47 protein-coding genes, 1 pseudogene and 1 riboswitch (2 of these 49 only partly in view) are annotated in these 57,671 nt (G+C 43.2%); of the genes and pseudogenes, 26 read left to right on the top strand and 22 right to left on the bottom strand.

Features of this window, described 5'->3' with window-relative positions; genetic code table 11:
* On the top strand, nucleotides 1–1,730 hold the 3' portion of the coding sequence (locus NSQ66_RS30030; protein WP_076140582.1) for a U32 family peptidase. It extends 514 nt beyond the left edge of the window; only the last 1,730 of its 2,244 coding nucleotides appear in the window; the start codon falls outside the window, past its left edge; the stop codon is at nucleotides 1,728–1,730.
* Nucleotides 1,731–1,960: 230 nt separating this feature from the next.
* Nucleotides 1,961–2,293 (top strand): annotated as a pseudogene (locus tag NSQ66_RS30025) (ATP-binding cassette domain-containing protein); the annotation flags it as partial.
* A 147-nt stretch (nucleotides 2,294–2,440) separates the two neighbouring features.
* On the opposite strand, the gene NSQ66_RS30020 reads toward NSQ66_RS30025, so the two are convergent.
* A complete protein-coding gene (locus NSQ66_RS30020) occupies nucleotides 2,441–2,911 on the bottom strand; it encodes a pyridoxamine 5'-phosphate oxidase family protein (protein WP_036682406.1) in 471 nt (156 codons plus the stop codon).
* A gap of 316 nt (nucleotides 2,912–3,227) precedes the next feature.
* Between NSQ66_RS30020 and NSQ66_RS30015 the strand changes: the two genes are divergently transcribed.
* The 4 genes from NSQ66_RS30015 (at nucleotide 3,228) to NSQ66_RS30000 (ending at nucleotide 8,469) form a co-directional block, all read left to right on the top strand.
* Nucleotides 3,228–6,119, top strand: coding sequence for an S-layer homology domain-containing protein (locus tag NSQ66_RS30015; RefSeq protein ID WP_076140584.1), 2,892 nt, complete (start codon nucleotides 3,228–3,230; stop codon nucleotides 6,117–6,119).
* A gap of 172 nt (nucleotides 6,120–6,291) precedes the next feature.
* Nucleotides 6,292–7,248, top strand: coding sequence for a zinc-binding alcohol dehydrogenase family protein (locus tag NSQ66_RS30010; protein WP_036682403.1), 957 nt, complete (start codon nucleotides 6,292–6,294; stop codon nucleotides 7,246–7,248).
* Between the two features lies 1 nt (nucleotide 7,249).
* Nucleotides 7,250–7,684 carry a MarR family winged helix-turn-helix transcriptional regulator gene (locus NSQ66_RS30005; RefSeq protein ID WP_036682401.1) on the top strand — a complete coding sequence of 145 codons (435 nt, stop codon included), beginning with the start codon at nucleotides 7,250–7,252 and terminating at the stop codon, nucleotides 7,682–7,684.
* Nucleotides 7,685–7,935: 251 nt separating this feature from the next.
* Nucleotides 7,936–8,469 carry a YceI family protein gene (locus NSQ66_RS30000; RefSeq protein ID WP_076105142.1) on the top strand — a complete coding sequence of 178 codons (534 nt, stop codon included), beginning with the start codon at nucleotides 7,936–7,938 and terminating at the stop codon, nucleotides 8,467–8,469.
* Between the two features lie 126 nt (nucleotides 8,470–8,595).
* Here NSQ66_RS30000 and NSQ66_RS29995 read toward each other — a convergent pair whose 3' ends face one another.
* From NSQ66_RS29995 to NSQ66_RS29975, 5 genes are read right to left on the bottom strand one after another with little or no spacing between them, the layout of a single operon-like run.
* Nucleotides 8,596–11,151 carry an FtsX-like permease family protein gene (locus NSQ66_RS29995; protein WP_051491238.1) on the bottom strand — a complete coding sequence of 852 codons (2,556 nt, stop codon included), beginning with the start codon at nucleotides 11,149–11,151 and terminating at the stop codon, nucleotides 8,596–8,598.
* Between the two features lie 7 nt (nucleotides 11,152–11,158).
* Nucleotides 11,159–11,872, bottom strand: a complete 714-nt coding sequence (locus NSQ66_RS29990; protein WP_036682398.1) for an ABC transporter ATP-binding protein — start codon at nucleotides 11,870–11,872, stop codon at nucleotides 11,159–11,161.
* Nucleotides 11,832–13,064, bottom strand: coding sequence for a hypothetical protein (locus tag NSQ66_RS29985; RefSeq protein ID WP_052097394.1), 1,233 nt, complete (start codon nucleotides 13,062–13,064; stop codon nucleotides 11,832–11,834). The genes NSQ66_RS29990 and NSQ66_RS29985 overlap by 41 nt, the downstream gene beginning before the upstream one ends.
* 18 nt (nucleotides 13,065–13,082) lie before the next feature.
* On the bottom strand, nucleotides 13,083–14,543 hold the full coding sequence (locus NSQ66_RS29980) for a radical SAM protein (protein WP_036682397.1): 1,461 nt from the start codon (nucleotides 14,541–14,543) through the stop codon (nucleotides 13,083–13,085).
* Nucleotides 14,540–15,937 (bottom strand): radical SAM protein, encoded by a 1,398-nt coding sequence (locus tag NSQ66_RS29975; RefSeq protein ID WP_036682396.1) that lies wholly within the window; start codon nucleotides 15,935–15,937, stop codon nucleotides 14,540–14,542. The genes NSQ66_RS29980 and NSQ66_RS29975 overlap by 4 nt, the downstream gene beginning before the upstream one ends.
* Nucleotides 15,938–16,610: 673 nt before the next feature.
* Between NSQ66_RS29975 and NSQ66_RS29970 the strand changes: the two genes are divergently transcribed.
* From NSQ66_RS29970 to NSQ66_RS29955, 4 genes are all read left to right on the top strand, one after another.
* Nucleotides 16,611–17,546: a LytTR family transcriptional regulator DNA-binding domain-containing protein gene (locus NSQ66_RS29970; RefSeq protein ID WP_038573913.1), complete on the top strand. Its 936-nt coding sequence runs from the start codon at nucleotides 16,611–16,613 to the stop codon at nucleotides 17,544–17,546.
* Nucleotides 17,547–17,650: 104 nt separating this feature from the next.
* Nucleotides 17,651–18,496 (top strand): ABC transporter ATP-binding protein, encoded by an 846-nt coding sequence (locus NSQ66_RS29965; protein WP_038573911.1) that lies wholly within the window; start codon nucleotides 17,651–17,653, stop codon nucleotides 18,494–18,496.
* Complete coding sequence (locus NSQ66_RS29960; protein WP_038573909.1) at nucleotides 18,493–19,203, top strand: ABC transporter permease; 711 nt, start codon at nucleotides 18,493–18,495, stop codon at nucleotides 19,201–19,203. The genes NSQ66_RS29965 and NSQ66_RS29960 overlap by 4 nt, the downstream gene beginning before the upstream one ends.
* Nucleotides 19,204–19,405: 202 nt before the next feature.
* Entirely contained in the window at nucleotides 19,406–19,786 is a 381-nt protein-coding gene (locus tag NSQ66_RS29955; RefSeq protein ID WP_038573907.1) for a FlxA-like family protein, read from the top strand.
* Nucleotides 19,787–19,973: 187 nt separating this feature from the next.
* On the opposite strand, the gene NSQ66_RS29950 is transcribed toward NSQ66_RS29955, so the two are convergent.
* From NSQ66_RS29950 to NSQ66_RS29925, 6 genes are all read right to left on the bottom strand, one after another.
* Nucleotides 19,974–22,595 carry a family 16 glycosylhydrolase gene (locus tag NSQ66_RS29950; RefSeq protein ID WP_076099765.1) on the bottom strand — a complete coding sequence of 874 codons (2,622 nt, stop codon included), beginning with the start codon at nucleotides 22,593–22,595 and terminating at the stop codon, nucleotides 19,974–19,976.
* 136 nt (nucleotides 22,596–22,731) lie between these two features.
* Entirely contained in the window at nucleotides 22,732–24,303 is a 1,572-nt protein-coding gene (locus tag NSQ66_RS29945) for a response regulator (RefSeq protein WP_038573904.1), read from the bottom strand.
* Nucleotides 24,304–24,306: 3 nt separating this feature from the next.
* Nucleotides 24,307–26,145, bottom strand: coding sequence for a histidine kinase (locus NSQ66_RS29940; protein ID WP_038573903.1), 1,839 nt, complete (start codon nucleotides 26,143–26,145; stop codon nucleotides 24,307–24,309).
* Between the two features lie 147 nt (nucleotides 26,146–26,292).
* Entirely contained in the window at nucleotides 26,293–27,957 is a 1,665-nt protein-coding gene (locus tag NSQ66_RS29935; protein WP_036682383.1) for an extracellular solute-binding protein, read from the bottom strand.
* A 65-nt stretch (nucleotides 27,958–28,022) separates the two neighbouring features.
* On the bottom strand, nucleotides 28,023–28,907 hold the full coding sequence (locus NSQ66_RS29930) for a carbohydrate ABC transporter permease (RefSeq protein WP_038573901.1): 885 nt from the start codon (nucleotides 28,905–28,907) through the stop codon (nucleotides 28,023–28,025).
* A gap of 18 nt (nucleotides 28,908–28,925) precedes the next feature.
* Complete coding sequence (locus NSQ66_RS29925) at nucleotides 28,926–29,846, bottom strand: ABC transporter permease subunit (RefSeq protein WP_036682380.1); 921 nt, start codon at nucleotides 29,844–29,846, stop codon at nucleotides 28,926–28,928.
* A gap of 148 nt (nucleotides 29,847–29,994) precedes the next feature.
* Here NSQ66_RS29925 and NSQ66_RS29920 point away from each other — a divergent pair, with 148 nt between their 5' ends.
* From NSQ66_RS29920 to NSQ66_RS29890, 7 genes are all read left to right on the top strand, one after another.
* Nucleotides 29,995–30,738 (top strand): glycoside hydrolase family 16 protein, encoded by a 744-nt coding sequence (locus NSQ66_RS29920; RefSeq protein ID WP_051491236.1) that lies wholly within the window; start codon nucleotides 29,995–29,997, stop codon nucleotides 30,736–30,738.
* Nucleotides 30,739–30,860: 122 nt separating this feature from the next.
* Complete coding sequence (locus NSQ66_RS29915) at nucleotides 30,861–32,243, top strand: SMI1/KNR4 family protein (RefSeq protein WP_038573899.1); 1,383 nt, start codon at nucleotides 30,861–30,863, stop codon at nucleotides 32,241–32,243.
* A gap of 242 nt (nucleotides 32,244–32,485) precedes the next feature.
* The gene (locus tag NSQ66_RS29910; protein WP_256717867.1) at nucleotides 32,486–33,556 is read left to right on the top strand and encodes an alcohol dehydrogenase catalytic domain-containing protein; all 1,071 of its coding nucleotides are present in this window, start codon (nucleotides 32,486–32,488) and stop codon (nucleotides 33,554–33,556) included.
* A 36-nt stretch (nucleotides 33,557–33,592) separates the two neighbouring features.
* Nucleotides 33,593–35,533, top strand: a complete 1,941-nt coding sequence (locus tag NSQ66_RS29905) for an alpha-amylase (protein WP_081382521.1) — start codon at nucleotides 33,593–33,595, stop codon at nucleotides 35,531–35,533.
* Nucleotides 35,534–35,548: 15 nt separating this feature from the next.
* Nucleotides 35,549–36,685: an extracellular solute-binding protein gene (locus tag NSQ66_RS29900; RefSeq protein WP_038573897.1), complete on the top strand. Its 1,137-nt coding sequence runs from the start codon at nucleotides 35,549–35,551 to the stop codon at nucleotides 36,683–36,685.
* 20 nt (nucleotides 36,686–36,705) lie between these two features.
* Nucleotides 36,706–37,365 carry a dihydrofolate reductase family protein gene (locus NSQ66_RS29895; RefSeq protein ID WP_036682374.1) on the top strand — a complete coding sequence of 220 codons (660 nt, stop codon included), beginning with the start codon at nucleotides 36,706–36,708 and terminating at the stop codon, nucleotides 37,363–37,365.
* Between the two features lie 75 nt (nucleotides 37,366–37,440).
* Nucleotides 37,441–38,805, top strand: coding sequence for an MATE family efflux transporter (locus NSQ66_RS29890; RefSeq protein WP_076140586.1), 1,365 nt, complete (start codon nucleotides 37,441–37,443; stop codon nucleotides 38,803–38,805).
* Nucleotides 38,806–39,313: 508 nt separating this feature from the next.
* Here NSQ66_RS29890 and NSQ66_RS29885 read toward each other — a convergent pair.
* A complete protein-coding gene (locus NSQ66_RS29885; RefSeq protein WP_076140587.1) occupies nucleotides 39,314–40,744 on the bottom strand; it encodes a PLP-dependent aminotransferase family protein in 1,431 nt (476 codons plus the stop codon).
* A gap of 153 nt (nucleotides 40,745–40,897) precedes the next feature.
* Between NSQ66_RS29885 and NSQ66_RS29880 the strand changes: the two genes are divergently transcribed.
* The gene (locus NSQ66_RS29880; protein WP_076140589.1) at nucleotides 40,898–41,446 is read left to right on the top strand and encodes a pyridoxamine 5'-phosphate oxidase family protein; all 549 of its coding nucleotides are present in this window, start codon (nucleotides 40,898–40,900) and stop codon (nucleotides 41,444–41,446) included.
* Nucleotides 41,447–41,599: 153 nt separating this feature from the next.
* Here the strand turns inward: NSQ66_RS29880 and NSQ66_RS29875 are convergent, their stop codons facing one another.
* Nucleotides 41,600–42,259 (bottom strand): hypothetical protein, encoded by a 660-nt coding sequence (locus NSQ66_RS29875; protein ID WP_076105128.1) that lies wholly within the window; start codon nucleotides 42,257–42,259, stop codon nucleotides 41,600–41,602.
* Nucleotides 42,260–42,394: 135 nt separating this feature from the next.
* A complete protein-coding gene (locus NSQ66_RS29870; RefSeq protein ID WP_076105127.1) occupies nucleotides 42,395–42,970 on the bottom strand; it encodes a C39 family peptidase in 576 nt (191 codons plus the stop codon).
* Between the two features lie 146 nt (nucleotides 42,971–43,116).
* On the opposite strand from NSQ66_RS29870, the gene NSQ66_RS29865 reads away from it, so the two are divergent.
* Entirely contained in the window at nucleotides 43,117–43,260 is a 144-nt protein-coding gene (locus NSQ66_RS29865; protein ID WP_179086882.1) for a hypothetical protein, read from the top strand.
* On the opposite strand, the gene NSQ66_RS29860 is transcribed toward NSQ66_RS29865, so the two are convergent.
* Nucleotides 43,238–44,710 (bottom strand): DHA2 family efflux MFS transporter permease subunit, encoded by a 1,473-nt coding sequence (locus NSQ66_RS29860; RefSeq protein ID WP_038573885.1) that lies wholly within the window; start codon nucleotides 44,708–44,710, stop codon nucleotides 43,238–43,240. The two genes, NSQ66_RS29865 and NSQ66_RS29860, sit on opposite strands and share 23 nt — an antisense overlap.
* 166 nt (nucleotides 44,711–44,876) lie before the next feature.
* Here NSQ66_RS29860 and NSQ66_RS29855 point away from each other — a divergent pair, with 166 nt between their 5' ends.
* From NSQ66_RS29855 to NSQ66_RS29840, 4 genes are all read left to right on the top strand, one after another.
* A complete protein-coding gene (locus NSQ66_RS29855; RefSeq protein ID WP_038573882.1) occupies nucleotides 44,877–45,431 on the top strand; it encodes a TetR-like C-terminal domain-containing protein in 555 nt (184 codons plus the stop codon).
* A gap of 70 nt (nucleotides 45,432–45,501) precedes the next feature.
* A complete protein-coding gene (locus NSQ66_RS29850) occupies nucleotides 45,502–46,209 on the top strand; it encodes a DNA alkylation repair protein (protein ID WP_038573880.1) in 708 nt (235 codons plus the stop codon).
* A gap of 244 nt (nucleotides 46,210–46,453) precedes the next feature.
* Nucleotides 46,454–46,536, top strand: a riboswitch (glycine riboswitch).
* Nucleotides 46,537–46,683: 147 nt separating this feature from the next.
* Nucleotides 46,684–48,066 carry an amino acid permease gene (locus NSQ66_RS29845; RefSeq protein ID WP_036682353.1) on the top strand — a complete coding sequence of 461 codons (1,383 nt, stop codon included), beginning with the start codon at nucleotides 46,684–46,686 and terminating at the stop codon, nucleotides 48,064–48,066.
* 369 nt (nucleotides 48,067–48,435) lie between these two features.
* On the top strand, nucleotides 48,436–49,605 hold the full coding sequence (locus NSQ66_RS29840) for a HAMP domain-containing sensor histidine kinase (protein WP_256718544.1): 1,170 nt from the start codon (nucleotides 48,436–48,438) through the stop codon (nucleotides 49,603–49,605).
* An 87-nt stretch (nucleotides 49,606–49,692) separates the two neighbouring features.
* On the opposite strand, the gene NSQ66_RS29835 is transcribed toward NSQ66_RS29840, so the two are convergent.
* The 6 genes from NSQ66_RS29835 to NSQ66_RS29810 form a co-directional block, all read right to left on the bottom strand.
* On the bottom strand, nucleotides 49,693–50,598 hold the full coding sequence (locus NSQ66_RS29835) for a DUF5643 domain-containing protein (protein ID WP_076140593.1): 906 nt from the start codon (nucleotides 50,596–50,598) through the stop codon (nucleotides 49,693–49,695).
* Nucleotides 50,599–50,621: 23 nt separating this feature from the next.
* The gene (locus NSQ66_RS29830) at nucleotides 50,622–51,776 is read right to left on the bottom strand and encodes a DUF4179 domain-containing protein (RefSeq protein WP_076140594.1); all 1,155 of its coding nucleotides are present in this window, start codon (nucleotides 51,774–51,776) and stop codon (nucleotides 50,622–50,624) included.
* Complete coding sequence (locus NSQ66_RS29825; protein WP_235219471.1) at nucleotides 51,769–52,311, bottom strand: sigma-70 family RNA polymerase sigma factor; 543 nt, start codon at nucleotides 52,309–52,311, stop codon at nucleotides 51,769–51,771. Before NSQ66_RS29825 ends, NSQ66_RS29830 begins: the two co-directional genes overlap by 8 nt.
* A gap of 224 nt (nucleotides 52,312–52,535) precedes the next feature.
* Entirely contained in the window at nucleotides 52,536–53,123 is a 588-nt protein-coding gene (locus NSQ66_RS29820) for a class I SAM-dependent methyltransferase (protein WP_038573872.1), read from the bottom strand.
* 37 nt (nucleotides 53,124–53,160) lie between these two features.
* Complete coding sequence (locus NSQ66_RS29815) at nucleotides 53,161–53,439, bottom strand: hypothetical protein (protein ID WP_036682344.1); 279 nt, start codon at nucleotides 53,437–53,439, stop codon at nucleotides 53,161–53,163.
* A gap of 70 nt (nucleotides 53,440–53,509) precedes the next feature.
* Nucleotides 53,510–53,974 carry a VOC family protein gene (locus tag NSQ66_RS29810; protein ID WP_076099761.1) on the bottom strand — a complete coding sequence of 155 codons (465 nt, stop codon included), beginning with the start codon at nucleotides 53,972–53,974 and terminating at the stop codon, nucleotides 53,510–53,512.
* A 158-nt stretch (nucleotides 53,975–54,132) separates the two neighbouring features.
* On the opposite strand from NSQ66_RS29810, the gene NSQ66_RS29805 reads away from it, so the two are divergent.
* The 3 genes from NSQ66_RS29805 to NSQ66_RS29795 form a co-directional block, all read left to right on the top strand.
* Nucleotides 54,133–54,567, top strand: coding sequence for an Lrp/AsnC family transcriptional regulator (locus tag NSQ66_RS29805; RefSeq protein WP_036682342.1), 435 nt, complete (start codon nucleotides 54,133–54,135; stop codon nucleotides 54,565–54,567).
* Nucleotides 54,568–54,667: 100 nt separating this feature from the next.
* Nucleotides 54,668–56,404, top strand: coding sequence for a sensor histidine kinase (locus tag NSQ66_RS29800; protein WP_038573863.1), 1,737 nt, complete (start codon nucleotides 54,668–54,670; stop codon nucleotides 56,402–56,404).
* Nucleotides 56,405–56,409: 5 nt separating this feature from the next.
* Nucleotides 56,410–57,671, top strand: partial view of a response regulator gene (locus NSQ66_RS29795; protein ID WP_306018805.1) — the 5' portion only. 319 nt of this gene lie beyond the right edge of the window; the window shows 1,262 of its 1,581 coding nt (coding positions 1–1,262); its start codon is at nucleotides 56,410–56,412; its stop codon lies beyond the right edge, outside the window.

Raw genomic sequence — 57,671 nt, 5'->3', positions numbered from 1 at the left:
GAAATTGTCTAATGTCAGGATTGCTCGGCAATCGATGCGCAAATCGCGGAAGATGTGTGGGTTCATGCCGTAAGGAGTATGAACTAATCGATAAGACAACAGATACATCTTTAGGTAAAAGCTATATTCTATCTACTAAGGACTTAAACACCATCGATTATATCCATGATTTAAAAGAAATCGATTCTTTAAAAATAGAAGGCCGAATGAAGGCGCCTACGTATGTTGCTAATGTTGTATCCAAATATCGTAAGGCCTTAGATCATAAAATAACCGAAGAAGACAAAGAAAATCTGAAAAAAACATTCAATAGAACATTTACTAAAGGGTATTTGTTTCACGAAGACAGGAGAAATATTACAAATATCTTAAAACCTAATAACTTTGGTTATGAAATTGGAACAATCAGCAAGATTGTTAAAGATAGGTATGAAATAACACTTACACGTCCTTTAAATCAGAACGATACCATTCGAATAAGTCACAACAATGAAGATGTTAATTTAACGGTTGCAAAACTGTACGATAAAGAGGGCGAATTAATCAACAAAGCAGAGGATGTCTGCTATATCAAAATCAAAGAAAAGATGTCTACGGGAGATTTAGTATATAAAACGAAGGATTATTTCTATAACAAAGAATTAGAAGCATCACTGGAAAAAGAATTTAAGCGGTTTAACCTCGATATTAGAGTGTATGCACGTCCAGATTCAAAGCTTGTCATAGATGCGGAGGGCTTAGGCTGTCATTATTCATATGAAAGCGAGGAAATACTAGGCGAAGCCATTAATAATCCAACAACAAAAGACCAGGTAATCAAGCAATTTTCAAGATTAAATGATACGATATTCGAACTTAATCATGTGGATTTTGAGGAATGCAATGCTTTTATTCCAGCTAAACTGTTAAATGCAGCAAGAAGAGATATTGTACTGGGCTTATATGACTTAAGGCTTAACAGCCAGAAGAAAAGAACCAAGGCTTTGGAAGCAAAAGAAAAAATAAGCTTTGCCCCTGAAAAACCATACTTTACGGCCTCTGTAACGACTAAGGAGCAGTATGATGCTTGCGTGAGCTGTGGAATTAAGGAAATCTATTATAAAAACGTTGTTAGAAGAAATCAGGATGATTACAAGGAAAAAGAAGGGCAGCTACTAATCGGAGGATATGGCGGAATTTATCACTACAGAGAAACTAATCCGTTTGTTACGGACTATTCTCTAAATGTTGTTAATACTATTAGTTGCTATGAATTATATAAATTAGGTGCAAAACGAGTCACTTTATCTTATGAACTGAATAAGAGCCAAATTGAAGATTTAATGAATGCCTATGTTAAAGAAAATGACGGCTATCCTGCACTGGAAATGATTGTATATGGCAGGGCTCCTTTGATGTTTACGAAATATTGTCCGATGAAAAAAATGAATCAATGCAGAATTTGCAAAACGAAGAGCTATGAGTTAAAAGATGAGCACGGAACGTTCCCTATCATTTCCCATAATGATTGTACAACGACTATTCTTAATGGGAAGACGCTTAATCTTTTAGATGAGCTACACAACATCAAAGGAATCGAGGCGCTCAGATTAAACTTCACAGTTGAATCAAAAGGGCAGGTTGTGGAAGTCATTAATATGGCGTCAGGCAAATTAAATGGCTCTATGAATAATGCTGTCTTTAATCAGGAAACAGACACAAGAGGACATTTTAATAAAGAGATTGTGTAGGTAGCCAAAGGGATGACGCTGTCTTCCTTGCTAATCGTTCAGCTTAACATAAAAGAATCGAGTAGGAGGGGGCGGCGAGCCCCCGGCCTCTCACACCACCGTACGTACCGTTCGGTATACGGCGGTTCATGAAATATTCCGTAAGGAGTTGTATCTGTCCAATACACTCTTTAATCCATTGGATTCCCAATATTGGTTATTCAATGCACGTTGTAGAATTGGACTCCCCGCAATTCGCTACTAAGTTGCTGGCAGAGTTGGGTCTGGGCTCGAAGTTAAAAAGTCTTCCAGGGGAGCTGTCAGGTGGGGAGAAGCAGCGGACAGCGATCGCTCGTGCTTTAATTAATAACCCCAATGTCATCTTGGCGGATGAGCCGACAGCAAGTTTGGATACCAAGCGCGCCCATGAAGTAGTCAGTCTAATTGCGCAAGAGGTGAAGTCACGCCAGAAAGCGGCGATTATGGTTACCCACGATGAGCGTATGCTTGAATATTGCGACAAGGTATACCGGATGGAAGATGGGAAATTGTCGTTAGCTGAATCGTTAAGATCAGGGGTGTAACCAAGTTTCGTTCATAGATGTTGCGGTAACCTTATCATAAGTAACGACGAAAAAAGGGAGTATGCGCACACTCCCTTTGGAGCTAACATTGAATATTATCAAATGTCTACTTTAGATTAATCCAATAAGGCGAACCACTCAGACCACTTAATTTGCCGTCTTATTGATAAAATCAATCTCATTTCTGATCCCTTTATGGGCGTCATTCCACAGGCCCTTTGTCAGGCGAATGCGCAGCAGGCATGTGTTAGGATCTTCGTCGTTATTGGCTTCGTTATACCAATCGGCGAATATAGTGCGCAACTTAGTCATCATCTCGGCGTTATTCTCGTCACATACCCAACCCAGGTTCTCACCGATACCATCGGCCGTAAAGTTTTCGACGATGATACAAACGGCGACTTCGGGGTTCTGGGCGATCTGCCGCATTTTGCCTGAGGTCGCATAAGTGACGGTGTAGAACGCGCCGTCCTCATAATAGGCGTCCACTATGCGGGCGGCGGGACGGCTTATACCATTGGTCCCGGGTTCCAGCGCGATGGTAGACAGAGTAATCAGGCCGTCCTTGTTACCCACTTGTTCTTCCAGCAGCTTCATGGCTTCGTCGTACTTGCTCATTATACTACCTCCTAAAATGTCATAAGGTATACATTGTTAAGCTTATCATTGTAAAATCTTAGTGCATGTGAAGAATAATACGATAAAAGATTAAATCGCCATCAATCCAAGCTTATACTCGATGGTCTTTTTTTTATGCCATTTAATCTCCAGTCTACAAATATATCTATTTTTTTTATGTAATAGACATTGTAAATTACCCTGGTCCTATTGTAGAATCAAGAAGTTGTCGAATAATGGTGTAAAATGCCATCCTTGGAACTCACTAGGACGACAGACTCATTGATATTTTTAGAGTAAGAAGGGGGAAGAAACAATGTTATTCCAAGCAGCACGCCGTAAACTCAGTCTGATGATTGTGTTTGCCCTATTAGTAAGCACTCTTACGCCACATATGGTGTTTGGTGAGGCCTCACAGTTCAAAGACATCACAGGCTCTTATGCGCAAAAGGAGATTCATTCATTAACTGAAGCAGGAATAATCTCAGGGTATGAAGATAACTCTTTTAAACCGAAAAAGGCTATGTCACGTGCCGAACTGGCGAAAATCATAGTCCTGTCGTTGGGTCTAGAAGCAAATGCTGATCAAGCCGCACCGTTTAAAGACGTTGCCGCGAACAGTTGGTATCGCGGTTATGTAGGTGCATTGGTAAAGGCAGGCATTACGGAGGGGACATCGGCGACCACCTTCAGTCCTAATGCAAATGTCACCCGTGAAGAGCTGGTCGTATTTTTCATCCGAGCTTTCGAATTGGATGAAACAGCGAAGAAGCTTCCGGTTGATAGCAAGCTGTCAGATATCTCAGAGGTGTCCGAATGGGCAAAAGCGCAAGTATCCCTTGCCTTTAAAAATGGTTTCATCAACGGGGTCCAAGGCAGTGACGGCACCCTGAAATTCAAACCCAAAGAGCATGCGGAGCGCCAAGCTCTGGCTCGTCTGGCTTATGAGTTCAAAACCAATAAGTCAGTATATGTCGAGAAATCCAAACAGCTTCTGGCTGAAGAGGTTAATAAGGGCAAGAGTCCTGAGGTAACACCGACTGCCACCCCGGCAACAACTGACCACGGGACATCTGTGACAGCACCAGCGCCGGGAGCTTCAGGTCCGGGAACGCCAGCATCGGCAACCCCAGCACCGGCAACCCCAGCACCAGTGACACCAACACCAGTGACACCAACACCGACATCGACACCGACACCGGCAACCCCGGCACCGGCAAATGCTCTCCAGGTTGTGGTGAAGGGGGAGAGTTCAGATGCCATTTATGTGGAAGAGCCAACAGAAGTTATATTCCGCTCATCGATTAATGCGGCAGGAACGGTAATCGCTAGTGTCTATCAAGTAGATGACAGCGGCAAAGTGATTTCCCAAATCATTTCGTTGTACGATGACGGTTTGGAAGCCCATGGAGACAGTCTTGAGGCAGACGGGCTGTACAGTGGCAAAGCAGTATTGACTGAAAGTACGGAGGGTTACATAAATCTGCAGGCGTTTGTGGGAGATGTGCCAAGCAGCACAGTTTTTAAATTATCTGTAATGAAGCATCTTACGGATGAACAGCTTGCACAAACGGAAATCATTGAAAATAATACACAGAGTAAGCTTGATCAACTGGCTACTTCATATGGTAATTTGCAAAAAGCAAAGGAAGAAACTGTGGCTTGGCTCCAAACCCAAGCAGAAGTAGAGCATGCTGGAATTTCGGGTGAAGGAGGAAGCATCTGGTATTTGCTGGACAACGGGATTCTAGGGGGGATATCCGCAGCTCCTGAGAATACAAAAGGGTTAAGCAGCACCGTAGAAGAGGCTGCGTCCAGTACTGCATTGGCGGCTGAGGCGCTAACGCAAAATGTGGAACAAACTGTAGCCACCATAGGAAGCCAGCGGGTTGCTGTAATTTCTCCGTTCTCCGGCACACTTCCATCTTCGACTGTTTATGACGCTGTATATCACAGCTTTGACCAGTCGAGTTACCCTTTCCTTGTGGAAAGAGTAAAGGACACCGCAGCGGGCGTGAATTTCTTTAAAGGACTGAATCAGTATGGCGTCGTGGTCTTGGATACCCACGGAGATACTTATTATGATGAAATAGTGCTACAGAAGCTCCATAATAAATACGGCATTGATTTCAAATACGCTGGACCGCAAGTCATGTTCCTGACAGGAGAAAAGGCAACGACAGAGAGCAAAAAGACCTATGAGTTGGACTTGAAAAAGGGAAGATTGGCTATTATATCCGGTTATTATGCTATTACACCGTCTTTTATTACACGGTACAACGATATGCTTCCTGATACCATCGTATATAATGGCAGCTGCCGCAGCGCGTACAACGATTCCATGGCAGATGCCTTCATCAACAATGGTGCTGGCACTTATTATGGATATACCGATTATGTAAAGCTTGCATATGATCAAGCTATTGCTAAATCCGTATTTACCGCTTTAAACGATGAGAACATGACAACCGAAAAAGCCTTTCAAGCAGCAGTGGCTGCCCATGGAGCAAACGATGGGTTGGCGGCATTCTTCATGAAAGGAAGCAGCATTGGCACTAAGACCGAAGGGGTCATCAACGGAACCTTTGAAAACGGAACTTGGACCGGCTGGAATGGAAACGGCGATGTTCGGGTGATCTCCAAGCTGGGACCGCTTAAACCGACAGAGGGGAACTACATGGCTATTATCAGCACTGGCCTTGGGTATGAAAACAATGATCAAGGAGGATATGACTACAATTCAGATAGTTATATCGAGCAAAGTTTCATTGTTCCAGCGGGTGCAACAACCCTATCGTTTGATTACAATTTCATTTCTGAGGAGCCTAAGGAATTCGTTGGAAGCAAATTCAATGACACCTTCAGAGCAACGGTAACTTCCAGTGTATACATTAATACGGCTTCCCTCATTACTTCTCACATGAATGGCGGCAATACAGTGACGTCCAGTGTCTATGGCAATGATTCTGTTATTATCGGGGCTGAATCGATTAATGAATCCACGGCCTATTGGATTGAAGAGAACAAAGTAGCGATTGATTTCTACGGCGGGGATCATACAACATACATGACGAATTGGAAGCATGTACAATTTGATGTAAGCCAATTTGCCGGCAAGGGCTCCATTGTCCTTCGGTTCCATGTTTGGGATCAAGGAGATAGTATCTACGATACGGCAGTACTAATCGATAATGTAATATTAAAGTAATCAAAAAACGGCTGGATCAGGGGAACCTGACCAGCCGTTTCTTTTGGAAATAAGCTAATGGACTTGCGTTCGGATATGGATTCCAAATAAAATGTGCATATTGCACATAATTTGTGTTATACTTTATTATGTGCAATATGCACATAATATGGGGTGGAAGAAGGGTGTAAATATGAAGGCAGCAATCGTAAAGGATAAGGGGACGATTCCCGTAATGGGTCATTGTGATTCCCCTGTTGGGACAGAGGGGCTAGTTATAATTAACGTTACGGCCACAGCCTTGAGTCGAGTTAGCAAGTTCCGTTCAATGGGTATGCACTACTCTTCTGAAGTTAACTTTCCAATTGTAGCCGGTATCGACGGTGTAGGAACTTTGAAAGATGGGTCTCGTGTTTACTTTGCGCTGCCTACTGCACCATATGGCAGTTTGGCTGAGCAAACAATCGTCAACGAAAAGCTGACTGTCCGTTTACCAGATGGTATTGATGATCTCACTGCTGCCGCTATCGCCAACCCTGCTATGTCGTCATGGGCTGCATTGGTATTTCGAGCTGGTTTTAAATCCGGTCAAACTGTATTGATTAATGGCGCTACTGGTGCATCCGGTAGTTTAGCAGTTCAGATTGCTAAGGGTCTGGGGGCCAAGAAGGTCATTGTAACAGGACGCAACGAATCGAAGTTGCAAGCACTTGAAGCTGATGAGGCTATTGCATTTGATATGACAGCCGACAACGGTCAAAAAATGTTTGAAAACGCCCTAATGCCAGTTATTGCTGAAGGTGTTGATGTTATATTGGATTATCTTTGGGGCGACAGCGCACTCGCTATCATGTCAGCTCTTGTTAAGGCGAAAACGGATCGTTCAACTCGTTTTGTAAGCATTGGAACTTCATCTGGCCAAGAAAGCATTCATTTACCTTCATCTCTTTTACGCTCATCAACAATCGAACTCGTAGGTAGCGGAGATAAGAGTGTTTCTAAAGCTGATATGCTATCTGCTGTTAGAGGTGTCTTTGAAATGGCTGCCGAGGGGAAGATAAAAATTACCACAAAAGAGTTCGCTCTAGAAGATATTGAAGAGGCTTGGAATGCCCCGCTAATGCCTCGTCCTGTTGTAAGGGTGAAATAAAATGGAAAACGATATTTTTAAAGCACTGATCGATTTAGTTTCCATTATCAATAGGCCAGACCGTGATAAGAAGATGATTGCTAATGCTGGCGTAAATTTGGAAGCAGCAACCTTTCGTGTCTTTGTGGGCATCGTGCATCTCCAACCGACTAGTGTTGGTGATTTGGCCGCCATGATGGGAAAAAACTATTCGAGTGTTAGCCGGCAAATTGATAAGTTAGAAAACGCGGGGTTGGTTCATACGTATCCATCAAGTGCAGATTCCCGCATTCGTGTGTCTGAATTGACGAAAAGCGGGGAGGAAATCAATGCAATGATTAGCCTCACCCGTGAACGCATTTTGCATGAAGCTTTGGATGACTGGACTCTAGAGGAAAAAAACAGCTTATTGAATAACTTAAGGCGTTTATTTGAATCGTTGCAAAGATTCGACTAGTTGCAGATTATGACTGTTCACACACAGCTCAATGTTTATTGCGATGGTGGATATTCGGGTAAAAGGAATTACGGATTCAATGGGGAACCATTCTGAAATCGGATTTACGAGGAAGCCGCAAAAATGCTAAAACGCTACTGACACAACGTTGTCAGTAGCGTTTTTGTATATTAGGGGTATAGCGAGTAGCGCAGTGTTTTGGAGATAGGGTGACCTTGCTCATAATCTTATTATAGAGGTGGAATTTATTCATGAGTAATATCAAATGGGAAGTGGATCCGGACCACAGCTCCGTCGAGTTTTCGGTGACGCATTTAATGATTAATAAAATCAAAGGAGTATTTGAGCGTTTCCAGGCTATCTTAAGTTTTGATCCCAACGAGTTAACAACTATGGGTATTCAGGCTTCCATAGACGCAAATAGTATCACAACTCGCCAAGCGCAACGAGATGAACATTTGAGGGGCGACGACTTCCTTCATGCTGCCAAGTATCCAACCATTGCGTTTCAAAGCACCAACTGCGTCTTTGCTGGTGAGCGGCAATATGAACTTACAGGCAATCTAACTCTGCATGGAGTAACCCAATCTGTTACTTTTCATACTGTATTTGAAGGACTAAACAAGGACCCACGCGGACGGGAACGTGTAGGATTTCATTCAACAGCCAGTATTGATCGTAATGAATTTGGTTTGAAATTCAACTCGCCTCTGGAAACGGGTGGAATTATAGTCGGAAATGAAGTGAGGATCGAGCTTTGTATTGAGGCAATTAAAATACTGTGAACCGTATCACAAATTAATGTATTTTTACACCAAACGTAGTTATGACAAGGTATAAAAAAATCCCTCTCTGCGTAATAGAGAGGGACAGTAACTATTTAAGTACCAATTCATTAGAGCCTTATTAGATCATAACTGGTTGGTCTGTAAGAGCTGCGTAGGTTTAGTAAGCAGAGCAGGCCTCGCCGCTATCCAAGCCACTGAGAGTGTGGTTATAACACATAGGCCAATCCCATAAATCACCCATTTAACATCAACCAGGACAGGTAACTTGAACATAAGTTTTAGAGCTACAGTCGTTAACAACAAAGCTATCCCTGTACCAGCAGTTCCTGAGACTAAAGATAAAACAAAGTTCTCTAACAAGATTGACCGTAATGTCTTACCATTGGATACTCCCACTGCTTTGATGATTGCAATTTCTCTGCGTTTTCTTAAAAGGCTTATCACAATTTGATTCCCGATGGTAAGTATCGCTGTAATGAAGGCAAATAAAGTCACTATAGAGAAGAATACACTTATCATACGTATCATTGAATTTAAGCTTTCGGAGGCTGTACTTGATACTGAATACGCCATAGCGGATGCTGGAAGTACACCGTTTAATTCAGAGAGTAAACCCGTAGTCAGGGTCCCTCCGTCAATAGAAAACATTACCCGGTTAGGCGCCCCATATTTAGACAATATATCTTTAGTTGTTCTCATACCTACTGTTTTTACGAACCCTGATTCAAAAAAGCCAACAATTTTGAAAGGAATCTTCTTTTCTCCCATTGTAACTTCAACTGTATCGCCTGTCTTAATTCCCAACTGTTGATAATCTTCCAATAATAATGCGGTCTTGTGCGATGAATCATCTTCTATAAGGTCACGTCCACCAATAATGGAATAGGACCTTGATGCAAGTGAAGGGTCAACACCTTCAATGCTCAATTTATTGGAAGCGAAGAACTTATTCCCGTCTGACTTTTGCTGAAAAAGAGAAGTTGCTTCACTTCCGTTAATTGAACTTAAAAGACCGTTCATCTGGACACCCTCTGTCCACTTTTTAATATCGAGAGATTGAAAAGCTTCCTTGACTGCTTCAGACTCTACTAAGGAGCTTGTGATGAGTAGATTTCCTTTGGCCTCGGTCTCTAACTGTTGACTGACAGACTGAGTTAAGTTATCAGCGAAAAGTTCGCTTGATACTGCTGATGCAACACCAACACTCAAGATAAGAGCCAATAGTCCGTATCGTTTTCTTCCAGATGATAAATTATGAAAAGGGATAAACCAACGAGGAGAGATGAGTTTCCTCATGCTTCCAACCACTCTGAAAATGAAAGAGAAAGCAGAAGAACATACCTTCACAAATATGCTTACCAATATAATAATCAGTAGAATCCCTAAAAAAGATAGAACGACTCTAGAACTAATGGATTCGGTTGAACCCAGAAAAAGTGTTTTTTGTAAGTAGAATGCTACAACTAGCGAAATCAGTAATAATAAGAGTCCTCTTTTCCAAAAGCGTACCCGATAAGAAGGGATCTGATGGTTTCCTTCAAGCAATAGCTGCATAGGAGAGACGATGAGCATTCCTTTTAGAGGAATCCATGTTGATATCAGTGCCATTAGCATTCCTACTGCGAAGGTAACAATTGTGACTTTCCATGAAAACTCCCAAGACAACGGTATAGCTAACATTTTGCCTACGTAAGAAGTTAACCAAGTACTCACTAGAAGACCTGTTACTATTCCAGTAATAGTTCCTATCGTCCCGATAAGAATACCTTCTGTTAAAAAGGTACCGGCAACTGAGCGAGAGCGTACACCTATTGCCTTCATAACTGCAATATCGCGCATTCTAGTGCTCATTGCCTGCTTCATTGTATTTGAAACTGTCAAAGCGCTGATTCCCAGTGCAAGCAGACTGAACAATTGTAAAAGTAAAAGAAGGGTCTTGGCTTGAGCCAAGCTTTCGTCTGTCCGCTCTTTCGTGTCCGTTAGTGTAGCACTTGGCAGATGCTTCTCAAGTTCTGCTTGCCAAGAAGTCTTTGGTGTGCCCGCTTTCCAATGGATAAGAATTTCATTTGTGCTTCCGGCTGGAGCGTTTAGCAGATTAGCTGCTTCATTCAACGGAAGATAAGCAGCTCCAAAAATATCCGCATCTCCGTAAGACTCTTGAACATTAAGTACTAATCCTTTTACCTTGTACTCATGCAGACTTCCATCAGACGCGCTCGGCAACCAAATTTTTTCTCCAACCTTTACCTGTAGGCGATCTGCTGCATTATCAGCAAGAAGGACCTCATTTGCTTGAAGTGAACGGATGCCAGGATATTGATTTTCCCCATAATAAGGGTAAGTCTTCGTATCAATTCCCTTCAAGATCACGCTTGTTGTTTTATTTTTGGATTGCACCATGCTCTGTCCGACATATGAAGATGAATGGCTGTCGATTTCTCCCATGTCTTGGAATATATCATTCACTATATTGCTCTGTAGTGGCTTAAGGTAGGACTGGACTAATACATCCCCACCTAATAGCAGTTTGGCAGAATTCTCAATAGAACGTGGCGCCAATTCAGATAATAGGAACATACTAAAGAAACTTGCACTTCCAATAATGAGAGACAATATAGTGAAAATTGTTCTTAATTTGTTACGTAATAAACTTCTCCCGGCAGAGCTCAGCCATATCATCAGATATTCACCTTCCTTTACTCAGACAAGGATCCTCAGTTTCAACCCTTCCATCTCTAATGTAAATCACTCGGTCGGATTTTGAAGCAACCTCTGGATCATGGGTAGCAATAATGAAGGTCATTCTCATTTGCTGTTTTAAGCGGAAGATAAGGTCAAGAACTTTCTGTCCGGAATCACGATCTAAATTGCCGGTTGGCTCGTCAGCAATGACTAGAGAGGGCTTATTAATCAGAGCTCTTGCAATAGCGACACGTTGCTGTTGTCCGCCGGATAGTTGATTAGGCAGGTGCTTCATCCGATCGCCCATCCCCACAAGCTTCAACATTTCTTCTGCTTTTTTACGTATTTCACTATGTCGGGTGCCTTTGATGCAGAACATGGGAAGCATTACATTTTCAAGAGCGGTCATTGTAGAGATTAGATTGAAGGATTGAAAAACAAACCCAATTTTTTGTGCGCGATAATCAGAAAGTTTTTCTTCAGATAAAGATTCGATTGACTTACCCTCAAGTGCGATTTTCCCTGTACTAGGCTTATCTAGGGATCCCATAATCCCAAGCAGGGTTGATTTTCCGCTGCCGCTGGGTCCCATAATGCTTACAATCTCACTTTTGTAAAACTTCAGATTTATTCCCTTAAGAACAGATATTATGCCGGCTTCGGATTCGTACTCTTTGTTAAGATTTTGGATGGCCAGAATCGGTTGTTCTACAATCAACTGAATTTTCCTTCTTTCTGTTAATTTTTTTAATAAGTAATATGGTGAAATGAAGAATTAATATCACAATCACTATCAAAAGGCCTTTGAAGTTTGTCCAGTTCCAAGAATGAAAGAGGGAAGTAAATGAAAAAATAAAACGTAACATATACATTAAAGCAATGCTGAAAACAATTAAGTATAAAGAGGAATACGCTAAAAACACTTTCTTGTAAGTACTGCTCATATTGATAATATTTAATCTAAATTTCTCGCGGAAAAGTCGTTTCCTACATACATATCCCAATAATCCTTGTTTTACCAATGTAAAAGTTCTAGTATGCAGGTTGGGAATTCCGAGGATATCTGTAAGTACCCAGAAACCATCAAGACGTAATAATGGATTTAGATTGCTAATAATGGAAAGCAAAATAAAATGGTTGGCAGTAAATAGTATATTGCTCCCTGTTATTATAGATGATAATTCATATATAATAAATATCCATAATTGAAAATATATACCTCCAAGGTCGATCACTACTCGCTCTTTTCTACTTGCTTTCCAAGCATCACTCAAATCCACGAAAAGAACAGGGGCTAAAAAAAACAATCCGATCCCCATATCTCTTGGTTTAACATTATATTTAAAAGCCGCCACTGTATGCCCAAATTCATGGAATATAGCCGAAAACAAAATCATGAAAAAAGTAATAATCCAAAAAAGATAAGAACCTAAATCTGCTTTATTTGCAGAAAGACTTAAATTTATTATGTAGTTGTAGAGGGCAATACTCATAAGAACTCCAAAAATACAAATACCTTTTAAAGAAAAAAGATGCTGAAAGGGTTGGGAACAGCCTTCCAGTCGGCTTGCATTTAATAGTGGAGTACGAAAACGGATGGCCGAGGAATGTTCTGCTATTTTTTCGCTCCCTACAACGATACCCTTCTCAGTTAGAAGATGTTCTAATAAATATTGTAGCTCTTCTAAGCGTGGGGCAACTTCATATTTCTCTAATAATTGCTCAGAAATCTCTAAAAGCGACTTTTTTCCGTCCATACAGTTAAAAATGGTTAAAATCTTTTCTGTTACTTTCATTTGTAGACCATTGTCAAAGTGAACTAAATAGCGAGCCCCCTCTTCCCAAACATCCATTTCATGGATAATATAGGGTATCAATTGGGGATATTTTGTTGCTGCTATCGCATTCATAATTATCCCCCTCTTTCTTTAGACGGTACCCAATTCTTCGAAAAGGTGTTTATTATGTTTGATATAAACATCTATTGTTTCATTGGCATAATTACAATAGGGCTTTGTAATATCTCCATTCCTCATTAAATTGGCATAAGCACAACCACCACCACAAAAGAGAGAGATAGAGCATTCCGTGCATTCCTTGGAATCTGTAATTCCCCGGTCCCATTGCTGATGAGCTTCAGAATTCAGCTCATATTTTGGGAAAAATGATCCAACGGCGGTCTCTGCACGGCCTACAGAGTCGGGACAGGCATAGATAAGTCCTTCTGTCCCAAATGAATAGAAACGTTGTTCGCGCGCGCTGCATTCTTTAAAATGTGGAACACTAGTGACCCCCGAGGAAGTACAAGCATCCATATCGTCCATCCTGCTCCAATCAAAAGATCGGATCGTGTTTCTAATTCGTGAGGTGCGCATGTTTATCACTGATCCCAGTCTTGCGTTGTATTTATCAATAAAAGAATCCAAGTCGCCGAACATTTCATATAGGGCTATCAACAGTTCATGTTCAGGTAAGTGGTCGGGCATTGGTTCACTGAAGTGATTAGTAACAGGCGTGACTTGCCAACCAAAGTGGGGGAACTTATTCCAGCCCTTTTGTTCAATGAAATTAGCCAGTTCGACCAGATGACCCAGATTTTCTTTGTTAACATTTGTCCTAGTAGCAACGGCAAAGCCTCGTTCCAGGGCCATATCAATATTTTGGACTATACGATCAAATGTTCCTTGTCCACCAGCCATGATACGCCGTTTATCGTGAACAGCTTTGGGGCCGTCAAGTGAAATTTGAAAGAAATCCCATTGGTCACGGTAAGGTTGAAAAATATCTAAAAATTGATGCAAGAATGTCCCGTTAGTAATAGCGCACATACGGAAACCATATTCATTAACAGCACGTTCTACCACTTCTTTAACTGTATTTTTAGTCTGCGGAAGAAGTGGTTCTCCTCCATATAAAACCATACGATGTTGTGCTCCTATGAAGCGGCCACGATTTTCTTCCATTTTAATAATTTGAGTAATAGCTTCGAACATTTTGGTTATTTCATCTGAGTCTAATGCATGATTATGGTCATGAATTTGATGGCCTTGATAGCAATAGGGGCACCTTAGATTACAAGCATATGTTGTACAAACATTGAAGGTCATACCCCATTTACTCTTTGCCGTCATTTTTTCCATTGCATCTTTAACTTTAAAAAGTATTTGTTGTTCTTCTGCAAGGCTATGAAAGATATACCCTCTTTTTTTGAAAAAAGTAAGTAGTTCAACCTCATCTTGATTATCTCGTTGCAGATTAGTCTGTTCAATCCGATCTAGCCGTTCCTTTACTAGACCATCCACTACATCTACTGCTCCACTAAGAGAATTAATCAAGATATAATTCCCATTGTTAATAGGATGAATAGAATTATATGTGCTTTTGATCATGATTTAACCTCCTCGTATTGTGCAGCTTCCTCCTGCAATTCGTGTAGATATTGACCAAGCATGTTCTTTGCATCCGGACAACAAGGAAGGTCCAGATCTCCGTATGTTGATAAAGCTTGTGCAGCGCAGCCGCCGCCGCAAATCATTGCTGCAGAGCAGTCTTTGCATTTGGGTATTTGTAGAACATTAAAATTTCTCCATTGGTCAAAAACGGGTTCCTTCGTAAAAACAGGGGAGAACTGGCCGATGCGATATTCTGATTTTCCCACTAAATCCGGACATGCATACATATTATTATCAGGTCCAAAAGCATAGGTTTTTCCTTCAGTAGCCTCACAGTAGACAAGTTGTGGCGAAATAATCCCAACTCTATCTTGTAATTCAGGATCAAGTAACATGCCTGTCCGGAAGAAACGGAACATTTCAGGACTAAGGCCGATCTTCTTTTGTTTTTCAAGTTCTGTAAAGTTAGGGACGTGTCGGATTAAAGACTTTGCAATCTCATAACCTTTCATCAAAGTAGAACTCAGACCTAGACAAGTATGATCTGTTACAGGAGCAAAGGTTATTGAGAAGGAAGGATGCCCGAAGAAGCCGCATTGATGATAGTACTTTATTAACTCAGGTACAGTTTTAATATTAGTTTGATCTATATTAATCCGGATCATAACAGGGATGTTACGGTTTAATAATTCATTAACGCCTTGGTGTATCCGTTGAAATGTACCCTGTCCTCCAGATAAAAAGCGCCGACTATCATGTATTTCCTCAGGGCCATCGACAGAAACCATAACACTTAAACAATCGCGAAAGCGTTCTAAAATGTCGGCGTAAGCTTTCAAGTGATAACCATTTGTATTACAACCGATTATAAAATTTCGTTTTTCCGCTTCTTCGCAGATTTTTTCTACCATGTTCTTGGCGGGAGGTAAGAGGGGCTCACCTCCGAATAGGTTAATTAATCCTTTGTCCATTCCGCTTTCTTTATGCAGAATATCAATTGCGGAAAACGCATGCTCTATTTGTTCTTCGGTAATGAAGCGTGTACTCTCATGAAGCAAATGATCTTCAAAGCAATATGTACAACGAAAATTGCAGGCATAAGTCGGACAAATAATATAATGCATGAATTGATCATAATTCATGATTTGTGATGCTTGGTTTAATCGTCGCTCCTTATCTTCATTATTCTCAAAAATGTAGCCTCTCCTCAATAAGAACTCGATATCGTCTTCTTTAAGCTCAGGCGGGTAATTAGATAGTTCCCAACTCTCTGCTGAATCCAGTAAATCAAGCATTTCTGCAGAGAAAAAATCTACAGCACCTGTCAAAGTATTGATAACAAGGTTTTTTTCATCAAACTCATATCTTAAATGGTATTTATTTACTATCATGATATTTTCACCTCTATACAATTTTGGAATTATTAAAAAATATTGTTTAATTGTATAATTTATTGTGAATCACTTATATTGGGTATTAAAGAATTATTCGTAAAAAAAAGCCGCAGAGAACGGCTTTTTTCATCGACTCAAATTTGGAAACAACAATTCCAGCAACAAAGATTAATGCAGGCCATTTCGTCACGATTTTCCAATGTTTCTACCTGATCAAATAATTCTGTCCATAGATCCTTGTCGTCGTTCACGGAGCGAGTTTTGAATTGATTTTCACTCGACATATGTAAACCTCCTTTATATTATTTTTATCTAGAAGAAAGATGCTTTTAGATAAAATTGTTAACCCAAACCTAATGACATCCATTGATTCTTTAGATACCCTAATAACCCATTTATTTACAATGTTATTCTATAATTTTAAATCTACTTATTATGTGAATTTAGTCACAAAATCAAAACTCTTCCAAAATTTTCGAAATAAATGTATTAAATCTCAGTGAGGAATTTAAGTTGAGGGAATTCCTGCTCACTAGAGATGCGGTAAACTAGATGCCTTGACTACTAATATTTGCATTAAATATTACCTAAATCGTATTTATCGAGGAGGAAATAACAGGAACAAAATTGAAAAAGTATACCCTATAGCAGCACTGACCGGGAGGATGGCATGCAATTTCAACCAATTTATTATAATGGGGAATTATTTCTACCGAAGATCGAATTAAATATGACACCGAACCAATCGGTTGGCATCATAACGGACTTGAAGCGAAAGCAGCTTTTAATGAATCAATTAGGGGATCATTCCCAATATTATTTATTTCGGGCTGGGCAAAACGAGTATATGCGTTTAACGGTGGAGGAACTAATCACTTTTCTAATCAGAGTAACAGAGAGGAATGAGCGTACCGCTTCGTTGATAGATTATTTTGCTTTAAAAGAAGAACGGAAGGTAAAGATCAAGGATCTAAGCTCATCGAAAAGGATGTATGTGACATTGCTGCGTGTCTTTTTTGCGCATCAGCCTACACTTGTACTGGAGGAACCCTATTTTTACTTGGAAGAGCAAGATTGTCGTCAACTCAAACGGATTCTGGATGATCTTTCTCAAGAAAAGCAGATTTTAATTTTAACTTCGAATTTAGAGGATGCCCTTATTTCCTGTGATGCCATTTATCGGTTGAACGAATCGGGATTTCATCCATTGGATATTCGGGACTTCGACGAGGATAAGCAGGAAGTACAGAAACAAGACGAGGCCAATATAACCTTGCAGAAGATCTCTACCAAAAGAAATGATAAGGTGATTTTATTTAATCCGCCTGAAATTGATTTTATAGAAAGTGTAGAGGGGTCAATCCTTGTTCATGTGGGCGGTGAAAATTATGACTGTGCGTTGACGCTGACCGAGCTCGAGCAGCGATTATTAAATTTCGGTTTTTTTAGGTGTCACCGATCTTACATTGTTAATCTGCAAAAAGTAAGAGAGATTATTACATGGACGAAAAATAGCTACAGCTTGCGATTAAATACAGGTCAAGATGCCGTGGTTCCGTTATCCCGTTCAAAATTGCCTGAATTAAAAGCACTTCTTAACATTTAAATGGTACCATTCAGGCGCTTACAGCTACATTTCGGCGCGTTTTGATGGCAGGAAGCATGTAATCTGTATATGTTTAAGCCATCAACACTAAGGATGTGGAGTTAATGAATGTTATCCGGGTAGAACGTATCCATAAGAGATTTGGAGAAAAGGATGCGTTAGCAGATGTTTCTTTTTCAATTCCTAAGGGTGAAATTTTTGGTTTCCTTGGCCCGAGTGGCTCAGGCAAAACAACATTAATTAAGATTCTAACGGCACAGTTAAATCCGACAAGTGGACAGGCAAGTGTATTTGACCAGCCGGCGGAGATGATGCAGCAGTCTGCTCAGAAGATGCGTTTTGGCATTTTGACGGATAACAGTGGTCTATATGAGAGGTTAAGTATTGAGGAAAATCTGGAGTTGTATCGTAAGTTATATGATCTTCCCAAATCTGCGGTCGACAAGGTGCTGCAGTTTGTAAACTTAAGCGGGGAGCGCAAAAAGAAAGCTAACCTCTTATCCAAAGGGATGCGTCAGCGTGTCATGCTGGCATGCGCGATTATCCATGAGCCGGAATTATTATTCCTGGATGAACCAACTTCGGCTCTAGATCCGGTAAACACAGCACATATCTATAAAGGCTTACGCTACTTAAATGAGAAAGGAACTACGATTTTTCTGACTACGCATGATATGTCTGAAGCAGAATTGATATGCAACCGTGTAGCGATTCTGTATCAGGGTCAAATCCAAACCATCGGTTCACCGAAGGAACTTAAACGGCAGCACCGGGAGAACGTAATTAGTGTGGACTTAATCAATGGGGAAACCTACGAGCTCCCGATCGATGAGGGGGCGGCTGACCAAATCGCGGATTGGATGAAGCGGGGGCTAATTGACCGGTTAGAAACGAAAGAGCCAAGTCTAGGTGATATTTTTATTAAAATGACAGGAAGTGAGCTACTATGAGTATCTCATACAAACGTGCCCGGGCGATATTTGTGAAGGATTACAAAGAGTTTTCACGTAACTACGCGCTGTCCATTATGCTGATTTTTCCTATTATTATCGCTCTGATTTTCAAGAGGGCAGGTGCGTCTTTACCTGGAGCCAGCGGTTTTCTTTTTAATAGTTCGTTTGTATTGCTAACATGTTTCGCACAAGCCTGCTTGATTGCGGAAGAGAAGGAACGTAACACTTTACGGTCATTAATGATGACACCGGCTACGACCATGGATGTACTAATCGGTAAAAGCAGTTTGGTCTTTGTCATGTCTGCTGTTGTTCTCGCTATTTCTACATTATTATTTGGCTATGAGCCAGCTAATATATGGGCATTTGTGGCAGTAATCATTCTTTCGATTATTCTGTACACTGCAGCCGGGACGATCTGCGGTTTATTCTCCAAGACGTTGCTTGAATCCTCATTATCTATACTCCCTGTGGCGTTCATATTTATGGGGGCACCGTGGGGAGAAGTACTAGTGAAGGATTATCCGGTCTTCAAAGTGCTGGATTACATGCCAAGCAGTCAGCTTGTGCATCTGCTGGGTCTAAGCAATACAGGTTATACGACGGGCGATGTAGTGAAACCACTCCTCATTAATTTGGCATGGACGGTTGTGCTAACAGTAGTGTCTGTCATTTTATATCAGCGGCGGTTGAAGGACGAGTAAGGGAGCTCTGAAGGGACTTTAGCCAGCCTTCGGTGGGTCTTTGGTAGGGTTGAAACAAGCGGCCGACTGAGACTATACGACGATTATTTTCCAATTGAGGCTGTGATGTTGTCATGACGGGGCCTGCCGGGTAATAAAGATGATTAGAACTTTCAAATTTGGCTGATTTTGGATTGGGAGCCAAGGAAACGGGGGAAAGATCATGGCGGCACAGACAGTATCAGGCATCAGCTCCGTACAGACCATTGCGGCCTACGGCGGTACACAGAGTGATGTCAGTTCTCTGGAGAAACAGCGAAACCGGCTGATGATGGAACTGGATAAAGTGAATGCGGCACAAGGAAGTGAGATGCAAACTCCTTATCGCAGGGAGCAGCTGCAGCGGCAAATCCGGCTGCTGGAGTCCCAACTGGTACAGAAAAGCGGGAGCAGTACCTCCGTAAATTTTGTGCCTGCTTCTCCGCTTCAAGATCACCTCCCCCTTTGGGGAAATGAAGGAAAGGGAGGCCTCAAGGGCATCGGCCTGACTGATCCCCGGACGGCGACGGTGGACGCGGAGGGTCATTTCGACGCGTTAATTTAGGCAAGCGAGCGAAGGTGCGGAAAGCGTCAGGTGATAAACTGACACTCCATAATCATGAGGCTAGCTAGCCGAGCTTCCCCCGAGAAGACCCGCAGCACGGTAAAAACAACAAAATAGGCGAGAGGGAAGCTTCAACACTTCCTCCTCGCCTATTTGTGTTCATGCAGTTGCTTAGGGTTCAACTATTTTATTCTGGTGTTCCTTGGGTTACCCCATGGATATACGAGAGCGTCGGGGAATCGACGGCCCCTTGTCCCGGATTATAGGTGAAGGAGTACTCGATGGTATCCCCGTGTTGCAGGTGATTTACAGGGTAGGTATAGCTACCGTTCCCTGCCGGGGTCATGGCTACGTTTAGCTGCCCACCGTTATTCAACTTATAGTGTAAGTCGGCAAAGGTTGCGCCGTTCACATAGAACAGCAGGTCGTCACCTATTTTCTTCAGGCCCCGCACCTCATCGCCGACAATGATAACACCGGATGATGCTGCCGGTACAACAGTGATGGTGGAGAGGGCTGTTTTATTACCGTCGGCTGTTGTAGCCGTTACGGTTGTTGTGCCTGGAGTGAGTCCCGTCACGAGACCGTTCGGATTCACGGAAGCGACGTTGGTACCTGATACGGTCCAAGTGACCTGCTTATTGGTTGCATTAGACGGGGCAACATTGGCGTTCAACTGCACAGTCTGTCCGACCTCCACCTGCGCAGTGGTTTGATTCAGAGAAATACCGGTAACCGGCACGTTTACCGGATTCTCGCTGTTGCCTTCTTTATAGACACGAACATAATCCACTTGCATTGTTGCAGGAATATCCGACGGATCTGGGGTATGACCGCTGTCGAAGTGACCGCCGATCGCCAGATTCATAATGATGTAGAAGGGTTGATCGAATGGGGCGTTCGGATTGTTAGGTGCAGCTACGGAATACCATTGATCTCTACTGACTTTAAAGAAGAACTTGCCGTCCACATACCATTTCATATTATCTTCTTCCCAGATCATGGAGTACACATGATAATCATTGGCGAAGGTCTGACCTTCAGGGAAGTGATATTCACCAGCAATATATCTGTTTACAGGCCATTGTCCGCCAAAGTGTATGGCCCCGCTGGTCGTGCCGGGCAAGCGTCCTTTGGCTTCCATAATATCAATTTCCCCGGATGCGGCCCACGCTCCATAAGCGGCATCTTCCGGAAGCATCCAAAGTGCTGGCCAAACGCCGTTACCTGTAGGCAGCTTAGCACGAATATCTACTCTGCCGTACTGGAAGGACAGCTGATCTTTGGTGTTAATCTTGCCGGATGAGTACTGGGCATACCGGCTTGGGTCCTGTGGAAAGGATTTTGAATCGTTCAAAGCTCTGATATTCAGCTTTCCGTCCTGTACAAATACATTTTGTGTACTGTCTGTATAGTGCTGCAGTTCCGCGTTGCCCCAGCCCCAGCTATTCGGATCGTCAGTAATATAATAACCTTGTTCGTAGCTCCATTTGCTCGTATCGAGTGCTGTTCCGTTAAATTCATCCTGCCAAATGAGATTCATGCCCTCTATCGCCGGGTCGTTTGGTGTTCCGATGGCAATGTCATCATGATCGGATACATCCGGACGTGGGGCATCTGGATTACCAATAAAGGTATAGTTGACGTAATTGTTGCCGACACTTCCGCCCGCCTGTCCATTTAATGGATAGCCAATACGGATTTGCACATCCTCTTGGACAGGCTGGAACCAAAGCCCATAGATGTAGTCAGCCCAATATCCCCACTGGTTGGCATCGGACATGTTGTTATAGCCATTGCCGGCGTATACAAATCCGCTCTGGCTGGAATCACTCATAGCAACCCATTGTCCGTTGATGTTAATTTGGTATACGTAATTTCCTAGTTCAGTGCCTATTGGAGCGCCCCCATCAATCTTAGGTAGCGGTACACCTATTACACCTTTTGCATCTGCGGTAAAGGTCGTTCCCTCATAAGGAGTTAAGACATATGAATTTCTTACAGGTTTATTAAAGGTGAGGGTATAAACGACGTTAGCCGTTGAGGTTTTCGATTCTAACTTGACGTTGATAGACTCTGTTACGGTGAACCAGTAGCCACCGCCGCCTTCGGTGAATTGTCCGAAGTTGTTATCATAGATCCAGCCGCTGGCTGCATTATTGTCAATATCAATCCATGTACTGCTGCTTACAGGTTTTACATATACCTTCAGATCTTCAGCTACGGCTTCATAGGTAACGGCCGGATCATTGTTGAAGGTAGGATAAGTAAAGCCTGCACTTCCTGTAAATCCTGCTGAAATCTGCGGCCCTTGTGTAGGGGCCATAGCAGTAATGGTCGTTTTGTTTATGTTTTGAAATACCAGGGTGTAATCAAGTGTAACTCCATTAGCCTTGGAGAACAGCTGAATCTCCGTTGTTGCGGAGAGAGTGAACCAATAGCCATTCAAGCCACCGTCGCTCCAGTGTCCCCAGTTTTGGTTGTAGGTATAGCCGCCTGCATGGTCAATATCCACCCAGTTTCCAGCAACTTTTACTTTTACACCGACGTCATCGGAAACATCATTCCAGGTGGCAGAGCCCCCATTGAATGTGGGCATGACGAAACCATAGCTAGCTTGCCCAACCCCTGATTTTGAGATGACAGGACCGTCTGCCGCTGAAAAGTAAGACATAGAGGTAACTGTGGTTCCTGCTGCCTGCACCTTAGAAGTCGGCAATAGACCAACCCCAGCCAACAGTACTACTGCTAAGAACAAACTAAATACCTTCTGCTTAAAACCACTTTCCGTATTGTAAAGTCGTTTCATACTTGCCCTCCTTTAATAAAATAATGAAGAAACGAAACCGCTTACATTTAGGGTCATCTCTATTCTATCGAATATAATAATCAGCTAAAAGGTACAATTATTTTTGTTATAACCCAATTTTTTGGCTTTTGATTATTTATAGCGCTGTGTCACGGAACTTTTCCTCGCTGTCGTGCTTCCGGCGCATCATTTGCCGGTATTCTGTGGGCTGCATGTCCATGACATCCCGAAATGATCGTGTAAAACTTTTGTAGCTTTCATACCCTACCATGGTGGCTACCTCTACAATTTTATGATCGGTTTCGGCCAGCAGCCGCCGGGCTTTATCCAGGCGCACATCGCGCAAGTATTCTGCAAAGCCTTTGCCGATATTTTTTTTGAACAGGTTAGAAAAATAGGCATAATTAAGCGACACGTGGTTCGATACCATCGCGAGATCCAGGGGTTTATGATAGCTTTCGTGTATAAAGCGTATGGCTTCATTCAAATCTTGCGAGTTGCGATAGCTGCACTTATATTCATAATAAAATTGGTTCAGCCGAAGCAGCTGTTGTTGCAGCGCCTGAATATAATCGCGAATACCCGGATAATCGAATAGATTACGTAAACATTCGCTGTCCAGCGCTTCTTCCCCCATGTACGGGCGGATTACACGCACAGATTCCTCCAGCATCTGTACAATGGCACGGCATAGCTGCTGTGTGTATTGGATGTGATAACGTTGCAATGTATCTTTGTGAAATATCATAGAAATGCCTTGGGTGATTGTACCGCTGTTTTTGGTGCCGATTAACTGGAACAGGGCATATAACTCCTCATAGGGAAGCTCCCACTGCTGCTCCAGTCGCTCAATATGTGTTGGCAAGATGCAGCTCTTCTCTGGAAACAGGTAACTGTGGCGATAGAGCTCTAGCGCTTGTGTATAGCTGCGGGGCAACTCCTTCAATCCTTGCTGCGGGCTGGTCATGGCAGTAATGGCATCTATCTGTCCTGCTTTGAGGGCGGCCGGGAAGGCTCCCGTATCTACGGCTGCATCAACCGCGAGAATCAGGTACGGGCGGTGTTGCAGGCATATACACCCTCGTCTGCCATACACACGGTAGGCAAGGGATTCCATACTGTGGCTACTGTCGGCCCCCGGTTGGTTAATCCATAATTCCTCCCGCAGCAGACACAGGCGGTAATTACTCCACAACTCTGGATTCTGTTGCTGGGTCTGGAGAACCCACGCTTCATCAATCATTGCACCCTGCATGAACATACTCAGTTCTTTGCGGTCTGTCTCCCGGGCGCGGCGGGAGATATGCTCCATATTACGCGAGAGCGCCTGCCGTGTTTTTATCTCATTTGCTACATGTTCTACTGCGGTTTGCAGATCTTCACGTTTCACAGGTTTGAGCAGGTAGCCTTTTGCTCCAAGTTCGATGGCTTTTTGAGCATAGGCAAAATCACTATAGCCGCTAATAATCAGGTAATCTACCTCAATATGCTCCTGTTTGCTCTTCGCCATCAGCGTCAGTCCATCCATATCGGGCATCCTGATATCAGTAATCACCAGTTGGATGTTGTGCTGACTCAATATATCTAAGGCCTCAATTCCGTTTACTGCACAGTAAATATTGTCCAGCTGCAGCGGAAATTGACGCAGCATCGCCTGCAGCCCATCACGAATGTGCTTTTGATCGTCCACAATTAGAATATTGATCATGCCCTACCATCCTCCAAGATTCACATTTTCCCAAGGCAAACGTATGGTTACACAAGTATAGGCACCCTGCACACTGTCAATCCAAAGACCGCAGTTCTTACCATAATGAAGCTGTATGCGCTTATGCACGTTCTCCAAGCCCAGTCCGTTTTTGCTGGTAACAATCGGTGAATCTGAGTCGCCCCGCAGCACAGCCTGCAGACTGGACAGCATTTCCGGGTCAACACCTGCGCCATCATCTCGTATCTCAATTAGCAGAAGGCTTTCATTTTCTACCGATACGGTAATATGGATACGTACGCTGCCGCCCGAGGGCGCTGCATGATGAACGGCATTTTCGACGATGGGCTGCATGCACATTTTAGGAATTGTATAACGCAGTACCTCCTGCGGGAGATCCGCCGTCAACTCAATGCTGCCACCCTCCATGAAGTTTATGAATCGGACATAGCTGTGTATGTTGGCAAGTTCTTCGCTAAGCGCAACCGTATCGCTGCGCCATTGCATGCTGTATCGCAGTTGTGAGCCTAAAGACACCAACGCTTCGGCGATAGCGGGCTGTCGCTGAACCTCCGCGAGCATACGGATGGATTCCAGCGCGTTATATAAAAAGTGTGAATTGATCTGCGAATGCAGCGAGTGCAGCTGTGCATTTTTGGCAATCAGCTGCTTATCTACCACTTGGGTCATCAAATGTTTGATTTCGTCCAACATATTATTGTAGCTGACGGCCACCTCGTCGATTTCGTCACCGGTTTCGTTTTTATCCAGGCCGGTATCAATTTTCGCATCCAGTTGGCCTTGCCGCACCTTGCGCATAGAAGCCAGCACCCTGTCGAGCCGGCGGAAAATGCGCCGAGTGGTATGTGAAACGAGCAGTAACATTAGCAGCAATACACACAATGTGATCGCTACTACGAGCAAATACCAGCTTCGTGGGCCTTTCATCAGCGCTTGATGAGAGGCAATATCCACTACATAGGCGTTCAGTGGGGCGATGTAGCGATACAACGCGTAGTAAGTATGGTCGCCTACCTTGACCTTAATGGGGCTACTCTGCTGCAGCACATCCAGCCGCTGGTGAATGCTACCTAGAATGTTATCCAATTCCTCACCGGCATTTTGTGAAAAGATATGCTCAGGATTGTATACAGATCGGGAAGAGTCGGCTCCATCCATCACTACAGAAAAGAAATCCCCCCCGCTATCCTCAAGCAGGTCACTGAAAAAGACGCTATGCTGGGCGCGGATTTCCATAATGGTAGGGAGTTTCTGCTGTTGCCCCTGAAGGCGTACCAGCCGGTAATAGGATAGCGTATGCTCTCCATCTTTAAAAGCAAATAAGCGGTATGCCGCACCGCCTTCCTCCCGAAGTGTCACCCAGTAGTCCTTCGGCCAGAACTTGTCATAATGGTAGATTTCAGGCCAAATCTCAAATAGGTTTGGATTATCGACATAGAAACTTAGCTCGCTGATCATCTCGTAGCTTTGAATGATATTATGCATTTGCTCAAATTGATTTTGTCTAAATTTTACGAGACGCAGGCCATCCCCGCGCATATTGGAGTGAATAAAATCTACAAATGCCTTTTGATTCAGCGCAGTAGAGGAAGCGTTCTCAATAATGCCCATTTTGCTGCGCAGTTGTTCGTTAATTCGTGAGACATGGCTGCTGCCGGTAGCCATAGCGTCCTTGTATAGCTGACTTTCCTGTGTGCGGATAAATAAAAAGGATACCACAATCGCAGGGATGGCAATCATCATGCTAAAAGCCAGAAACAACTTTTGGGAGATTCGGGAATTACGGTACAGCTTCCTCATTTTAGTCAGCAGATACTTCATTTAAGTAGCCTCCTACCCTTGTAATATACCATATATTACAAACTGCCCGGTAGGTAACTAGGCTGTTTTGTTAAATGGTTAAAGAAGCGAAAAAGGGAATACCGGCCACCCTTTCGGTGGCCGGCAGCAATCTTAATACGGGCATTATTACTCTGCCATTTTGGATTTTCGCACATCCAGTTCAGCCTGGCGGTATTCCATCACCTTGCCAAAGTTGTAATTCTCGCGGCGGTCAAGGAAATTGTCGAAGATTTTATCAAATTCAGCCTCATTTTTGGCCGTAATTAGCTCAGGGAGTACTTCCTCCCAATTTTGCGAAATACGGGACCAGGCTACCGACACATCAGAATCGCCCTGTGGATCTAAGCCCTTATAGATACCGCTATCAATATCGGCCTGCTTATTGGCGAAGTCTTCCATTTGCTTAATGACAGGAGATTTCTCCGGTCTCCACTGGTTGACGATTACAGGGTTTCGCATCATCCAATAGGTATCCATGATGCCGTATTCTTTCTCCAGCTTCTCAATATCAGTGTCGAGTAATTTTACCATTTCAGGCTTCAGTTGCGGCTTGCCATCTACCATCTCCCATGTTTCGCCTTCCTTGCCAAGGAACAAATCTCGTTGGCCTTCTTCGCTGGCCAGATAGGTCAAAAAGCGGATGGCTCGTTCAGGGTTTTCGGTTGATTTGCTAATCATCGTCACCATCCAGCCGTCCATGTTGCCAGGGAATAACTTAGGGTTATCGCCCTTGCTGTTCTTTGGCCCATCGACTGCGATGTAGTAAGAGTCCGGGTTGCCGCTAGCAGCCAGCATAGGATTGACAGCCGACATACCGGTCCACTCGCGGACCATCATGAAATAGCGGGCGTTGTTTGTTTTTTCCTCTACCTGAGTATCGGAATCCACCAGGAAATCCACATTAATCAACCCGCGCTCGTAAGCCGTACGGAAGGTTTTTAGCCAGGCAATATAATCGGGATCGGTAATGCGGTCGTATACTTTTCCGTCTTTCTCATGCGGAACGGCCAGTAGGTTCTGCAGATATTCGGTCATCCCGTAAGGGACGTTCCCTTGTGCAAAAAAGGGACTGATGGGCTGGCCTTTATATTGGGAGTACTTATCCTTTACCAGTTGCAGTGCGTTCAGAAAGCCCTCTGGAGTGCTAAGGTCCGGGCTGCCCATCTCCTCATACAGATCTTTCCGCACCAGGAAAGTCTGGTTAGCCGCCGTCATGCCAGTTTCATGCATCAGGTTGGGGCTATATGAATCATTCGGAACGCCATAGGTATTGCCATTTTCTTGACGATACCACTTCAGTGTACCGTCCCCGGCCACCTTGAAGAAGTAAGGGTCATACTTGTCAGCTAATTCATTTAAGGCGTAGACATGATCGCCTTCCCACAGCTTTTTGACAGCGGTTTCCCACGAACCCATTGATATCAAGTCTGGCAGCTTGCCCGAGGTCATCATCAGGGTAATATGTTCATTGGCTTCACCGGAAGGTACTTCAAGCTTGATGTTTACGCCTGTTTTTTCCGTTACGTACTTGGAGGTCAAGCTGTCTCCCCAAGTGTGGGCATACCAGTTAGCACCTACGAACCAGGTTAAATCAACAGGGCTGGTATCCAGCTTCCATGCCGGATCATCGGGATTGAGCTTTGCTTCACTCGGGGGCGGCTGTGTACTATCTGTAGGCTGTGGTGTCGGCTTATTTTCACTATTCGCTGAATTGGAACACGCGGCTATGCCTAGCATCAGGCTTGCGGCCAGAACGAGGGTCAACCCCGGCTTAATGAGATTACGTTTCATGACATAATCATCCTTTCTTTGCTGCTTCTGAATTTTTGAATACCAGTTTCTAGACACTCACACTCTTATCCCTTAATGGCGCCAATCATCACGCCTTTGACCAGATAGCGTTGAATGAAAGGATAGACTATCAGAATAGGCAGTGTGGCCACCATCATGGATGCAAATTTAATAGAGTTGCCGGGAAGTCTTGCGCCGAATTGCGCCATAGCTTGCTGCTGCATGAAGGACATAGAGTTCTCCGCAATGATTTTGTACAGCATGGTCTGCAGTGGCAGTAATTCCTGCGAACGGATGTAGATGACCCCCTGGTAATAATCATTCCAATGATAAACGGCTGAAAAAAGCGATATAGTCGCAATGACAGCCATGCTATTGGGCAATACGATTCTGAACAGGACGCCATAGTCTGAAGCACCGTCTACCTTCGCAGACTCCTCCAGGCTATCGGGTATGGTGCGGAAGAAGCTCATGAAAATGACCATATTAAAAAAAGTGTACATAGAGGGAATGATGAATATCCAAAAATTATCATATAAGCCCAGCTTCGTCATCAGAATAAATGTAGGGATCAGCCCGCCTGAGAACAGCATCGTAACCAATGCGATTTTAAGATACAGCTTGCGTCCGATCAGATTAGACTTGCTCATTCCGTAAGCAATAATGGCGGTAAACAACACATGCGTTGCTGTCCCGATCACTGTGCGCAGAGTGGTAATGTAAAAACCGTTCATCATAGTCTTATCATTGAACACAACGCTATAGCTGGCCAGCGATAATTCTTTGGGAAACCAGTTGACGGTGCCCAGGGATGCCTGCTGCGGAGCATTAAGCGAGTTAATGAATACAAACCACATCGGGTACAGTGTTAAAAAGCAAACCGCCAGCATCAGCAGGGTGTTGCAGACCTCAAATACTCCAATTTGCCGAAATCTTTTGCGTCTTTCCATACCTCTGTCCTCTCCCTTCTAAAAAATGCTGTCGCCGGTTAGTTTTTTGGATGTGTGATTGGCCAAAAACAACAAACCTAGCGCCACAATAGAGCGGGCGAACAGGACGGCTGTTGAGAAGGAATGGCGCCCGGAGACCAACCCCATGTTGTAGATATACAAGTCTAGGCTTTCCGCCATCCTCATGTTCATATTGTTCTTCAACATAAAGATCTGCTCAAAGTTACTGCCGAGTATCCCGCTGACAGCGAGGATGAACAAAATAGCGATGGTGGGGCGTATGCTCTGAATGGTGATATGCCACATCCGCTGCCGCCGATTTGCGCCATCCAGCTCAGCCGCTTCGTACAGCCCCGGATCAATGCCGGATATTGCCGCTATGTAGATAATGGCGCTCCAGCCGGTTTCTTTTAACGTATCGGTGAAAAAGGTGATCCACCAAAAGTACTTAGGGTCGCTGTTAAACAGGATTTCGCGTTCCTGGAACCCGAACGCCATCATCAACTGATTGATCACACCGCCCTCGCCCAGCCAATTGAGCGCAATGCCGCCAAAAATCGTCCAGGCAATAAAGTGCGGCAGGTACGAAATGGTTTGTACCGTTCGCTTAAATCGAAGACTCCGTATTTCATTCAGCAGCAAGGCGAACAAGATAGGAATGGGAAAACCCAAGACCAGCTTGATGCTGCTCATTCCCAGAGTATTGCGAATCGAACGCCAAAAACGCTCATCCGTCAAAAAATCCTGAAAATGCTTCAGCCCGACAAACGGTGATTCTAGTAAGGGTTTGGCGATGCTGTAGTCCATAAATGCAATAATGAGCCAGAACATAGGGATATAACAAAAGATAAACATCCAGATGATTCCCGGGATAACCATGCTTTGCAATTGCCACTGCTTAAAAAGCGCTTTCATTTGTTCCGTTCTGTATTGGAACATTTTCCGTGCCCCCTTTCTATTTCATCGTATGAAAAAGCGTATAGGAAAAAAAGCCCATGATTATCGACCCTATCCCATTTTTTTAGATTTGTTTGACCAGCCGCAAAAATTAAGTATGCTGTGATTAAATGAAGGGAGTGTGCAAAGGATGAATAAACCTATATGGGAACAGAATTTCTTAGATAGAAATGCCGATTTAAAGCTATGGAATGTCCGCCTTGGCAACGACTTGTTAGATAATGAGGGTAATCCCATAGACCCAGGTTGGGGCAACGGAGAGCAGCAGTATTACACGGATCATTCCAGCAATCTGTATATCGATGAATTTGGCTTAAACCTGTGCGCGCGCAGCGAATCCATTGAAAAGGATGGGCGCAATTTTGCATATACCTCGGCTCGTTTGGATACAAAGGACCATTTTTCCTTTTGTTATGGCAAGTTGGTTGTGCGTGCAAAACTGCCGGTAGGGCAAGGGGTATGGCCTGCCATCTGGTTGCTTCCGCAGGAACAGGCTTACGGGCCTTGGCCAGCTTCCGGCGAGATTGATATCATGGAAGCCAAAGGCCGCTTGCCTCAGCAAATATCCGGAACACTGCACTACGGAAAGAATTGGGAACATCAAATCGTTGAGGAGTTCTCGCACCATTTTGAAAGCGGAACCATTAATGAATTCCATGATTATGCACTGGAATGGAATGCCAGTTCGATTCGATGGCTGGTAGACGGACATTGCTTTGCCGAGCGTTGCTTGGAGCCAGGCATTATGCCCTTTAACGAGTCATTTTATCTGGTGCTGAACCTTGCAGTGGGCGGCTGGTATGACAATGTAGCGGTTGACGAGACTGCACTGCCAGCGGTGATGACGGTTTCAGGGATATGGCTGTATCCATAATTAAAAATTTTGGAGATGCCCTCTTTTTCGATTTTCAATACCTACATCCCATCTGGTAGAATAGGGAAAACCATATTTCTCTATATTCTAGTAACTTAATTATAAGCTTGGGGAGGTAGACTATGGACAAAGAACTAGTGGCACAGCTGACACAGTGGCATGAAGATGATGAACACCAGAAGATTGTAGACACTCTGATGGAGATTCCTCCAGCGGACAGAGATTACGAGGTAGTCAGCAGTCTGGCAAGAGCGTATAACAATGTGGGATGTTATGAAGAAGCCCTTGAACACTTCGCGATGATTGCGGAACAAGGGCAGAATGATTATCTGTGGCATTTTCGTGTGGGATATTCCTACTATTATTTGAATCGATATGAGGAAGCGGTGAGAGTGCTGAGTATTGCCCATGACCTCGATCCGGATGATGAGAACACGGCCATGTTTTTGAAATTCAGCCAGCGCAAGCTTCGCAAAGAACAAGACGCCGCAGCCAGACGGGCAATCAGAGAACAGCATAATGATTCGGGGACGACTGCAGCTCCTTTTGACGGGATGGATCTCTCCGGCTTTTGGGACGATAGCGATTATGCGCTAAAAGAATATGTTTCTTCTCCGCCTACGGATGAGCTGATTGCTTCTGTAGAAGAAGAACTGGGTTACAAGCTTCCTGCCTCTTATATCAGTCTGATGAAGCAGCACAATGGGGGAGTGCCTTATAATACTTGTTTTCCGACCGAGGACGCGACCTCATGGGCTGAGGATCATATTGCGATTACGGGCATTATGGGCATCGGACGCGAGAAAAGCTATTCCATCTGCGGCGATCTCGGCAGCCCGTTCATGATTGAGGAGTGGGGGTATCCCGACATCGGCGTGGTAATTTGTGATTGCCCTTCGGCAGGCCATGATGTCGTGATGCTGGATTACCGCAATTGCGGGAGGGACGGCGAACCCGAGGTAATTCATGTGGATCAGGAAGATAATTATGAGATTACGTTTCTGGCCCAAGACTTCGAGACGTTTATACGCGGCCTGGTGAGTGATGAGGAATACGACACCTCTGAAGAAGATAAAGAGGAGGATTTGCGCAAAGTAGCCGTAGGCCAATTCTCACCTTTGCTTGCGAAGCTGTGCAGCGATGTGTCTGAGGTAGATCAGCTTGAGCAGAAGATCCGTAAAGTCTGTACCCGAATCGTTGAAGAGAAGGGACACTTCTCCTTTCATGCGGATGAGCTTTCTACTCTGATGTACGATGTGCAGTTCTGGCTGTACACAAGCTCTTATCCAAATACGAGCCGTCAACAATATCTGGATGTATATGAGAAAATGATCGCTTTTGGCGGCGAGTTCGGGCAAGGAGGATACGCTCCGGGATGGATCAGCGACTGGCTGGATGGGCGAATACGGGAAGAGCTAATCGTCCAGGAAAACGGGGTGCTTCGCTTCACAGATCAAGCCCGCTCTGAGGTCATTGCACGGCTGGAAGCGGAAGCTGCAAAATAGGAGACGTTGATTCGGGGGCTACTCTCCCGCACGGAGCTCGGTTGATCACAATCGTATTCAAGGGTCATCCCACAAAGGATGGCCCTTAAACTTGCCGTTTCAGACAGTGCACTCCGCATAATAAGCGAAAGAAAATTAAAGCGCTTACTCGTGAAGTATTTATATATAAATGTAATTATTAACATTTTTCGACAACATTCACCTTACTTTTACATGGTAGTTATGATATATTCTGGGCGAATATGGATAACAAAAAAGAAAGGGGAATGAGTATGGAAGCGTTGGTGTGGACATCTAATCATAAGCTGGAGCTTTGCGAATGGGAAGAGCCGCAGATTGCAGCACCGGATGAAGTCAAGATCCGGATTGAGATGACAGGTGTATGTGGAACAGATTTAGCAGTCATAACTGGGAAAGAGGAGGGGGTTCCAGGGGTCATTCGTGGTCATGAGGCAGTAGGGACTGTAATCCAAATCGGCAGCAACGTTGACCGTGTTAAGGTAGGCGACCGCGTAGTTATCGATCCGAATCAAAGCTGTGATGAATGCTATTTTTGCTTGAAGAAACAGCCGCACCTCTGTACGGGCATCGATGGAAATGGGATGCCTATTGCGGGTTTGAATCGAAATGGGACATTCACTTTTTTTTACTCAACTGCACAAACGTTTGCACACCGTCTTCCCGATCATATGAGCTGGGAGACGGGGGTTTTGATTGAGCCGCTTGCCTGTGTACTGCACAATTTCAAAGAAGCCAATGTCACAGCAGACGACAAGGTACTCATTCTTGGATCGGGTCCAATGGGACTGTTAAGCCAAATTGTGAGCAAGTCGAAATCTGCGCTCACGGTAGCGACTGAAGTTAATCCCTATCGGCTAGCTTTTGCCAGAGAGATCTCAGATTTTGCTTTAACCCCTGCCCAATTAAATCAAGCTACCGTAGACAAAATCTGTGCGGGACATAAGTTTGATGTGATTATCGATACGGTGGGCACTCAACTCGAAATGGCGGAAAAGTGGATTGAACGTGGAGGCCGCATCGTTCCTTTTGGTATTAATGCGAAGTATCGCTACACCTTTTCCCCTACTAAATTCGTGCAGCATGCAATAAAAATTATAGCAGCAGGTGAATACCGCTACATGTTCGAGGAAGCTTTGCGGTTTGCCGCTGAAACTCCTGAAATGGAGAAACTAGTGACTAGAAAAGTTAAGCTCAGTGAGCATGAAGCAGCGATAGACGAGTTGATCGGCTATGAATTGAACTCTTTGAAGGTGGTTGGGAGTGAAACCGTAAAGACGGTTTTTGTTCCCTAAACGTAAGACTACAATCAATGAGAGGTGGCACTGTTGATGAGCAATGATAGCAAATTCAGATTAATTAAAGATTACTTGTCTACACAAAAGGCTAAAGACATAGAGCCAATTTGGATACCCGCAGTGTGGAATGAGTGCCAATATGAGCGTGTTCTCTTAGAAAAAGAGGGTGAAATTTGTGTACACCCGTATGATTTTTTGACAGATCATTTGAATTATCTGGACAGGCTTTCGTGGAGATATCTGCTTAAGGAACGCACAAATCTGGACGATAGCGCGATCTATTCTTCGCTTATTCGCTATTCTACGGCTTGGGATTACAACCATGACGGAAAAATTGAATCGGGTACTTTTTTAAGATTCTTTATTCTTCTGCCTCTGCTAAAGAAAATGGGCATCAATATTCTGTACATGCTTCCAGTTAACCAGTACAGCAAGTTGAATCTGAAGGGGGATATTGGGTCCCCTTACGCAGTGCAATCGTTATTCCATTTGGACGAGAACCTGCACGATAGCCTATTGGATGATATGGAGGAGTTTACGATCCACGATGAGCTCAGCGCTTTGGTAGAGGCTTGTCATTTACTTGATATTAAGACTGTTGTTGACTTCATTCCCCGTGTGACGGCGAAAAACAGTGCGTTCATTACCGAGCATCCTGAATGGGTGTATTGGATCAAAATGGATGAATTAGAAGGCTTTGCGCCGCCCGCAATTCCCCAGCTTGGATTTTTTGAGGAGTGTACGCCGGACAAATTGGAGACGGTCTACCGCAGCCAGGAGACAGCAGTATTTCTGCGGAAGTTCACGCCACCGCCCAATGAACTCCATCCAATCCTTTGGCAGCACTTGAAAGAGAAAGCTGCTAAAACAGGAGAGGAGCTATTAACTTTGGTGGAGCAAGAGATGGGGATAACGACTGCTCCAGCGCATTCGGATTGGATAAATGATGTGCAGCCGATTTGGACAGACATTACGTTCTTACGCCTCTACCAGGATTTCTCTCCGCAAGTGAGACATCTTATAAGTCCGGATCAGGCGCCATATGTCCTTTTTGATACGATTAAATGCAATGACTACCCGGGAGAGGAGCCGAATCTGGAGCTGTGGGATGTTCTGGAGGAGGCAGTACGGGTTAATCTCGAAAAATATGGGATTGACGGCTTCCGCATCGACATCGGACACGTGCTTCCTATTCCGTTGTTGACTCGTATTTTTGACACGATTAAAGAGATGAATCCAAATGCGATCTTAATCAGCGAAGATTTGTTCAATCGCAACCACAAGAAGGCAGCAAACACCGGCTATAACATTATGCTTGGCAGTGGATGGAACGTCATGACACAAATTACTAAAGAGAATCTCATTTCATTCTTAGAAGAGCTGCCTGAGTTGAATATTCATATATTTGCCTGTGCAGAAACAGCAGATACTCCTCGGATCACCAGCCGTGGCGGTGTAGAGGTTGCTCGGATGATCGCGGTATTTAATCAATTTCTTCCGAACGCAATTCCATACGTGACGACGGGTTATGAAATGAATGAGGAGCAGCCGCTCAACTGTGGTCTTGGAGACAACACGAACGGAAAGGAGATTTCCCGAGCTTTTTTTAACGTTATGCAAATTAATTGGACCAATCCTACACCGATGCTGCCGCTGTTGGCGGAGCTAAGTGAACTCAAGAAAGATTGGCGCCACCTAGTGAAGCCGGAAAACTTTTTCGTGGCTCAATCCCCGGAAGGTATTGTTCTGTACGGGTATATGCAAGGGGATGAAACGCTGCTGTGCTGCTTTAACTTGAGTGCTGATGCTTTCTGCCAAGTTGATTTGAAGGTTGCCGTACCTGGCCGATGCCCAATGACGGTAACACTGGATAGTTCCTTAACGGGTAGCAGCGTAGGTCAGGCGTTCGATTGCTTGCTGCTTGCGCCTAATCAGGCTTTAGTGCTCGTAAACAATCATAGACAATTTAGGTAAGGGAGAGAGGCTGCAATGGAAAAGAACAATAAGGAAGTCGTGGTATGGCATGAGTTTGATGGTCCAGGAGATACCTCGATTGAGGTGCTGGAGGGAATTTGTAAGCTGTATACAGAGCGCTTCGGCGTACAAATTACACCACAAGTGATGAATATTACGGAGCTGACTGCGCGCCTGAACCAAATTAAGGACACCCAGCAAGGTCCGCATCTGGCGATGGTTCCTGCTGACATGTCCTCCTATGTGGAGAACGGTCTTTACTCCGAAGTACCGGGCGGGCTATTTGACGATACGCTGACTGAGGGAGCCCTTTCAACGATGCAAATGAATGGTGTTCAGTATGGTATCCCTGTATTGCGGGGTAATCATCTGGTTGTGTATTACAACCCGTTGATTTACCCTAGTGCGCCGACGACATGGGACGTGTTCGAAGAGGCAGCAGAAAAGTTATCCGCCCAAGGTATCATACCGATTGGAGCAGACTTACAGCAAGGCTATTGGTTTATTCCGTTCCTTACAGCTTTCGGCGGTTGGCCTGTACAGAATGGAAAGCCGAATATCGTCACCTCTGAAATGAAGCAGGCGCTTCAGTTTATTCGCGACAAGATGGATCAAGGCGTGCTCGTTAGTCTCGACGGCTCCACAGGACTGCTTGAGCAGTTCATTGACGGTAAGATCGGCGCCATTATTTGTGGCGAGTGGATTTATAACCATCTAGATAAACATATGAACAATAGGCTTGCGGTTTGCCAGCTTCCGAGCATCGAAGGGCGGCAATCATTATCCATGTCTTCTTCTATTGGCCTGATCTACCCTAATCATTCATTAACGTCCGAGGAGCGGGAAGATATTTTATCATTCACGCGCTTTATGCTGAGTGACGAATGCCAAACTATGTGGACGCTGGGTGTACAGCGGATTCCGGCTCAGGAAGAGGTGCTGAACCATCTAGCTGCCTCTGCTGCGCCTAACAGAAAGATGATTTTATCGCTTTTGGATCACTCACGGCCGATGCCGACTTATCCCTTCATGATCCATGTATGGGAGGCGTTAAATGCGGGTCTTATCGAGCTGCCCTTGAGCAATCCTGAACAAGCATTGAACAAAATAGAACAGACTATTCAAGCCTCTTGGGGCGCATTTAAAAGCTAATTAGAGATGGGGAGAGCCAAATGAAAACAACGATATTCAGCCAAATTTCTATTGATGGAAAGCTCACTATGGGCGCTGGTAATTCGAGTAAAGAGCTTTTTTCTTTATTTTCCAGTGAGGATATGGAATTTATTCATCTATTCCGGGGGAAGGTGCAGGGAATTATGGTCGGCAAAAATACAATTTTGACGGACAATCCCTTTCTTACTAATCGGTATGAGGAAAATAAAAATCCAATTCGTATCATTCCGACAACTACCTTGGATATTCCGCTAGATTGCAATGTACTCTCGGACCAAGGGAAGACGATTATTGTCACGACCGAGAAAGGACGGGATGAAGAAAAAATCAAACAGATCCGGCAAAGAGGAAAGGAGTGCCTTATCTGCGGCGAGGATAAAGTAGATTTTGTGGAGCTTGAACGTCAGTTGGAGGAGAACTATGGGATTACCAGTCTGATGGTCGAAGGCGGCGGATTCTTAAACTGGCATATTTTCAATCAGGATATCGTCGATGAGATTATTCTAATGCAGCTTCCAATCATCATAGGCGGCTCCACAAACATTACTTTAGTGGATGGAGACGGGTATCAGCAATTGAACTTTGCGAAAAAGTTCAAGGTTGTAGAAATTCAACCAAAAGATAACTACACGCTCATGCGCTACAAAAAGGTGATCTAACCTCAAACTAAGTCATAGACTGCGAATGGCTATAAGTTCTGGAAAAATCGAGAATATGGGGGTTGTGAACGATACATGTCAGAGAAAGAAGATTTCTACAAAAGTGTGTATAAAATCGCTGTGCCCGTTACGCTTCAAAGCTTGCTGATGGCATTGCTTAATTTGACGGATCAATTGATGGTTGGGCAGCTGGGAGATGTGGCAATTGCCTCGGTGGGGATGTCGACCAAAATATACGGGATCATCGCGGTTGTCTTGGCCGGTTTATCGACGGGTGTATCCATATATGCAGCCCAGTTTTGGGGAAATAAAGATTCCAAAAGCGTCTCTCAAGTACTGGGTCTCGGACTGATCACTGGCTTTGCGTTCTCGTTCCTGTTCTCTGCGGCTGTCTTTATCGATTCGCCGCTCTTTCTGAGCCTATTCACTACAGACATGAATGTAATAGATGAGGGTTATATCTTTCTCCAGATAATGTCGATCGGTTTTGTGCCTGTCATGCTCACGATGATGTATTCCGCGATTTTACGCAGTACTGGCCATGCCAAATGGCCGATGTATGTAAGTCTAATTGCAGTTGGCTTGAATATTATACTGAATTACGTACTTATTTACGGACATTTCGGTGCTCCTGCGCTTGGTCTGAAGGGCGCTGCCATTGCTACTCTTATCTCTAGGGTCTTCGAATGCTTGTTGATCATTGGTGCCGTGTACCGGTATCGTTTACCGGGAGCTGTCGGGTTAAAGAACTTATTCATTGTTCCTAAACCGCTCATTCGCAAGTTTTTTGGAACGACCTATCCGCTGCTACTGACTGAATTAATCTGGGTATTGGGCGAAACAGCATATGCGATTATTTATAGCCGTATGGGGACGATGGAAATGACTGCGATGACCATTACCTTCCCACTTCAGGGTCTTTGCATTGGCCTATTATCGGGTCTGGCTAGTGCAGCAGGGGTAATGGTCGGCAACCGTTTGGGTGCGAATGAATCTGATATCGCACTCGATCACGCGAAAAAGTTCATTCGTCTAGGCATCATTATCTCTCTGATCGTCGGGGTTATTATTGCGGCAGGCTCGAAGCTGTATGTCTCTGCGTTCAATATCTCCGAGGACGCTAAACAAATGAGCATGTATATCGTTATCGTGTTTGCTGGATTTCTTTGGGTCAAAGTATCCAATATGATTATAGCCGGCGGTATTCTAAACAGCGGAGGAGACAGCAAGTTCGTATTCGGCATGGAGTCTACCGCAACGTGGCTGATAGGTGTCCCATCCGGGCTGTTGCTGTCATACATTTGGAAGCAACCTGTCTACCTTGTGTATCTCGTCATCTCGCTGGAGGAGGTTGTCCGCTTTGGCTTCGGCTACGCCCGGATTTACTCCCGTAAGTGGATGAGAAATTTAGTTAGTGATCTGGCTGAAAAAGCTATGTAATGTAGGACCTGATTGAATCGCTCAAGACTCCCATGTATTCCCGATAAGGGGATGCATCGGGAGTTTTTTTAGCTACCGATATGATTTTCATAAAGAAAAAGGGTGAAAAAGGGCCAGCCCACAAAAGATGGTCCTAAAACTTGCGATTACGGACAGCGCGGTGAGCCATATCATAAGTAGGGCGAGAAATCTTGGTGTGCAAAATTGGAGGGTATTTTAAGGAGAGCCGTCTATTTCTATTTTACTTAGGTTGCTTACGTCTTCTGAGATAGGACCGGATCACAAATACCGCTTATAATAAAAATAAAGCTATGGTTAACAACGGCATTTTGTTAATGGGAAGCCCTCCTGAAAAATATTTGCTGAAGCCATGAAGTCCCCATCTCCAGGTTCTATCATAGTTTAAATTTACCATATATTAACTTTTGTTTGAAGTTTCAATGGTTTCATAAATCTAAAATAGTCTATGGACTGTTCAACAAATTGTGTGAGTGCTGCGGAGGTGATTTTATAGGATCAACTCCGCAAGACGATGAATGCCTTGCTCAATCGCTGCCTCATCTACTTTTGCAAACCCTAATACCCATCCTTTTCTTTTGCTATTCAAACAATAGGGCCCAAGAGGGTACACACGTATTCCATGTTGTAGGGCTAACTTTGTCACAGCTTCTTCGTCGAATGTTTCCTCAGCTTCTAATAACATATGTAATCCAGTTTCTACTCCACTGAGCGTGAAGCGCTCCCCTAATCCGCTAGCCATAATAGCTTTTGCCATGACCTCGTGTCTTCGCCGGTACACATTTCTGACTCTTCGCATATGGCGCATAAAATGACCATTTTTAATGAAGTGGGTTAGTGTTAGCTGATCCATAATCGGAAGATGACGGTAAGTCAGTTCCTGCACCTTCGCTAGCTGAGCAATTGCCTCGACTGATCCAACAATAGCCGAAATACGAATGCCTGGTGCAATCATTTTAGAGAAACTCATGAGGTACAAAGTATTATTAGATACCTGACTAAACAGCGTTGGCAGCGGCTCCCCGCGATATCGAAATTCACTATCATAATCGTCTTCAATGATCCAAAATCGTTCTTGAACGGCCTTATACAGCAATTGTTGCCGGCGGGGCTCCGACATAACGACCCCTACTGCGCACTGGTGGGAAGGGGTGGCAAAGACCAGCTTGGATTGCGGGTGAATATGCTCAACCACTAGACCATACTCATCAACGGGAACGGGTACCACATTCATACGGCGGTATCTCATTGCCATCCAAGCAGCTGGGAAACCTGGATCCTCTACTGAGACAGTGTCCCCATCAGCTAAAAGTGACTGTGCGATTAAGTCAATACTATGCTGAGCTCCTGAGGTCAACAGAATCTGATTGGTTTGGACATGTATGCCCCGTTCAAGTGATAAATAACGCTGTATTTGCTCACGTAATGGTGTGTACCCGTAGCAGTTACCGTAAGCCCAGCTTGATAAATCCATTTCAGCGGATGCCTGGAGCAGCGATTGCCGCCAGTTTTTTTGAAATTGTTCATCCAAATAGGGTTCATGGGGACTGAAATCAATATCCACTTCTAGCTGTTCTTTACCTCTGAACCAGTCATGTAATTGATCAACAGCTGAGTCTAGCAAGGAGAGTGACGGAGGTGTGGGGCCCTCTGTTTCTATTTCCTTCGTGGACATAGTGACTTGCTTCCACGTACTAACTCGCGTCCCTCCCCGGCGGGAGGTAACTGTATAACCTCGACTTAACAATTCCTCATAGACGATCTGTATAGTTGAGCGGGAGACACCTACGATGTGCGCAAGTTCGCGGGTAGGAATCAGTAATTCTCCTGGTGCCCAGACTCCGCTAGTAATATTATGAATCGCTTGATCAAGCAATTGCTGCCAGATCGGTCTCTTATCATTGCGAATTACTTTCATCATCGTACATACCTCCAAATAGAAACTCCAATCATAAAAAACGAATTATGGATTGCTCTAAACAGCGAATTTTGGATATTTTAATGCAATCCATTCATTGATATACTACCGTAACAACGCTGGTATCCGCAATTTAAATAAAAGGAGAGATTCGATATGAATTCGGTTCGTTACAAGACCAGGGAATGCCTAGATCAAGAGAAGATTGAAAGGTTCCTTCACCAAACGAGATTAGGTTATCTGGGGTTGGTTGATGGGAACCTCCCTTATGTTGTGCCACTTAATTATGTATGGACTGAAGGGAAACTGTATATTCACGGGGCTGGAGATGGAAGACGTAATCAGGTCATGCGTGATAATCCGGAGGTATGTTTTACGGTATGTGAGGAATACGGAACTATTACAGACCCGGTACCAGCCAAAACGGATACAGCTTACATGAGCGTAATGATTTTTGGACAAGCAGAACCGATTTCAGATTTGGATGAAGCCACACACGTACTTCAGGAATTGATCAATAAATACGTACCGGGTTATTATAATCGCCCCTTGTCCAAGCAGCATGTGGAAAAGTATAGATCGGCTGTATTTGGCGGTCCGGTTCAAGTTTATCGGGTAATTCCGTATCATATCACGGCAAAAGAAAGTCCTATTGAAGCAGAAAAAATGTATAAAAGTGGCATGGGTACTGGACGAGATGTTTAGCCGCAAGATACCATTACAAATGGTGTTATGCTAACGAGGTCTTTGGCAGCCTTTATGTCCTAATCATATGGGGAGAGGGAGGCTTTTTAGAGGTACTATCTATCAAAGTAGGCCGCAATCCAATGAAGGAGGGCGGCCTACTTATTTTTACATTTATTTAGGTTGTTTACGTCTTCTGAGATAGGCCCAGAACACAAATACCGCTACTAGAGCAATAATGGCGCTAATGGTGATAGACCTTGTTAGATGATTATTATCGTCCGCATAATATGCGGAAGCAATGGTTCCCGACCCATCCTGCTCGTCATCGGAAGAATCGTTCTGCATCGTTTGTAACACATCAATTAAATGCCCGGGTGCTTGAGGCTCCGAAATATTGCTTAGTCCTTTTGTTTCTGCTGATGAGGCTTGTTGTGGGGCGATGATTAGTTCCTGATTGTCTTTCTTGAAGGCAGCTATATATTCGTCCCGCTCACGGATAAGTGTAGGCTCACTCACTTCACCCTCAGCTTCTAGTGAATGAATAGCATAGGCCAAAGTATTAGGATTTCCTCCAAACTCAGTAACTTGATAGGACCCGTTTGAATCCTTTTGAATGATCATTTTAGATTTGGGTATTCCGCCCGATAAAATAAGAAACTCCCAGTTGTCTTGGGGTGTGACCGTTTCAATCAGACTATCGGAAGCCGCCCTAAGCTTAGCACCATCAATAAAATGAATCTGCATTCCTTGACCTACGGTAATTTCACTAATCTCTGCTTCATTCTTGTAACCATACCCTTCAGGATCTTTAGATAGCCCTTCTTTAATCAATGTTAATCCTTCTGTATTTGCAAAAGAAACAACATCTTCAGTTACGGTCTGAGCCCATACAGGTGAGAAAAAAGTCAGAAATAAAACGAATGAAGTTACAGTTAACAGCAGCGTTTTCTTAATGGGAAGCCCTCCTTAAATATATTTGTTGAAGCCATGAAGTCCCCATCTCCAGGTTCTATCGTAGCTGGAGCCACCTTTAATGTTGGTGTATAACATGGAGGTTTTTGTGCCCCCACTCGGGTTCATGTGTTGAATCCAATCATTTCCACTATATGTGTCGTACCCATAGATAACTACTGCGTGCCCGCCACCGGTAGCACTATTCCATTTCCAGCTTACATATATAGGACTGCCAACATTATCAATCTGGTTTTTTACATCGCTGTAAGATAGTGCTCCTGTATGATTCCAACTGGAGACACCATAATCATGAATGCCTTCTTGAACAGTTCCATAAGATTCACTCTCGTCTGTTGTACAGCCGGAGGTTCCCTTCACATGATCATAAAAAGAACATTGGCTTACAGAGATTCCGTAATATTGAAGTATGGTAACGCTGGTCGCAGCCCAGCACCAATTATTCTTAGCTTGTGTAGCTGTAGGGTAGCCAATTAAATTAGTCGCATATGCTTGGGAAACAAAAGAAAAAAGAAAGACTGAAACAAAGGTTCCAACAAGCATCAATCTCTTTTTTAAAGATAGTTTCATGAATGGAATCAGCTCCTTATTATGGATTAATATTCCTTTTAATAACACTATTAAAATACCATATATTAACTTATGTGTAAAGTTTAAATATTTTTTCGTTTTTATAATAGATTCTACACATTTGATATGGAGAGGGGGATACTGATATGGATAAGGAAATATTGATGCTCGTAGGAATACGTGCTCCAATGATCCAAAGCAAGCCATTCATAACAAAAGCCACTCCGCTAAGGAATGGCTTTTCTTCATTTACTCTGCAATTACTAGTTACAACTGAGGTTCCTTGCTAACTAGGTTTGCTTTCTTTTCAATCATGAGCTTGTTTTTCGTGGGCATAAATAATGTTATAACAAATGCGGCAATGGATAAAATCATCATGAAGTAGTAGGCGTCACTTGCCCCAAGAATCGATGTAAGGGATTTAAGGATCTCAGGAGTAGCGGAGGGATTATTCTGCATCAGTGTAGTTGCATGACTGGTTGCCTGCACTGTATAAATTGTAATTACGACAGCAGTACCAATGGCCCCGGCAATTTGGCGAACGGTATTATTCACAGCTGTACCATGAGTGCCGAGTTGTTTGGGCAACGCATTTAGTCCGGCTGTATTGAGTGGCATAGTAATGAAGCTTAATCCAATTCGCAGGCCTATGGTACGAATCATTAGATAAGTATACGTGGTCGATTCAGATAAATCTGTTACCGCCCACATAGATGGAATAATAAACAATAGGCCAATGATGAACAGCGGTTTTGCACCGAAACGGTCGTATAATTTACCGGTGACGGGTGACATGAACGCATTTACGAGTGCGCCCGGCAACAATAGTAGTCCTGCATCAAATGCTGTAAACCCGCGACCATTCTGCAGATAAATAGGCAATAAGATCATATCTGCGTACATCATCATTGTGATTAATACGTTAATAAGAGATGTCATCGTAAACACTTTATTTTTGAAGACCGACAGGTTTAGCAGTGGATCATCCGATTTGATTTGTCGAAGACAGAATACGGCTGTTACCACGACCCCAATCCCTAAGGTTAGGATCACGATTACATCATCCCAGCCTTTACTTCCTGCACTACTGAAGCCGTATAAAATTAAGCCGAATCCGACGGTTGATAAAAGAACACTTACCACATCAAGCTTCGACTTAGACGTCTCAGATACATTCACTAAATACTTGAACGCCAACGCTATAACAATGAGGACAAGTGGAATAAGCCCGATAAATAACCAGCGCCAAGAGTGGTATTCGACAACAAATCCCGCAAGGGTCGGCCCAATAGCAGGAGCGAATATCATCGCCAGCCCAAGCAGTCCCATAGCGCTGCCACGTTTTTCAACGGGGAAGATCGCGAGCACAACACTCATCATGAGCGGCATTATAATGCCAGCACCGGCAGCTTGGATCATCCGTCCGATTAAGAGTAGACTAAAGCTCGGCGCTGCTGCACAAATTATAGAACCGATTAATAAAAATGACATGGCACTTATAAATAATTGCCGTGTTGTAAAACGTTTCATTAAATAGGCCGTAATCGGAATCAAAATCCCGTTGATCAGCATAAATCCTGTTGAAATCCATTGTACGGTTGTTGCTGTGACATCAAAAACATCCATCAAACTACTTAAGGCGACATTTAAAAGCGTCTGATTGAGTGTGGATAAGAAACAACCAAAGATTAAGATGGTTAGTAAGATCCCTTTATTTATGTTCTTAGTGTCTTCTTGCATGTTGCAGTCCTCTCTTCATTGCTTTTTCGACATAGTGTCAATAAAATAAATCATATCAGGATTTAAAAAGTATTCCTATTTGCAATTTTATTGAAAATGTCGACTAATCGACAGAATAGGCAAATTAGTTGATGAAAGGCCATTTAAACGATAATAGAGGGATGAAATGACTGAACATAAAAGAGTTGACCCACGAGCCATTCGCTCAAAAAAGATGTTGAAAAACGCTGTTTTTTCATTATTGGCCGACAATGTGGAGATTTCGCAATTGACCGTCCAAAAAATCGCCAACCGCGCGGAACTAAATCGCGCAACGTTTTATTTGCATTATGAGGATATTAACGATTTATTGCGCCAGATCGTACATGAAATCTTCGATGACCTATCCATGAAGGTTGAACCGCTATTACAAATGAAGAGCAACAACGAACAGGAGCAGCTGATCACCTTTTTAAATTATTTTTTTGAATACCGGAAAGTTTTTGCTGTATTGATTGAGCATAAAGGCTTCAAAAACCACTTGACCAACCTGTTAAAAAATACTGTCGAAAAACGAAGAAACGCGAGGAACATTGACTCTACTAAGGAGGTAGTCTCCGTTGATATTATTGCAGCCTCACTACTGGGGATTATTATGTGGTGGATTAAGGATGGCAACCAATATAGCGCTGAATACATAGCGGGGCAAATTACCTTGATGTATAAAAGAAGATATTTATAAGGGCTTTTATGATATATTCAAGTAAAGTTTGAGTCCCTAGCCAATATTCATAAAAAAGGAAGTGCGAACAATGGATTTAGAAACGGTCATGCAAGAGCTTGAAGCTCTCGGCAAGGAACGCACCAAGAAAATATATCTATCCAATGGCGCGCACGAACCGCTTTTTGGTGTGGCCACAGGCCAGATGAAGCCTATCTTCAGAAAAATAAAACATAATCAACCCTTGGCCGAGCAGCTTTATGCTACAGGAAATTATGACGCTATGTATTTTGCCGGGGTGATCGCGGAGCCTAAAGCAATGACAGAGTCGGATTTTGAGCGGTGGATTGCTGGGGCTTATTTTTATATGCTATCGGACTTTGTGGTGGCAGTAACGTTGGCGGAGACGGATATTGCACAAGAGGTTTCTGATAAATGGATTGCAAGTGAGATAGAGTTGAAAATGTCGGCGGGCTGGAACTGTTACTGCTGGCTGCTCGGAAATCGCCCGGACAGTGAATTTTCCGCAGAAAAATTGGCCGCTATGTTGGAGCTTGCTAAAAATACGATTCATGATGCCCCTGAACGAACGAAATACGCAATGAACAATTTCATCTACACTGTGGGCGTATCCTATCTGCCGCTTCATGATAAAGCGGTTGAGATTGCAAAGGAAGTTGGTCCGGTGGAAGTCCATACCGGTAGTGCAAAAAGCAAGATTTTGAATGCTTCAATTAATATTCAAAAGGCAGTTGATAAATCGCAGCTGGGCTTCAAACGAAAACATGTAAGGTGTTAGTCAGTCATGGAGTGCTAAGGAGAGCGTATTGAAGGTTGTGCCTGCAGACAGAAGAATTGGGGGCTTGGCTGACAAGCCCTTAATTGTGTGCAATAAAAGTTAATGGAACAATAATAAAGCGGTAATTAATGTTATTGACAAAATATTTGACAATGATTAGTATTGAAAAATATTAAAAATGAAGTTAGCGACATAAAAATTAAATAATTCGCAAGCTATGATTGCTATGGATCACACTATAGCAGGAGCAGCTTCTGGAGAGACCGTGGGGGAATCCCCCGGCGCCGAAGGGTTCACAATCTCAGGCAAAAGGACAGAAGAGTACTAGATAATTCATTTGTTATTCTGATCATCGTCAGAATAAATAAATGTATTTTATTTATTATTCTTATACCTAAGAGATTGGAGCGTATCCAATCTCTTTTTTGTTATCATTTTCACTTGTTATTTTTTTCACATAAGGGGGAGTTCGAAATGGCAGCACAAGAATTAAAGAGAGATTTAGAGAATCGACATGTTCAGCTCATTGCGATTGGTGGAACCATCGGTACCGGATTATTTTTAGGATCTGGAAAAGCTATACAGCTGGCAGGACCATCGATCATTTTTGCTTATTTAATCGTGGGTATCGCTATTTTCTTTGTGATGAGGGCATTGGGAGAACTTCTGTTGTCAAAAGCAGGTTATCAATCTTTTACAGACATTGCCGAAGACTATCTTGGACCGCGGGCGGCGTTTGTAACTGGATGGACCTATTGGTTTTGCTGGATCATGACGGCTATGGCCGATATTATAGCTGTTGGGGTCTATGTACAATATTGGTTTGATATCCCGCAATGGATACCCGCAGTCATTTGTTTAATTATTTTATTAGGACTCAATTTATTAACTGTAAAAAGCTTTGGCGAATTGGAATTTTGGTTTGCTTTAATTAAGGTAATCACTATTCTCGCGTTAATTGCCATAGGGGTAGTTTTACTGGTGATTGGATTCAAAACAACTACCGGAACGGTTGCGCTCAGTAATATTTGGGCACATGGGGGAGTATTTCCAAACGGGATTTCCGGGTTCTTACTTTCATTTCAAATGGTTGTGTTTGCTTTTGTGGGTGTGGAATTGGTGGGGGTATCAGCAGCGGAAACATCCAATCCAGAAAAAACTATCCCATCGGCGATTAATAAAATACCTTTACGAATTCTATTTTTCTACGTGGGTGCTATTATTGCCTTATTATGCATCAACGCTTGGACAGAACTAAACCCGGCAGAAAGTCCTTTTGTTAAAACATTTAGTTTAGTGGGGATTCCGATTGCCGCGGGGGTTATTAATTTCGTTGTATTAACTTCAGCTGCTTCTGCTTGTAACAGCGGGATGTTCTCAACAAGCCGGATTCTATACAATCTAAGCAGAAATGACCAGGCTCCAGCCAACTTTGCAAAGCTTAATAAAAATCATGTACCAAGTAATGCTTTATTCATATCCACGCTTGTCTTATCTGTAGGGGCTTTGTTGAGTAAGCTGATTCCGGAGACGGCCTTTGGCATCGTGACAACGATTAGTGCCATTTGTTTCATCTGGGTTTGGGGCGTCGTTCTAATTTGCCATTTGCGATATAAAAAGACGAAGCCGGAATTGCAGGCCAAATCAAAATTCAAGGCACCGTTCACACCTTTTGTGAATTATGTTGTTCTAGCCTTGTTTGCAATCATACTCATAATTATGCTGTTTGCTGATGAAACTCGTCCGGCATTATTGTTGACGCCTTTATGGTTTATTTTATTATTTGTTTTGTATTCGATAAATAGAAGAAAGAGGGAAAGAGATAATAAAATAATCAGGACCGAAACACCTCTCTAGTTTATGAGGAAAGCTTTAACCGGCGCAGAAGCCGTGGTTATATTCAACCGCGACTGGGCAGGGAGCCCTTGCCGGTTTCAAGCGTTCCTACATGGACGTTTGCTTAAAGAATATGCAAAGTTAAACAGAAAACCGGAAGATACTGTTAAAATGGTATCTCCCGGTTTTTTAGTTTTTTACAAACTATAATATCATCGAGTTTACAGTTTTTTTCAGTTATTGTTTATTACTATTTCAACTGATATAATTCTTATTTCGACAATAAGTTTACAAGTAAGATAACTATCGTAATGGTAAAATCAATTTAAAAGTGGTGAATTCATGAGAGAGTTCTACAGTCGGGTGAATCGAAAAACCTATTACATATTAATGTTAATGATCATCGTTCTTATGATGTTTGGATTGATACTATCTACCCTAGAGTTAGATGGGATTGATTTTGGTTATATCATTCATTTTTTATGTGTGGCGTTTCTAACGGTTTGTTTATGGATTTACCCTGAGCATGAGACACATACTTTTAGAAAGATTATCATTCTATTTGGATTTGCGTATTTTTATACGCTATTCTTTTTATATCCTCAAACATGGACTACCTATATCCTCATTTGTCTTATTCCTGCACTGTCTATTCTATTTTTTGATTTAAAATTGTTCTATTTTTCCTTCATTATAAATGGGGTACTAATGGTAGTTACATTTGGCTATATCCTCTTGATTGATAGAGGGGATTTATATACATATTTACATTATGATATGCTAGGCAATTTCATTAATATAATAGCGGTTCAAGTGTTATTATTTTTCATTTTTCAAATATCATTTAAACGGATGAAAAAACAGCAGCTTTATTATGAACAATTACAGCAATCTGAGCGTTTAAAGATGGTTGGACAATTAACAGCTGCCGTTGCGCACGAAATTAGAAATCCAGTGACAGTGGTTAGAGGTTTTTTGCAGTTTTTTGATGAGGATCCTTCATTTGATGATCCTATGAAAAGAAAATTTAAATTAATGATTGATGAATTAAACACAGTAGAACAGATTATCTCGCAATTTCTAACCCTTTCAAAGCCAAATGGAGAGCAAAAATTAGAAAAAGTAGATGTGAAGGATGTACTTGAAAGTGTTACAGGATTGCTCCATTCCTACGCAATGTTATCTGATAATCAAATCGTTACCTACGTAGAAGAAGATTGCATGATTTCTATTAATAAAATTGAATTTAAGCAGCTGCTTATTAATATAATAAAAAATGCTTTAGAGGCTTCGGAAGTTGGTAAATCTGTCTCTATTATGGCGAATAGGAACAATAATTTTATTGAGATAACAATCATCGATGAAGGAAGCGGGATGTCGGAAGCTGAGGTTAAGTCGCTAGGCACTCCTTTTTATTCATTAAAAAGTAATGGAACAGGTTTAGGATTAATGATTTGCTTTAATATCGTAGAAAAATACGGCGGGGAAATTTATTATAGTAGCTCTGAAGGTAAGGGGACAACAGCTACTATCCGCTTTTTAGCTATAAATGATCAGTAATAATGAGCCTTCTTTCAATTGAACAAAGGGGATTACCTCAAGCCTTCGGCTGGAGAGGTAATCCCCTTTTCCTAGCTGCGTTAACGATTATTTTAGAGGGATTTTGATCTCCAGTTGCTTGTTATAATTTTTAACTACATTGCCTTTGGCATCTAATTTATAAGCCCCGGTGTTGCCTTTTTCAAATACGGCTTGATAAGGTCTGATAACTAGATATTCAGCGGCTGAGCGAGGCGCTTCGAACAATAAATCTTCAGAAACCGTATTTTGAGTTGCTGCAATAGAATCTCTTGCAATAGATTCTAATTTATTGCCCAGATTATCATAAATGTCATATCCTAAAGCCTGGCCTTGGGTGGCAACCCCTTTAACCGCTAAAGCGATACGCACAGAAGTCTCTCCCGCAGCAACACGGGTGGTTTTGATTTCAAATTGGTTGTCTTTCTTTATAGCAGGCAGCTGAATGTTACGCACTAATCCTGCTTGCTTGAGAGAAAATTTAAGTACATACGGTTCATCGATTCCGTTAAGCTTCACATGGATACTCAATTCAGAGGAAGCCAGGCTTGCCTTTTGTTGCTCAGTTAGCCATTCGGTCTGCAATACAACAACCGCCTTGTTGGCATCACCGTCACTGATCCAGCGTGGTGTTTTTAAATCAATGCCTCCTGGTTGAGTGAGCTTGGCGTCTATTCCCACAATAGTACCTTCTGCAAGATAGGGCTCACCTTTATCATTTAAAGTTACTCCTGCGAGCATTCCTGAAAATAGCGATCCCTCACGGCTCAGGTCGATCTTAATATAGTTACCATCAAACTGCGCACTGCCCTTTAAAGTAAGCTGATCGTGTGAATCGGCCACTTTTGTTGTATTCAGGGAAGCTTCAACAGCGGGTTGGGCACTGGATGCTTGAGTTAAAGCTGGCATTCCCAACGCTCCTAGGCATACAGCAGCACTTAAAATTACAGACATCTTCTTAGTCATTTTTTTCATGATATTATCAAGCTCCTTAATTTTTATTTAACTAGCACGTTTATCTCTAGACCGTCAATATAATGCTTCACTGGGTTTCCAGAACTGTCTGTTTTAAATGCTCCATTCTTACTTTGTGGGTTCTCAAACTCATAAAGATAGCCACGGATTGTGAGCATATTAGGGTGTTTCTCAAATGGCTCAGTAAGCAAATCGACATTAAGTGACCTATTGGAAGTCGAGAGGACTTTCTGCGAAATATCTTTCAGCACCTGTCCTTGTTGATCCTTTACTTCAAAGCCCACTAAACTCAATGCTGTATGATCTTCGTCTGTATCCTGTTCCAGCATGAGCGACAGGCGTGTCGTTAATGGACTATATTCCAGCTTTTTCAGGATCAAACTCCATCCTCCAACTTGTGCGCGTATATCAGGTGTGGAAATTTTATTAATCGTAGCCTTCCGCGCAGGAATTTGGAGAACAAACGGTTCATCAATACCGTTTAAGTCAAGGGTTACGGTCAATACAAATCGATCAGGAAAAGGTTTGTTGGAGATCCCCGAATTCGAGGAATCCACTAGTCTAAAAATAGCTGTGTTGCTTTCAGCACCTTCTATCCAGCTTAGAAACGGCATAGCTTTCCAGAGACCTTCTGAAAATTGCTCCAGGGAAGCCCCGTCGATCAATACTTCTGCAGAGGTTATCGCACCTTCCGCTAGAAAAGGCTTCCCATCCGCTCCAATCGTTACTCCGGCTAGCTTACCTTCCAGTTCTTCTCCCTCACGCTTCACCGAGAATGCCAACCGGCTGCCATCAAATACAGCCTCTTCGGCAGACAAGGTAATCCCTTCATGCGTATCACTGCTGTTTAGACGGGAAGTCAGTCCCAGACGCTGGGCCGCTTGTAATCCTATATCATCTGCCCGTTCAAAAATACCACCTATCAAGGGAAGCTGCTTGAGCGCATTGGCCAACGTAGGCGGATAGATAGCCGTTAGCATAACACTTAACAATATCGCTGCAGTCACAGCAGCTGTGATTTTTGGATATATCCGCTTTTCCTTTTCCACAGGATCCTGGACAATGGTGGCCAGCGATGCATAAATCGAATCCTGCCGTGATCGTAGTAAAGGAGGAAGCTCCTGTATATTAGCTTTCCCTAGCTCCCTGATCTGCTTTTCTAAATTGTTATTATTCATTAGCAAGACCCTCCTCCGGCACAGGATGTATCTGTTTGGACAACAATCTCCGTGCGCGATGGAGTCGTGCCCTGACCGCTCCCTCGGAGATGTCGAGCACATCTGCAATCTGCTTAATGGATAAATCGTCATAATAAAAAAGCACGATAGCAAGCCGCAGGGATTCGTCCAACTGATTAATGAAGCTTTGCAGGTCTACGTTGCCTGAATCTTCAAAATGCACATAGGAAACGACCGGTTCCTCGGGAATTTCCGCCACAGCTATAGTTCGTTCTCGCATACGAAGTAACTGATTGCATTCATTAATCAGGATGCGTATAACCCAGGTTTTGAAAAACTTAGGCTGCTTAAGGTTGGCCAACCCTTTATACACCTTCAGTGTTGTTTCCTGAAGAGCATCCGCGCAATCTTCATCTTTTAGCAGAATGGTTTTGGCTAATCTGTACAACTGGGATTCCAGTTGCCTGAAAAGACGGGTAAACGCCTCGTGGTCGCCTTTCTGCGCTTTTTTGATATCCAGTTCGTTTTCCAGCAAATGATTTTTCCTCCTTGAGGGCCCTCTGTATAATTAGATGGAGAAGACATACAAAAAGTTATATTTAGGATAAAATTCATTCTCCTGGACAAATCACTTACCTCGGTAGTGGTATAAAGTCCGTGCAATTCATTGTTTTTGGCAAGGGGAGTTTCAAGTGGATAAACTGAAAAAAATCCAGAATTACCACCTTAACTGAAAAGAAGTAGTGGGGTAATCCTGAATTAAAAAGTGTATACATATACCTTGGTACGCAGTGTGTCCGTGCATGTTATGGTACGGACAGGCTGCATGCCTGGAAGGGCAAAACAAATGCTAATAACCACCGCACCCGGCAGTAGCTCACGCTTGAACTTTTCCGCCAGCCGTTTCATCGCTCCGGGAAATAAGTAACAAAGAACAATATCCGCATGCTCGTAAGAACTGCTATAAATATCCCCACGTACATAACGGAGCCTTCCGTGGAGTAGATTCTGGCCTTTGGCTGCTCGCAGCATACGTGTGCCGAACCTAGTAAGCAGCTGGGATGTCCATAAGGGAATACTGGAATTTTCAATGCCTGTCAGCCTTTTGCCTGGACATTGGCGAATAACATCCATACCAAGTGTTCCCCAACCCGATCCCGCCTCCACAATGCTGCTATATCCCGGAATCCGATTCACCTCAACGGCAACAGCCGAGCGTACAGATTTTGACGTAGGCATCGGCGATATCCCGTTCCTCCAGCTCACCAGCACAATCGACACCATGGATAACAAGGCTGCGAAGGCGATGAGCCAAGCGATGGCTTGAATCACAATCAATACGATCATTCCTTCTTCATCTGCTAGAAGTTGGCTTCAAATTCTCTTACTTTCTCCCAGCATTTCGTTTATCAACTTGATATTTATAAAGATCCTGAATTTCCTTGCTTTCAATATCTTGACCTACATAAAAAATCAGAGTGGGATCATTTACTGGATGGGCATAAGAAAGGTAAGTGCGATGTATAAAATCAAAATCCATCTTACCCAGCTGGAAATCGATTTGATATTTATCTTCTAAATAGATTTCAAATTGCTTTTTTAAAGCCAGAGACTTCCACGGAAGTCCAAAGAATAAAAAGTAGACTCCTATAAGAAATATCAAAAAAATTAAGAGGAAAAGCGACTTTTTACTGAGAATGGTATGTTTTATAATTCATAACCCTCCCTAGCGTTTATTCTACATGAACTTTGCTGGAAATATCAAAATCAACCTCTTCAAGAAATTCAATAACTTCTCCATTGGGACTGTGAATGATCGCGTTTTTTATTAGAAGAGGCGGTTCGCCCAGAGACAGAGAGTCCGGTGCTATAAAAGCTTTTGCCCCATGTGCCAGGGCTTTTTGATACATCTCCTCTACATTATCTACATAGAAGGCAAGATGTAATAACGCTCCGTGCGCTATATCTTCATCAGACAAAGCTTTTTTTCCTTGAGCGGCGATGACTGCATCATTATCAAAAACCTCAATACAGGTTCTTTGGTCAGGTGAAATCAGCATGGAGGCTTCTTTGATCTGAAAGGATGGCAGACTCCAATGATGACCTAGCTTAAATCCTAAAACGTCAATATAGAATGAAATAGTTGCTTTATAGTCTTTGGCTTGAATTGCTACATGTGCAAGGCCTTTTACACTCATTTATAATCGCTCCCAACTTTAATATATATTTATTATAGTTGTATTAAAATATGAGATATATATATAAGATAAGTGTTTTGTAGTAATATGGTTATTAAATTTATGGTATTTTAGTGGAATCAGTTTATTTTATAAAATGGGTCTAGGAGGCGCTTGCTATGGAACAACTTATAGATGACATTGATAAAAAGATTATGCAATTACTTCAGTACAATGCCCGAATGTCCATTTCACAAATCAGCAAAGAGGTTTCGATGTCACAACCCTCTGTTAAAGAACGAATGATCAAGCTGGAGGAAAGGAATATCATTTCTGGGTATCATACAGCTTTTAATCTACGAGATCTGGATCGGGGCACAACTACGTTTATTCTATTAAAAACAGAACATTGCCAAGAGATTACGGATTTTTGCAAACATGCTATGGAAGTTACCGATTTATATCGGATTAGCGGTGAATATAATTATCTCATAAAGGTGCAAACCGCGTCGATTGAGGAGTTAGCTGAATTCCAAGACAACCTTATAAAGTTTGGACCTTCAAAATCTCATATCAGTCTGAAAAATATATTGGAAAACAGGGTGTTGCTCTAAAGCCCATTTTCCAAACACAATATCTAGTAACCGCTTTCATTCCATTGTAGAATGGATGAAAACAACGTTAGCATTGACTCGGATACAAGGGAGCATGGGTATGGAGAGATTTTTATTTAGTAAAAAGTATATTCCGTTCACCTATAAGATGATGATACCGTACCTCATTCTAGTATTGCTGACAGATGTATTGGTGGGTTATATAGCTTATACGATGCTCGTAGAGTCCAGAACGGAAATGGCGGAAACGAATGTCCGGACAGCTTTGAAGCAGACGAGGAACAATATCGAATATCAGACAGATGAAATCAAACGAATGACTAACTCGCTGTTTCTCAATACGAATTTTCAGAATGCTCTGCAGTTTAGGGGAGATGCATTGGAAAACATGCTCAAAATGAGGGATGACATCGTTCCTTATATGAAAGCCCCTCTGCAATTGTATGGGAACAATCTGAGACTTGTGCTTTATACCGCGAATGAGACGATGCTTGAAATCCCCGGTGATGATATGTCTGTACCTATCGGTAGAAGCGATTATTATATTCTTTCTGATCAGGTTATTGAAAATAAGGAATGGTTCAAGTCGATCGTTGCCAATAACAAAGACAGCTTGTGGCTTCAGGCGGACAGCGACAGTGAACTAAGCAATATTTCGTATTTCCGCAAGCTGGTTTCTTCCAAGGGAGGCCCGTCGATTATTGGTTATATTCGTGTCACGGCGAGAATTGACGAGCTTTTTGGCAATTTCGATACCTTTCCAATTGAACAGGGCATAGACCTTCGCCTAGTGGATAGGGTTAGTGGATTAACGCTTTATGAACAAGGTATTGTCGATGAACATGCGAAGCAAGATGCTTATCTGATCATTAGTGAAGATATTCCGTTGTCTGACTATGCTATCGAGGTACGGGTGCCGCGTGCATACTTAAATAAAGATGCTAGCCGAATGCAGAAGGTGATCACCACTGTTTGTTTGATCAGCTTTTTAGTCATGGCGGTGATCGGCTTCCTCGTTGCCCGCATATCAGGCAAAAAAATTAAGCGAATCGTATATTTGGTCCGGTCGTTTCAGGAAGGGAATTTTTATAAAAGAATTGGGTTTGCCGGGAACGATGAATTTGTCTACATTGCTAATAGTTTTAATCAGATGGCGACTAGCATCCAGGACTTGATCCAGAACGTCTATGAGCAAGGTATTCAGAAAAAGCAAGCAGAACTGGATGTGCTTCAAGCTCAGATCAGTCCGCACTTTTTGTACAATACATTGTCGACCATTGGCAGCTTGGCCAATTTGGGCGAAGTTGAGAAGGTTACACAGATGGTACAAGGTCTTTCTAAATTCTATCGCCTCACCTTGAATGAAGGACATGTCTATATCTCTCTTGAAAAAGAGCTGGAGCAGGTAAGGATGTACCTTGAAATTCAGAGGGTAAAGTATGCCGATGCTTTTGAGGTTTATTATGATATTGATCCTGATATTTTACAGGTTCCCATCATCAAGCTGATTTTGCAGCCATTTGTAGAAAATATATTCAAGCATGCTTGGTTTGGGGAGACGATTGCGATCCGGATTACCGGAAAACGGCTGGGTGAACGCATCGAGCTTAAGGTCATCGATAACGGAATTGGTATGCGGGCGGACACACTGCGAAATATGCGTTCGAGCTCATTCCATTCGAGCAGCTATGGACTGAGAAACGTGGAGGAACGAATCAAGCTGAGATACGGCAATGATTTCGGCATTCATATCGGCAGTTACTTTGGGGCAGGAACGACCGTTCAAATTATCTTACCGGTGGATAATGCGGAAATCCGGGAAGTTATGGGGGAGTAAATAGTATGGCGATGGAGATCAACGTTCTGCTGGTGGATGATGAAGTGATCGATTTGGAATGGCTGAGACGGCGGGTGGCGGGCAGTGATCATTTGCCTTTGCATAGCGTGAGAACGGCAACGAGCGGTTTTTCCGCTTTAAAAATGATGGAGCAGCACCGCGTTGATATCATTCTCTCCGATATCCGCATGCCGATTATGTCAGGTGTGGAATTTGCCCGGAAAGCGAAGGAGATTAACCCTGAGGTCCATCTGCTTTTTATTAGCGGACATCAGGATTTCAACTATGCCAAAGAGGCGATTCAATTAAATGCCTCCGGTTATTTGCTTAAACCCGTCGATGATGACGAGTTGAATAAGACGCTGACTGAACTCTGCGCCAAGATTGAGAAGGAGAGGAAGCAGCATATTTCCTTGTCGGAAACACTGACGCTTGTGAATCAGGAGCTGCTGCTGCGCTGGTTTAACGAGACTGCCCCGGGGCAGGTCGAGACGCACATTCACAACGTTCTCACGTTATACTTACAAGGCGCGTCGGCGGTCGCCATCGTCGAGATCGACGATATGGCACGGAAAATCCAAACTTGGACGGAAGAAGAGCGGAGTTTATGGAGCAGCACCGCCAATCAGTTTATCCGGAAGTTCGCGCAAGATCAAAATTTAGGCATGGTCATCACAACCTATGACTATCATTTTGTGATCCTAGCTGCGGTTCAGGAACAATATTTTACCGCTTTGATGGAAGAGCTCATTCGGTCATTCTATCAGGAGTTCTCCTGTTCAATTACGATTGGAAGAGGGATGTACACAACAGAACTGGGTAAGCTGCATGATTCCTATCGGCAAGCTCAGGCTGCTTTAAGTATTAAATGGATTGTTGGGAAAAACAGAATCATCCAAGATGCTTCGGAATGGAGCCCGAAGGAAAAAATCGCCTCAGATTTAGAGGTTATTGTGGACCGGATGCTTAAAGCGATGCTCGACTACGACCTTACCACCATTGATGATTGTTTGCTGAAGCTGTTTGCCGGGGACAGTCCGCTCTCCCAGAAAAACGACATCTACGATATCATTATTCGAATTACCTCCAAGCTTCATGCCGATCTGCAGCAAATGAACGAGCATCTATACGAGATTTTAAATTGGGATTCGCATCATCCCTTTGTGCTGTTTCAGTTCGAAACGGTGCATGATATTCTCTCGTGGCTGAGAAGAAGGTTCTTTGAGTTGTCGGAGCTGCTTTATTTGAAACGGCAAAGACAAAAGCG

The organism is Paenibacillus sp. FSL H3-0329 (assembly GCF_037963285.1).
Taxonomy (GTDB): Bacteria; Bacillota; Bacilli; order Paenibacillales; family Paenibacillaceae; genus Paenibacillus_AQ; species Paenibacillus_AQ odorifer.
Note: the sequence above shows the minus strand (reverse complement) of the source record. Positions and strands in the feature narration are given on the sequence as shown.

Coding starts and splice junctions, on each gene's coding strand:
- NSQ66_RS30020 (WP_036682406.1), bottom strand. CDS start 2,911: ATGAGCAAGTACGACGAAGCCATGAAGCTGCTGGAAGAACAAGTGGGT.
- NSQ66_RS30015 (WP_076140584.1), top strand. CDS start 3,228: ATGTTATTCCAAGCAGCACGCCGTAAACTCAGTCTGATGATTGTGTTT.
- NSQ66_RS30010 (WP_036682403.1), top strand. CDS start 6,292: ATGAAGGCAGCAATCGTAAAGGATAAGGGGACGATTCCCGTAATGGGT.
- NSQ66_RS30005 (WP_036682401.1), top strand. CDS start 7,250: ATGGAAAACGATATTTTTAAAGCACTGATCGATTTAGTTTCCATTATC.
- NSQ66_RS30000 (WP_076105142.1), top strand. CDS start 7,936: ATGAGTAATATCAAATGGGAAGTGGATCCGGACCACAGCTCCGTCGAG.
- NSQ66_RS29995 (WP_051491238.1), bottom strand. CDS start 11,151: ATGATATGGCTGAGCTCTGCCGGGAGAAGTTTATTACGTAACAAATTA.
- NSQ66_RS29985 (WP_052097394.1), bottom strand. CDS start 13,064: ATGAATGCGATAGCAGCAACAAAATATCCCCAATTGATACCCTATATT.
- NSQ66_RS29980 (WP_036682397.1), bottom strand. CDS start 14,543: ATGATCAAAAGCACATATAATTCTATTCATCCTATTAACAATGGGAAT.
- NSQ66_RS29975 (WP_036682396.1), bottom strand. CDS start 15,937: ATGATAGTAAATAAATACCATTTAAGATATGAGTTTGATGAAAAAAAC.
- NSQ66_RS29970 (WP_038573913.1), top strand. CDS start 16,611: ATGCAATTTCAACCAATTTATTATAATGGGGAATTATTTCTACCGAAG.
- NSQ66_RS29965 (WP_038573911.1), top strand. CDS start 17,651: ATGAATGTTATCCGGGTAGAACGTATCCATAAGAGATTTGGAGAAAAG.
- NSQ66_RS29960 (WP_038573909.1), top strand. CDS start 18,493: ATGAGTATCTCATACAAACGTGCCCGGGCGATATTTGTGAAGGATTAC.
- NSQ66_RS29955 (WP_038573907.1), top strand. CDS start 19,406: ATGGCGGCACAGACAGTATCAGGCATCAGCTCCGTACAGACCATTGCG.
- NSQ66_RS29950 (WP_076099765.1), bottom strand. CDS start 22,595: ATGAAACGACTTTACAATACGGAAAGTGGTTTTAAGCAGAAGGTATTT.
- NSQ66_RS29945 (WP_038573904.1), bottom strand. CDS start 24,303: ATGATCAATATTCTAATTGTGGACGATCAAAAGCACATTCGTGATGGG.
- NSQ66_RS29940 (WP_038573903.1), bottom strand. CDS start 26,145: ATGAAGTATCTGCTGACTAAAATGAGGAAGCTGTACCGTAATTCCCGA.
- NSQ66_RS29935 (WP_036682383.1), bottom strand. CDS start 27,957: ATGAAACGTAATCTCATTAAGCCGGGGTTGACCCTCGTTCTGGCCGCA.
- NSQ66_RS29930 (WP_038573901.1), bottom strand. CDS start 28,907: ATGGAAAGACGCAAAAGATTTCGGCAAATTGGAGTATTTGAGGTCTGC.
- NSQ66_RS29925 (WP_036682380.1), bottom strand. CDS start 29,846: ATGTTCCAATACAGAACGGAACAAATGAAAGCGCTTTTTAAGCAGTGG.
- NSQ66_RS29920 (WP_051491236.1), top strand. CDS start 29,995: ATGAATAAACCTATATGGGAACAGAATTTCTTAGATAGAAATGCCGAT.
- NSQ66_RS29915 (WP_038573899.1), top strand. CDS start 30,861: ATGGACAAAGAACTAGTGGCACAGCTGACACAGTGGCATGAAGATGAT.
- NSQ66_RS29910 (WP_256717867.1), top strand. CDS start 32,486: ATGGATAACAAAAAAGAAAGGGGAATGAGTATGGAAGCGTTGGTGTGG.
- NSQ66_RS29905 (WP_081382521.1), top strand. CDS start 33,593: ATGAGCAATGATAGCAAATTCAGATTAATTAAAGATTACTTGTCTACA.
- NSQ66_RS29900 (WP_038573897.1), top strand. CDS start 35,549: ATGGAAAAGAACAATAAGGAAGTCGTGGTATGGCATGAGTTTGATGGT.
- NSQ66_RS29895 (WP_036682374.1), top strand. CDS start 36,706: ATGAAAACAACGATATTCAGCCAAATTTCTATTGATGGAAAGCTCACT.
- NSQ66_RS29890 (WP_076140586.1), top strand. CDS start 37,441: ATGTCAGAGAAAGAAGATTTCTACAAAAGTGTGTATAAAATCGCTGTG.
- NSQ66_RS29885 (WP_076140587.1), bottom strand. CDS start 40,744: ATGATGAAAGTAATTCGCAATGATAAGAGACCGATCTGGCAGCAATTG.
- NSQ66_RS29880 (WP_076140589.1), top strand. CDS start 40,898: ATGAATTCGGTTCGTTACAAGACCAGGGAATGCCTAGATCAAGAGAAG.
- NSQ66_RS29870 (WP_076105127.1), bottom strand. CDS start 42,970: ATGAAACTATCTTTAAAAAAGAGATTGATGCTTGTTGGAACCTTTGTT.
- NSQ66_RS29865 (WP_179086882.1), top strand. CDS start 43,117: ATGGATAAGGAAATATTGATGCTCGTAGGAATACGTGCTCCAATGATC.
- NSQ66_RS29860 (WP_038573885.1), bottom strand. CDS start 44,710: ATGCAAGAAGACACTAAGAACATAAATAAAGGGATCTTACTAACCATC.
- NSQ66_RS29855 (WP_038573882.1), top strand. CDS start 44,877: ATGACTGAACATAAAAGAGTTGACCCACGAGCCATTCGCTCAAAAAAG.
- NSQ66_RS29850 (WP_038573880.1), top strand. CDS start 45,502: ATGGATTTAGAAACGGTCATGCAAGAGCTTGAAGCTCTCGGCAAGGAA.
- NSQ66_RS29845 (WP_036682353.1), top strand. CDS start 46,684: ATGGCAGCACAAGAATTAAAGAGAGATTTAGAGAATCGACATGTTCAG.
- NSQ66_RS29840 (WP_256718544.1), top strand. CDS start 48,436: ATGTTAATGATCATCGTTCTTATGATGTTTGGATTGATACTATCTACC.
- NSQ66_RS29835 (WP_076140593.1), bottom strand. CDS start 50,598: ATGAAAAAAATGACTAAGAAGATGTCTGTAATTTTAAGTGCTGCTGTA.
- NSQ66_RS29830 (WP_076140594.1), bottom strand. CDS start 51,776: ATGAATAATAACAATTTAGAAAAGCAGATCAGGGAGCTAGGGAAAGCT.
- NSQ66_RS29820 (WP_038573872.1), bottom strand. CDS start 53,123: ATGATCGTATTGATTGTGATTCAAGCCATCGCTTGGCTCATCGCCTTC.
- NSQ66_RS29810 (WP_076099761.1), bottom strand. CDS start 53,974: ATGAGTGTAAAAGGCCTTGCACATGTAGCAATTCAAGCCAAAGACTAT.
- NSQ66_RS29805 (WP_036682342.1), top strand. CDS start 54,133: ATGGAACAACTTATAGATGACATTGATAAAAAGATTATGCAATTACTT.
- NSQ66_RS29800 (WP_038573863.1), top strand. CDS start 54,668: ATGGAGAGATTTTTATTTAGTAAAAAGTATATTCCGTTCACCTATAAG.